A 56729-nucleotide genomic window follows, 5' to 3' on the forward strand; every position below is an offset into this window, starting at 1 on the left:
CCCTGACCCAGCACCGCGGCGTGCATCTGCGCCCACCCCTTATCGGTGAGCGCATCATCGAGGCTGCCGCGCAGGCCGCCACCCAATTCGGTTTCGCCGTGGCGCAGCAGGTCCAGGTGCAAGGTCATGCCGGGCGGTCTGCCACAGCGGCTTCGGCGAATGTCGCCATCTGCCCGTGCAACGCACAGGCCAGGCGCAGTAACGGCACCGCCAGCGCCGCACCGCTGCCCTCGCCCAGGCGCAGGCCGAGGTCCAGCAACGGCTGCGCCTCGAGGCGTTGCAACACATGGCGATGGCCGGGCTCGGCGCCACGATGGCCAAACACCAGCCACTCGCGGCAGGCTGGGTTCATGCGTGTGGCGACCAGCGCGGCGACGCTGCAGATAAACCCGTCTACCAGCACCACGATGCCGGCCTGGGCACACGCCAGGTAGGCCCCGACCAGCGCCGCGATCTCAAAACCACCGAGGTTGAACAGGGTGTGCAATGCATCATCGCGCTGCCCGGCATGCCGGGCCAGGGCGCGCTCGATGACCGCCACTTTGTGGCTCACGCCTTGGGCATTCAAGCCCGTCCCCGGACCGGTCAGGTCACTCACCGGGCAATCGAGCAAGGCGCAGGCCAACGCACTGGCGGCGGTGGTGTTGCCGATGCCCATCTCGCCGCCGATAAACAGCTGGGTGCCGTGCTCCACGGCGCGCTGGACGCTATCCCGCCCGGCTTGCAGCGCCAGGCGCCCCTGCGCTTCAGTCATCGCCGGGGCGTTGACGAAGTTGGCGGTGCCCGCACCGATATTCAAGTGACGCACGCCGGGCAGTGCCAGCGACGTCGTCACGGTACCCAGGTCGATCACTTCCAACTGCGCATCCAGCTGCCGCGCCAACACACTGATCGCCGCGCCGCCGCTGACAAAGTTATGCAGCATCTGGCCGGTAACGGCCTGGGGATAGGCCGACACGCCCTCCGCCACCACGCCGTGGTCGCCGGCAAAGATGGCGATCCACAGGTGTTCGACCGACGGCTTGACTCGGCCTTGCAGGCCCGCCAACTGCACGGCCAGCGCTTCCAGCTGGCCCAGGGAACCGGCCGGCTTGGTCAATTGCTGCTGGCGTGCCAGTGCTTGTTCGTATGCTTGAGCGTCAATCGCCTTACAGGGATTAAGCCACCAGGTGTCAGTCATAACGCAGTACCTTTCAACGTCAGGGGCAGGCCGGCCACCGTCAGGACAACACGCTGACAACGCTCGGCCAAGGCTTGATGCAGCCAACCGGCTTCATCCACATAGCGGCGAGTCAATTCGCCCAGCGGCACGACACCCAAACCGGTCTCGTTGCTGACAAAAATGATTTCACCTGGCAGCGAGGCCAGGGTGTCCAGCAGTTGGTCGCGTTCCAAGACCAGGCGCTCGGGGTTGTCGAGCATCAGCAGGTTGGTCAGCCAGAGCGTGAGGCAATCGACCAGCAGGCAGCGGCCGGGCGCGGCGTTGTCGCGCAGCACCCGGGCCAGTTCGAGTGGTTCCTCGATCAGCCCCCAGGTGTCGGGGCGACGCTGGCGATGCAGGGCGACGCGGTCGTGCATTTCGCCGTCCAAGGGTTGGCTGGTGGCGATATAGAGGACAGGCAGGCCGCTGTCGCTGGCGAGTTTTTCAGCCAGGCGGCTTTTGCCGGAGCGCGCACCGCCGAGAATCAGTTGACGCATGGCGCGACTCCACATAAACGGCGCAATAACCCGGTATCCAGGTGATGCTCCACCAAGTCCGCCAATCGCTCGATATCGCGCTCGCGCAACGCGTGGTAATCCACGGCCTGTACCGCCTGCAAACCGGCCCAACGCAACAAGGCACTGCAGGCGGCGGGCGTCTCGAACACGCCATGCAGATAGGTGCCGAGGATTTGTCCGTCCGCGCTCTGGGCACCGTCGCAGCGGCCATCCTCCAGGCGTACCGCGGCGCGCTCCAGCGCACTGCCCGACGTCACGCCTGCGTGGATCTCATAGCCACTGACTTCGGCATCCTCCAGCAGCAGGCGCCCGCGCACATTGCGCAGTTGTTTCTCTGCTTCCAGGGTCGTACTGAACGCCAGCAACCCCAGACCGTCACTGGAACCGGGAAGCCCTTCCAGGCCCAGTGGGTCGTGGACCTGCTCGCCGAGCATTTGCAAACCGCCGCATATCCCCAGCACCTTCCCGCCATAGCGCAAGTGCCTTGTCACGGCGGTGTCCCAGCCGTTGGCGCGCAGGTAGGCCAAGTCGCTGCGAACGCTTTTCGAGCCCGGCAGGATGATCAGGTCGGCCGACGGAATCGCCTGGCCCGGGCGGACAAACTGCAAATCCACCTGGGGATGCAGGCGCAACGGATCGAAATCGGTGTGGTTGCTGATGCGCGGCAGCACCGGCACCACCACCCTGAGCACCTGCGCCGCCTTGTCGATCTGGCGCTGGTCGATGCCGTCCTCGGCCTCCAGGTGCAGGTCCATCACATAGGGCAAGACGCCCACGACCGGTTTGCCGGTGCGTGCTTCCAGCCAGTCCAGCCCTGGTTGCAGCAACGCGATGTCGCCGCGGAAACGGTTGATGATAAAACCCTGGACCCTGGCCTGTTCGCTGGGCGACAGCAATTCGAGGGTGCCGACCAGGTGGGCGAACACTCCACCCCGATTAATGTCGGCGATCAGCAGCACCGGGCAATCCACCGCCTCGGCAAAGCCCATGTTGGCGATGTCATTGGCGCGCAGGTTGATCTCTGCCGGGGAGCCCGCGCCTTCCACCATCACCACCGGGTAGGCTGCGCTCAACCGTGCATGGGAAGCCAGTACTGCCTGCATCGCGATGGCTTTGTAGTCGTGATAGGCCACCGCGTTCATGCTGGTCACCGCGCGCCCATGGATGATGACCTGGGAGCCGGTGTCGCTGTTGGGCTTGAGCAGCACCGGGTTCATGTCGGTGTGGGGCGCCAGGTTCGCCGCCTGGGCCTGCACCGCCTGGGCGCGACCGATCTCGCCGCCTTCGGCCGTCACGGCACTGTTGAGCGCCATGTTCTGCGGCTTGAACGGCACGACCGCCACGCCCTGGCGCACCAGCCAGCGGCATAGCGCGGTCACCAAGGTACTTTTGCCGGCATCGGAGGTGGTGCCCTGCACCATCAGCGTACTCATGCAACGTCCTTATAGGCGGTCAGCGCTTCATCCAGGCGCAGCCAGTCTGCTTCCGTGTCTGGCAGGCCGAAGCGCAGGCTGCTGTCGTGTACGAACAGACGCAGCAGGATGCCGCGCTGGGCCATGAATTCGTGCAGCCGTTCGGCGTGCGGGGTGATCAACCACTGGAACAGGGCGCAACCGCCCTGGGGCTGAAAACCATGCCGCTCCAACAATGCGAACAAGCGCTGGCCGGCTTCAATGCAACGCGCGCGCTGTTGAACCTGCCCGGCGGTGTCGCGCAGGCAGGCCTGGCCCAGTACTCGCGTCGGACCGCTGACGGCCCAAGGTCCGACCTGTTCGGCCAATAGCTTGAGCAACTTGCGTTCGGCCAGCACAAAACCCAGTCGAACGCCGGCCAGGCCGAAGAATTTACCGAACGAGCGCAGCACGATCAGGCCGACCTGATGGGCCTGGCCCGCCAGGCTCAACTGCGGGGTCACGTCCATAAAGGCTTCGTCCACCACCAGCCAACCGCCACGCTGGGCCAGCCGTGTATGCCAGTCGAGCAGGCGTTGCGGCGCCAGGCTCAGGCCCGTGGGGTTGTTAGGGTTGACCACCACCAGCACATCAAGGCTGTCGAGAAAGAAATCGACCTCTTGTTCCTGCACTTCGCGCACCACGTAACCCGCGCGGCGCCAGGCCTCGGCGTGCTCGGCATAACACGGCGACAGCACGCCGACCTTGCCGGCACGCCGCAGGCGCGGCAGCAGCTGGATTGCCGCCTGGGAACCCGCCACCGGCAATACGTGCGCCACCCCGTAATATTCGCTGGCGGCCTGCTCCAGGCCGTCGTCGGTTTCCGGCAAGCGTGCCCAGGCCCGCAGTGGGATCTCGGGGATCGGCCACGGCCATGGCGCCAGGCCACTGGACAGGTCGAGCCAATCGGCTTCGGCAATGCCGTATTGAATCGCCGCCTTGCGCAGGCGGCCGCCGTGTTCAAGCATAGAATTGCGCCCCTGCACATAGGATCAGCAACCACAACCATACGCCGCGTTGCACCAGTTGCCAGCCACGGTCGATGGCGTCGGCATCGGCCGGTGGACCTTCTCCCAACTGAGGGCGCTGGTGCACCTCACCATGATAAATCGCCGCACCGCCCAACTCGACGCCCAAGGCGCCTGCGCCAGCGGCCATCACCGGCCCGGCATTCGGGCTGTCCCAGGTCGGCCCCTGGGTGCGCCAGCATTTGAGCGCCAGTCGAGTCTTGCCCAGCAACGCGTAGGTCAAGGCCACCAGGCGCGCAGGCACATAGTTGAGTACATCGTCGATCTTCGCCGCGGCCCAGCCGAAGCGTTCGAAGCGTTCGTTGCGATAGCCCCACATCGCGTCGAGGGTGTTGCTCAGACGGTAGAGCACCACACCCGGCACGCCGGCCACCACGAACCAGAACAGCGCAGCAAATATTGCGTCGCTGCCATTCTCCAGCACCGACTCGGTGGCGGCACGGGCGACTTCAGTACGGTCCAGTTCGCTGGTCTGGCGGCTGACCAGGTAGCTCACGCGCTTGCGGGCCTCATCCAGGTCATCGCTGCGCAGGGCCTGGGCCACCGGAATCACATGCTCGCCAAGGCTGCGCATGCCGAGGGCGCAGTACAGTGCGAGCACCTCCAACACCCAACCGATATAGGGTGCCCACGACAACGCGGTGGCCAACAGCGTCAACGGCACCACCGCAATCACCCACGCGGTCACACCGTGGCTGCGCCAGCCACGGCCACCGCTATTGAAACGTTGCTCGATGCGTCCGGCGAAATTGCCAAACGCCACCAGCGGATGCCAGCGCCTGGGTTCACCCAGCAGCGCATCCAGCGCCACCGCGGCGACACACAGCAAGGCCACACTCATTGACTTGCTCCCCACACATTCTCATACAACATGTCACTCAGCGGACGCGGTTCGGTCCAGCCTTCGAGCTGCAGCATCGGGGCCGGGTAGAAGGCGTCGACCGGCCCCAGGCACAGCACCGCCAGGGGTTTCGCGCCAGGCGGCAAACCCAGCAGGTCGGCCAGGGCCCGGGGTTCGAACAGCGAGACCCAGCCCATGCCCAAGCCCTCGACGCGCGCGGCCAGCCACAGATTCTGAATCGCGCAGGCCAGGGAGGCCATGTCCATTTCCGGCAAGGTACGTCGCCCGAAGATATGCCGCTCGCGATCGTCCATCAGCGCCGCCACCAGCACTTCGGCGCAGTCATGGATGCCTTCGACCTTGAGCTTCATGAATTCATCGGAGCGCTCGCCCAAGGCTTCGGCGGTGCGTATACGTTCTTCCTCCACCAGTTGCTGGATCTGCCCTCGTAGCTGGCGGTCGCTGATGCGGATAAAGCGCCAGGGCTGCATCAGGCCGACGCTGGGCGCCTGGTGCGCGGCCTGGAGCAGGCGATGCAGCAAGTGCGGGGCCACCGTGCCGCCGGTGAAATGGCGCATGTCGCGGCGTTCGGCGATGGCGCGGTAAACGGCGTCGCGCTCGGCCGGGGGGAAAGCGTTGTCACTCATGGGACTGGGCTGACTCAAGGTCGGGCGCAAACAGCGCAGCAACCGCACGGGGATTGGAGGGGAAGTAGAAGTGCACGTAGGAAGCGGTCATCCGCCCTTGCCGATACACCGCCTCGGCACCCCGCCCGCCGTTGGGGCTCAAGCCACGGGCGATCGGTTGCCAGTCGGTGCTGGTCAGGGAATGGTGGTAGGTGTGCCCGCGCAATACGCCTTCCGGCAACTCGACGCTTTGCAGGGCAAGGGCCGCCAGTTTCTTCTGCATCACCGCATCCCCCTGCAACAGGCCGACCAGCTCGGCACGGGTGCCGTCGACATCGGTGAGCGAGTCCAGCAGGTAGAGCATGCCGCCACACTCGGCAAGCAAGGGTTTACCGGCAGCATGATGGGCACGGATGGCATCGAGCATCGAGGTGTTTTCCGCCAGCGCCTGGTGATGCAGCTCCGGGTACCCGCCTGGCAGATAGAGGCTGTCGGCCTCGGGCACTTGGCGATCATGAATCGGTGAGAAAAAGCGCAACTCGGCCCCCATCGCCCGCAATAGATCCAGGCTGGCGCCATAGGTGAAGGCAAAGGCTTCGTCACGGGCCACGGCGATGCGCACACCGGCGAGCAGCGGTTCGGCTTCGATCACTTCAGGCGCGGCGAAGGTCACCGGCGGCGGCAAGGCAACTTCACAACTGTTGCCCAGGGCCTGGGCAGCGGCGTCCAGGCGTACGTCGAGGTCATTCAGTTCGCTGGCTTGCACCAGGCCAAGATGGCGGCTGGGCAACTCAATCCCGGTTTCACGGGACAACGCGCCGTACCAGCGCAGGCCTTCGGTGAGGCTCCCTTCGAGCAGTTGCGCATGGCGCAAGGTGCCGACACGGTTGGCCAACACACCGGCAAACGGCAAGTCCGGCTGATAACGCGCCAGGCCCAGGGCCAGGGCACCGAAGGTCTGGGCCATGGCGGTGCCGTCGATCACCGCCAGCACCGGCACACCGAAGTGCCGCGCCAGGTCGGCGCTGGACGGCGTACCGTCAAACAGGCCCATGACGCCTTCGATCAGGATCAGGTCGGCCTCCCCTGCCGCTTCCCACAGCAAGCGACGACTTTCCTGCTCGCCAACCATCCACATATCCAACTGATACACCGGCGCACCGCTGGCGCGTTCGTGGATCATCGGGTCGAGGAAGTCCGGGCCGCATTTGAACACGCGTACTTTGCGCCCCAGGTTGCGGTGCAAACGGGCCAGCGCAGCGGTGACCGTGGTTTTGCCCTGGCCGGACGCCGGTGCGGCGATCAGTACGGCCGGACAATGACGGGGCTGATTCAAAGTTCGACGCCCTTCTGTGCCTTGATACCGGCCTGGAACGCGTGCTTGAGCATGCCCATTTCGGTGACGGTGTCACCCATCTCGATCAACTCCGGCTTGGCGCCACGGCCGGTAACCACCACGTGCTGCATCGGCGGACGGGCTTGCAGGTCGCTCAGTACCTGGTCCAGGTCGAGGTAGCCATGCTTGAGGGCGATGTTCAGCTCATCCAGCACCACCAGGCCGATGCTCGGGTCTTGCAGCAGTTCGCGAGACACGGCCCAGGCGGCCTCGGCGGCGGCGATGTCGCGCTGGCGGTCCTGGGTTTCCCAGGTGAAGCCTTCGCCCATGACGTGAAAGCGCACTTGTTCGGGGAAGCGCCGGAAGAACAATTCTTCGCCGGTGCTGTTACGGCCTTTGATGAACTGCACCACGCCGCACTGCATGCCGTGGCCCATGGCGCGCGCGAGCATGCCGAACGCAGAGCTGCTTTTGCCTTTGCCGTTGCCGGTCAGCACCAGCAGCAAACCGCATTCGTTCGGGGAATTGGCAATGCGCTCGTCAATCACGGCTTTTTTGCGCAGCATGCGCGCCAGGTGGCGTTCGTCGCGGTCGGGGGAATCGGTCATGGCAGCTCTCCGTTGGGGCTGGACAAAAACGGCGGGCAGGAAAAAACAAAAACAGACAGCCAAGCATCGCCCACCGTGATGCTGTTGGATGATCCAGGCCGGTCTCCGGACTCATGAGTGGCTCGCTTTATAGAAAGCAGGCCGACGCTGCGCCTTCCCATATCGCAGCGCGATACAGTGGCCAATAGCACCGTCTTGACTCATTTACCGTTGCGGGGGCAGCGCCGGAATTGCGGCAACACTGTGTACAAGTGCGCTCACTCACCGGCTTCCCTGTTTCACTCAGTCGACCCTTGGGTCACAGAGCACCTGAAACAAGTCGCGAAGGTTAGTGGGTTGGGGGGGGAGCGTCAATTAAAGCTGGCCTTGCACTTGAACCATCGTGCCGCAGCACTCCTCTACCCTTACAGGCATTCAGGAGAAAACCATGCATAAAACAAGACTCGCCCTACTGATCATGGTCGCAGGCACCCTCGCTGCCTGCGGAGAAAGCTCGACCTTGAAGGTATCGGATGGCACCGGCCCTTCGCCCCAACTGCCAGAGCCCAACAAGACCCTGATCCCCACCGTGAATATCGCCCCAGCCATTGGCTGGCCTGATGGCATGAAGCCAACCGCCGCCGCGGGCACCCAGGTGACAGCGTTCGCCGAAGGCCTGGATCACCCTCGCTGGCTGTATGTGCTACCCAATGGCGATGTGTTGGTGGCCGAAACCAATGCGCCGCCCAAGCCGGATGACGCCAAGGGCATTCGCGGCTGGGTAATGGAAAAGGTCATGGGCCGTGCCGGTGCCGGCGTGCCCAGCCCGAACCGCATCACCTTGCTGCGCGATGCCGATCACGATGGCGTCGCCGAGACCCGCACGGTCTTCCTGGAAAATCTCAACTCGCCGTTCGGCATGACCCTGGTGGGCAACGACCTCTACGTGGCCGACTCAGACAAGCTGCTGCGCTTTCCCTATCAACCGGGCGAAACCGCAATCACGCAGGCCGGCACCACGGTGGTCGACCTGCCGGGCGGCAGCATCAACCACCACTGGACGAAAAACGTGGTAGCCAGCAAGGACGGCAGCAAGTTGTATGTGAGCGTCGGTTCCAACAGCAACGTCGGCGAGAACGGCCTGGAAGCGGAACAAGGTCGGGCGGCGATCTGGGAAGTCGATCGCACCAGTGGCCAGCACCGGATTTTCGCTTCGGGCCTGCGCAACCCCAACGGCATGGCCTGGGAACCGCAGAGCGGCAAGCTGTGGACCGCGGTCAACGAGCGCGATGAGATCGGCAGCGACCTGGTGCCGGACTACATCACCTCGGTCAAGGATGGCGCGTTTTATGGCTGGCCATTCAGCTACTACGGGCAACATGTGGATGTGCGTGTCACACCACAGGACCCGGCCCTGGTCGCCAAGGCGATCGCGCCGGACTACGCCGTCGGCCCGCATACCGCTTCGCTGGGGCTGACCTTCGCCGAAGGCAGCAAATTACCTGCACCGTTCGTCAACGGCGCCTTTATCGGCCAGCACGGGTCATGGAACCGCAAGCCGCACAGTGGCTACAAGGTGATCTTTGTGCCGTTCGAAGGTGGCAAACCCAAGGGGCAGCCAGTGGACGTGCTGACCGGGTTCCTCGACAAGGATGAGAACGCCATGGGCCGGCCGGTGGGTGTGGTGATCGATCAGCAGGGGGACCTGCTGGTGGCGGATGATGTGGGGAATAAGGTGTGGCGGGTGTCTGCAGCTAAGTAACTTTTCTCAAGACCACCACAAAAAATGTGGGAGGGAGCTTGCTCCCTCCCACATTGGGTTCGGTTTCTGGCTTAGGGATTGCGGGCCAAGTGCTCAGCCGGCAACACGCGCTTGGCACTCAGGTAGGCGTTCTGCCAATAGGCTTTGGACAAGGTGTCCAGCTTCACCGTACCGCCCGTTTGTGGCGCATGCACAAAGCGCCCTTCGCCTACATAGATCCCGGCATGACTGACCTGTGATCCACCACCGGTGGCGAAGAACAGCAAGTCACCGGTCTGCAGGTTTTCTTCGCTGACATCCTGGGCGCGCATCACGATCAATTCGCGGGTGGTGCGCGGCAGGGAGATGCCAGCGGCATCGCGGTAGACGAAGCCGATCAAGCCACTGCAATCAAAACCCGAATCCGGCGTATTGCCGCCCCATCGGTAAGGCGTGCCGACCAGGCCCAGCGCGCGGAAGAGCACATCTTCGGCAGCAGGCGAAAAACTTTGGCTGGAATAGTTGAACACCGGCTTAGGCTTGGCCGCTACGTGAGCGGGTGGCGGTGTGCGGCTTGCGCAGGCGCTGAGGAGCGCGGCGCAAACAATAAGAATCAGGCGGGCCGAGGTCGACATGTGCAGAACAATCCTGGTCTGGATGCGGCTTTCGCTGCCGAACGCTGAAAACCAGAACGCGCAAGCAAAGCTTGCGCGAACGGATTACAACAATATCCAGGGATTCTAGCGCTTACACGTCAAACTTCAAGTATCACTTTAACTTTACTTGCTGGCGGTAACCGTTGTCGGGGCCATGGCGAGTGCGCGCTTGGCTTCGATAAAGGTTTTGCTCCAGTAGCTGTCACCCAGGTTGTCGACTCGAACACCGCCACTGCGACGGCTGCTGGAGTGGATAAACTGGTTATCGCCCAAGTAGATACCGGCGTGACTGACACGACCACGGCCTGCAGTACTGAAGAAAAGCAGATCACCGGGCTTGAGGTTGTTGCGCGCGACCAACGGTGCTTTCACGTTGATCATTTCGCGAGTGGAGCGTGGCAGATTCATGCCAGCTTCTTCACGAAACAGGTAGCCGATGAAACCGCTGCAGTCGAAACCGGCTTCAGAGGTACCGCCGAAACGGTAACGGGTACCGATCAGGGACATGCCGCGTTCGAGGATGCTGTCGGCCAGAACGGGAAGCTGATAAGGCTTGCTGCCGGCAAAGTCGGCCAGTTCCTTTTCGGTTGCCACTTCTTCTTCGTAAACGGTAGAAGACTGTGCAGCAACAAATTTTGCCTGGGATTGCTGTTGGTTTTTGTGCTGCTCAGCCACTTGTTGAGGGTGGGAGGCGCAACCAAACAACAGGGTAACGAGTGCGAGAGGCACGAGGGGTGCGAAGCGATTTAGCATGGGCACGACCGTGGCTGATGTGTAAAGAAGTCGAGACTATGCCCTCTATCACATCGATTTGCAAATTCAATCGCGCTCTATGTGACTTACTGTTTGCGCCATGACATCTAAGCCCTTAATACCCTATACGTGCCTTTTGCGTGGCCAAACCGGCCAAAACGCAGGTTTTCTGGCGCCTGGAATTTGCCGAAAGCCCCGAAAAACAAGGGCTGACTACCAGCCGAGGGTTTCTTTCAGGAAGGGAATGGTCAGCTTGCGCTGGGCCTGCAAAGAGGCCTGGTCGAGCTGTTCGAGCAGATCGAACAATGCGCTCATGCTGCGCGTGCCACGGGTGAGGATAAAGTGCCCCACCTCATCGGTCAGGTGCAGGCCGCGACGGGACGCGCGCAATTGCAGGGCTCGCAACTTGTCTTCGTCGGACAGGGGGCGCATCTGGAAGATCAGTGCCAGGGTCAGGCGCGATTTCAGGTCGGCCAGCTTGACCGGTAGCTCACGGGGCGAGGTGGACGCGGCAATCAGCAGGCGGCGGCCGCTGTCGCGCAGGCGGTTGAACAGATGAAACAGCGCCTCTTCCCAATCAGCTTTGCCGGCAACCGCCTGCAGGTCATCCAGGCACACCAGCTCATACTGCTCAAGGTTGTCGAATATCGTGATACCGCGGTCCATCAACTCGGCCAAGGGCAGGTAAACCGCCGGCTCGCCCATTTGCTCGAAGCGCAGGCATGCAGCTTGCAACAGGTGGGTCCGCCCCACGCCATGCTTGCCCCACAGATAGATCAGGCTTTCAGTCCACCCGGCGTCGGCTTCGCAGAGCCGCTCGACATAGCCGAGTGCAGCGGCATTGGCGCCTGGGTAGTAATTGATAAAGGTGGCGTCATCACGCAGACGCACACCTAGGGGCAGCTGAATCGGTTTCATGCTGACTGAACGGCTCCAATCGAACCGTTAGTGGCCTCTGTGTAAAGTTTGCAAAGTTTATACCCGTGACGCCGGGCGCACAATGCAACAGACCACAAGCAAAATCAAAGGTTTGCGTTAACTTGCTGGATTCAAGCGGAATATTTGACACGCAGGCGCCAGAAACAACAAACCCGGCCATCGACCGGGTTTGTGACACTGCAATTACAACTCGGGGTCTTCGACACCCGTATACACATCCGAATCCTTGTACAGATCATGCAGATGGCGCACCAGGACCATGATCACCGCCGCCACCGGCAACGCCAGCAGGATGCCGGTAAAACCGAACAACTCACCGCCCGCCAGGATCGCAAAGATCACCGCCACCGGGTGCAGGCCGATACGGTCCCCCACCAGCAGCGGCGTGAGCACCATGCCTTCCAGGGCCTGGCCGACCATGAATACCGCGACAATCCCCAGCATCGGGTACAAATCGCCGCCAAACTGGAACAACCCGGCCACCAGCGCCGCGCCGATACCAATCACGAAGCCCATGTAGGGCACGATCGCGGCGAGCCCGGCGATCAAGCCGATCAACAGGCCCAGCTCCAGGCCGATCGCCATCAATCCGGCGGCGTAGATAACCCCCAGGGCCAGCATCACCAGTAACTGGCCACGCACGAACGCGCCAAGCACCTCGTGGCACTCCCCGGCCAGGGACACAATGCGCTCCTCGCGGTCACGCGGCAGCAGGCTGCGGATCTTGGCCATCATGATGTCCCAGTCCCGCAACAGGTAGAACGCCACCACCGGGATCAACACCAGGTTGGTCAGCCAGCCGATCAGCGCCAAGCTGGAAGCCGTCGCCTGGCTGAGCACGACACCGACGATATCGGTGGTCTGGCCCATATGTTCGCTGATCGCCGCCTTGACCTTGTCGAACTTCCAGAAGCCATCTGCCAGGCCGAGCTTGGCCTGGGCCCACGGCATCGCCGTGTGCTGCAGCCAGTCGAGCATCTGCGGCGCCAACTCATAAAGGCGAAACAGTTGCTTGGCCAGCATCGGCACCAGCACCAACACCAGCGCGGTAATGATCAACGTAAACAGCGCAAACACCGCTACCACGCCCAAGGTGCGCGACAGCCCGGCTTTCTCCAGGCGATCCACCACCGGATCGAACAGGTAAGCGAGCAATAACGCCACCAGGAAAGGCGTCAGGATCGAATGCAGCAGGAACACAAAAACGCACAGCAGGACGATCCCGCCAAGCCACACCCAACGACGCGCATCCGCCATAAACCACTCCATCTGTCATTTGCTTCCTGCTTCTATATAGAGCAGGAAGAACATTTACCAACGAAAACGCAGTTGCGCCTGAGGCTGGGCTGCCACAGCCGGCCGGGTACCATCTGCCACGGGCTGCTGAACCGGCGCCTCTCCAGCAGGAATCTCCTGCAACCTGGCCAGGCTCAACTGGGTACGCAATTGATCGGCGCTGCCGTTGACGCGATACACAATACGATTGCCGTCAACGAGCTGCGGCTGGCCACCGAACGGCTCCAGCAGATGCCCCAGGGCGGCATACCGCTCCAGGTTCATTCCCTGCACTTCCAACAATTGTTCTGTGCTGACACCCGGCTTGACCGCAAAGCGGGGAGCCAGTTTTTGGCTCACGGCCAGCATCACGGCATCGGCGACGGCAGCGGTGTCGGCCCCTTGCGCGGTGCCCTGCTCGCTCTTGTCGCCCAGCCACAGGCGCCATTTGGCTTGCCACTGGTTGCCGTCCTGACGCGCATGCACCGCCAGCAAAGCGTCGGCGCCATAGCGTTCGGAGGCCGCGCGCAGGGGCGTGGCATCGGCACTTTCGAGATTCGGCGCAGTGGCGACGACCTGCTCATCCAGATCGCCCAGCGGCAGGCGCAATGGCAAGCCACGATGTTGGGCCGCACGGCGTAGCGCTTGGGCTACGGCCTGACCATCGCCCACCAGGCTGCTGCCGTCGGTGGAGTCGTTCAACCACCAGCCGAGGATCGATGGCCGGTTGCTGCCCCAGATCGGCAGGCCGGCTTCACGCAAGGCGCGATCAGTGCTGACCGGGTCGAAATCCACTTGCAGGCTTTCCGGTGGGCCGGCGTCGTAGCCATACTGGCTGATGATTTGCTGCGGGTCCTTGCGCACCGCCGCCAGGCTCGGGCCGTCGGCGGCCTTGGCATCACCGGTGAGGCGGATGACCAAGGTCTGCACGGCGCGCTGGGTCGCCTGGTCACGCTCTTGCGGGGACTGACTGCTGACCGGTTCAAGTACTTGATACAGGCCATTGAGGGTTTCGGCATGACTCGCCAGGCTGGCCAATGACAGGCAGCCTACAAAAAAGAATTTACACAGACGCATGGAAGATTCCCGAACGACAAATTTAGCGGCTGGAACAGACCGCGCGAACCCGGTTTCCCAAGGCTGTGACCACAGCGACCGGTAAAACATTCACGGAGTCTCGGTAAGTTTTCGTACTGTCATAACGATAGCGAGTTAAAGGCTATACCTTAATACGTGCCTGGGCAGGCCCGGTTAGCATTTTTTTAACCCGCTTTTTTTATCTATGTGGCCCTGCCCGTCGGCCCGAGGATGGCCGCTGCCCCTCAAGCCTGATAAAATCGCGCGCCTTCGCAGACCGTCAACGGCTGGGCCTCTTCATGAAAGCCTTCGCCAGCTCGGTCGTTACCCCTGAATCCCCCCTAAAGGCCTGGATCATGAGCAAGCAACCCTCCCTGAGCTACAAGGACGCCGGTGTAGACATCGACGCCGGTGAAGCATTGGTCGAACGCATCAAGAGCGTCGCCAAGCGCACTGCGCGCCCCGAAGTCATGGGCGGCCTGGGCGGTTTTGGCGCCCTCTGCGAGATCCCGGCCGGCTACAAGCAGCCCGTGCTGGTCTCCGGCACTGACGGCGTGGGCACCAAGCTGCGCCTGGCACTGAACCTGAACAAGCACGACACCATCGGCATCGACCTGGTCGCCATGTGCGTCAACGACCTGGTGGTGTGCGGCGCCGAGCCGCTGTTCTTCCTCGACTACTATGCCACTGGCAAGCTGAACGTAGACACCGCTGCACAAGTGGTGACCGGTATCGGCGCCGGCTGCGAACTGTCGGGTTGCTCCCTGGTCGGCGGCGAAACCGCTGAAATGCCGGGCATGTACGAAGGCGAAGACTACGACCTGGCAGGCTTCTGCGTTGGCGTGGTAGAGAAGGCCGAGATCATCGACGGCTCCAAAGTGGCTGCCGGCGACGCCCTGCTCGCCCTGCCATCGTCCGGCCCGCACTCCAACGGCTACTCGCTGATCCGCAAGATCATCGAAGTGTCCGGCGCCGACATCGAGAACACCCAGCTCGACGGCAAACCGCTGACCGACCTGCTGATGGCTCCGACACGCATCTACGTCAAGCCACTGCTCAAGCTGATCAAGGACACCGGCGCGGTCAAGGCCATGGCCCACATCACCGGTGGCGGCCTGCTGGACAACATCCCGCGCGTACTGCCCAAAGGCGCCCAGGCGATTGTCGACGTGGCCAGCTGGCAGCGTCCGGCGGTCTTCGACTGGCTGCAAGAGAAAGGCAACGTCAATGAAACCGAAATGCACCGCGTACTGAACTGCGGCGTCGGCATGGTGATCTGCGTGGCGCAAGAGCACGTTGAAACCGCGCTGAACGTTCTGCGTGAAGCGGGCGAGCAGCCTTGGGTCATCGGCCAGATCGCCACCGCCCCTGAAGGCGCTGCGCAGGTTGAACTGAAGAACCTCAAGGCTCACTGATGTCCCAGACCTGTGATGTCGTGGTGCTGCTTTCCGGCACCGGCAGTAACTTGCAGGCCCTGATCGACAGCACGCGTACCGGCGATAGCCCGGTGCGCATCGCTGCGGTGATCTCCAACCGCAGCGACGCCTACGGCCTGCAACGCGCCAGGGATGCGGGCATTGAAACCCGCACCCTGGATCACAAGGCTTTCGAAGGTCGCGAGGCCTTCGACAGCGCCTTGATCGAACTGATCGATACCTTCAACCCTGAACTCGTGGTCCTTGCCGGCTTCATGCGCATCCTCAGCGCTGACTTCGTGCGGCACTACGCGGGGCGCCTGCTGAATATCCACCCTTCCCTGCTGCCCAAGTACAAAGGTATGCACACCCACCAACGCGCCCTCGACGCCGGCGACAGCGAGCATGGCTGCAGCGTGCACTTTGTCACCGAGGAACTCGATGGCGGGCCTCTGGTCGTACAGGCAGTGGTTCCGGTAGAGTCTGACGACTCGGCGCAGACGCTTGCGCAACGGGTTCATACCCAGGAACACAGGATTTACCCGCTGGCTGTTCGCTGGTTTGCCGAGGGGCGGTTGATTCTTGGTGACCAGGGTGCATTATTGGACGGCCAGTTACTTGCGGCCAGCGGCCACTTGATTCGAACCTAGGAGATTTTATGCGTCGCGCCTTGCTCTTCGCTTTTGCGCTGTTCGCCTTGCCCGCCGTGCAAGCGGCAGACCTACACCCGTTCTCCGCCAGCTACACCGCCGACTGGAAACAGTTGCCCATGAGTGGTTCGGCCGAACGCAGCCTGACCAAGAACGGCGACGGCTCCTGGACCTTGAACTTCAAGGCGTCCATGATGATCGCCAGCCTGACCGAGACCAGCGTGATCCTGTTTGACAAGGACACCCTGCAACCCAAGAGCTACACCTTCGAACGGGGTGGCTTGGGCAGGGCGAAGAAGATCAACCTGGACTTCGACCAGACGACCAAGAAAGTCACCGGTTTTGAAAACAAGGACCCGGTCAACGTGCCCCTGCAAAGCGGCATGCTTGATAAGTCGACCTACCAGTTGGCCCTGCAGCGGGATGTCGCTGCCGGCAAGAAAAGCATGAGCTACAACGTGGTTGAAGGCACCGATGTCGACACCTACGACTTCCGCGTGATCGGCCCGGAAAAGGTCCAGACCAAAGCCGGCTCCATCGACGCGATCAAGGTCGAGCGAGTGCGTGACCCAACCCAAAGCAAGCGCATCACCCAGATGTGGTTCGCCAAGGACTGGGGCGGCCTTCTGGTCGCCCTGCGCCAGGTGGAAACCGACGGCAAGGAATACAACATCATGCTGCAAGATGGCACCGTTGACGGCAAGTCTGTCAAAGGCAGCTGATGAGCTGATGTTCAATAAAGGAGCCTCGCTGATGCGGGGCTTTTTTTCGCCTGGCTTTTCACGCCGGGCCGCTATCGCCATCGGGGGCAAGCGCCCTCCTCCACTGGGAACGCATTCCAAATGTGGGAGGGGGCTACACCCCGATGGCGGGCGGCTGGGTCAATAAAGCAGTCAAAGCCTGACCCAGACATGAAACTTTTGTCATAAAACCCAGCGCCCTGCGACGCAATGTCGCGGTTTACGGGGCCTGCGGGATTGTTGCGCTTCCTGCAATTAATTGTTGCAGGGAAAATCAGTTTACTTAGCAAGCTAACAAAACATATAACAAAGGCCTGCGACGACTTGCCGCAGATCAACCAGAGATTGGAGCAAGCAGATGACTGTAAAAGTGACTGAACGCGACGACGAACATATGTCCCACGAAGCGCTGGGCCATGGGATTCACATCTGGGATGTCCACCAACAAGACCTGCTGGTCGGCATGTTTCACAACGAGAGCGACGCTCATAACTATAAAAACGAGCTCGAATCGCTTGAAATGAAACGCCAGGCCCAGAGCTCCTGAAACACTGAAATCAAGTAGGCGCCGGCCCACGCAGCCAGGCCGTCTACACACGACAGACCCCGTCATTGAGCGGGGTTTGCCGTTTTTAATCGTGACCGTCTTTGCCTCAGCCTCGACAACTGTATCGAAAAATACATATTTCACGCCGCCCCAGCCCACCTCCCGCCCCCCCTATCACAACGTTGAAGCAGCCCTTTACACAGGCCTCGACGCCCCTTGCCGTGCTTTTGACCACCCGAATCGTTCGCGCCCCACCTCTCCCCCCGAGCCTCTGAATAAACCTTTCAGCAAAAAGGTAACAATAAATAGACAATTGGTAATAGTTCTCGATAACATTCAGCCGCTTTTCACTCAGGCTCACGGACAGGGAACTCCACTTGATGCGCGGACACAGCCGTACCCCAGAACAATTGTTGCTTGAACGTTGGAGCGAAGCACTTGCTACCCCGCAATTTCAGGCTAACAACATCACCCTCGACGCTCTGATCAAAGCCCTGGCCCCCGCCGCCGAGCGTAGCTTTCAACGTTTGATCCAAGCACTGTTTCGTGAAGGCCTGCTGGCCCCCAGCACCCGCACCTATGACGAACACGGACACTGCTGGCTCGCGCTGCCTGACCAGAGCCGCCTGCGTTTCGATCACCTGCTCCCCGGCCGCATGGCCAGCTGGGACGTGCGTGGCCGGGTCACCCTGCTGCGTGATGATCATCCTGACCTGAATATTCAGTTCCCGTCGCAGCTACTGACGCTGCTCAACAGCAGTCTCGAATCACCTGCCGACCCGGACGTCCTGGGCCGCCTCAACACCGAAATCGACGACAGCTTTGTCAACGATACGCTGTGCCTCGCCTTTCATGAGCAATGGACACTCAAGCTCCATGCGGCAATGGACCCGATGCACCAAAGCAACCTTTTGAGCCACCTCAAGCATGACCCCAGTGTGACCAATCCGACCTCCACGCTTGAGCAATGGGGCACGCTGGGCCATCCCTGGCACCCCAATTACAAGACCAAACTGGGTTTGAATACCCACCAGGTCATCGATTTCTCACCGGAATTCGAAGCCCGTTTTCCGGTATTCCTGTGCGCCCTGCATCGCCAATTCGCCCATGTGGAAAGGCTGGCGGGCACCGCGGATTACTGGCAATGGTGGCAACATCATTTCCCCCAGGCCGCCCGGCAGCTGACGGCGCAGTTGACCGCTCAAGGCCTTGAGGCTGGCGATTATCTGCCGTTGCCGGCTCACCCTTGGCAGGCCCGCCAAGAGTTACCGCAATTGTTCGCCAACGAAATTGGAGACCGGTTGTTGGTGCTGACCGATATCGTTGCGTTCACCGCCCACCCGACCATGTCGTTCAGGACCGTGCTGCCTGAAGGCCGGTGCGACGCACCGATGGTGAAACTTCCGGTTTCACTGCGCCTGACCAGTGTGCAGCGCACTGTTTCGCCACGTTCGGCGCGCATGGGCCCGCGGATCAGCCACCTGCTGCAGACGATCCTCGAGCGCGAGCCTTCGATCCAGCAGATCCTCAGCATCGTCCCCGAGCGGATCGGCGTGCATTTCAAGCCGCAACCGGCCAATGATGAACACTCCCGCCACCTGGCCGTACTGTACCGTGACGCCCCCCAGAGCCTGCTCCAACCGGGTGAAATGGCCGTGCCGGTCGGCAGCCTGTTCGCGATCGACCAGCACGGGCAGCCGCTGCTGCGCCAATGGGTGCGACTGAGCCAAGGCAAGGACGACACAGCTGCCCTGCTCGCGTTCTTTCGGGACTACGCCGCGATTGCCGTACCGGCACTGCTGGGCATGTATTTACGTTATGGCGTGGCCTTCGAAGCTCATCAGCAGAACTCCTTCATGGTCATGGCCGCTGACGGGCAGTTGAGCCGCCTGCTCTTGCGTGATTTCGGTGATATCCGGATCGACCGCAAGGCCTTGCACGCCCATGGCCTGGACATCGAACTGCACGATCCCAAAATGACCCTGTACGACGATGCCGGATTCGTGCGCGACAAACTGCTGCACACCGTATTCATGTGCCACCTGGGCGAACTCGTGTTGCTCAGCGCACGCCACTTCGACGTGCCCCAAGTGCTGCTCTGGAACGAACTGTCGACACAGGTCAGCCAGTGCTTCGACGACTTGCGCAACAAGGTCGAACCACAGCGCTGGGAGACCGAGCGCAAAGCGTTGCTGGAGCAGGACTGGCCAGCCAAGTCGTTCATGCGCATGCGTCTGTTGGAGAGCCATGCCGATATCGTCGGGCGTTTGCCGAACCCGCTGAGCGCCGCCGCCAATGCCGGCTAACAACACCGCACTGCGGCTGCTGGTAGTGATTCAGTTGGTGTCGATGGGCGCCATGGAAATGAGTGGACCTTTCTGGCCGCTGCAAATCCAGAAGCTGCTCGGCGTCGCCAATGCCCAATACACCGGCCTGCTGTCCTCGCTGGTGTACGCAGGGCCGATGATGGCGGCGATGATCCTGACCCCCATGTGGGGGCGACTGGGTGACCACACCGGGCACAAGCCAATGATCATCCGGGCGTTGCTGGCGTTGGCGGTGTGCCAGGGCCTGGCCGCCGTGACCTTCGATCCTTGGCTGCTCGTGGCAATCAGGGTCGCGCAAGGGGCACTGGCCGGTTTTATCGCCGCGGCGCAAGCCTATGCACTGGCCTGCTGCGGCGACGGCGGGCGCGGGCACATTCTGGCTCGACTGCAATCGGCGACTGCCGTGGGCTCGCTGGCCGGACCGGTGTTGGGCGGCTGGTTGATGGATGTCTCGGGCTTTGCACTGCTGTGCTACAGCGCCACGGCGGTGTGCGTGTTGTGCGCGGTGATCAGCCTGTTCTTGCCCACCGACGCACCACGATCACGACCAACACGCAGCGCAACGCCGACCGCGCTGCCCAAAGGCTGGCTCGGTGCGATGCTGGGAATCATCGTGTTGATCCAGGCGGCCAAGATGATGCCCCAGCCGTTTTACGCCTTGTACGTCGCCGACGTGCTACACGCTCCTGCGTGGCTGATCGGTGCCAGCTATGCCGCCAGCGCACTGACCCTGGCGCTGTCCGCACCGTTATGGGGGCGCCTGTTCGACCGCCATCAACCGGCGCACACGCTGCGCATCATCGAGTGGGTCACGTGGTCCTGTGCCTTGACGCTGGCGTTTACGGCACTGGCCAGCGAATGGCTGGGATTCCTCGCCAGCCGGCTCCTGTGGGGCGTTTGGCAGGGTGCATTGCTGCCAGTCGCCTACACATTGATCGCCAACACCGTTGCGCCCAGCCAGCAGGGCTTTGCCCTGGGCCTGGGCAACAGCGCCGCCAAAGCCGGTGCGCTGTGTGGCGCGCTGATCGGCGGTATCGGCATGGGCATCGTGGGCCTGGCGCACAGCTTCTGGCTGGTGGCACTCACGTACGCCTTGGCCGCCCTGGGCATCCGCGCGATTCGTTCGTTCACCCGAACACCCGAGACATCCGGTTTTTCTGTCAATACTTCTAACAACTGAAAGGCAAGGTCATGAACAAATCGCAACTGGCAGTTCTGCTGCCGCTTCTGGGGTCGATAAGCGTGCCCGCCTGGGCCGATGAGAGCGAAGGTACGCAAGCCGCACCCACCAACCTGCAACTGCAGGCCACGGTCGTGTCGGCCACCCGCAGTGAAACCAGCATCGCGGCGATCCCCGGCTCGGTGCAGGTGATCAGCGAAGAGCAGATCCGCCAGCAAGCGGGTGCCGGTCGCCGGGTTGCAGACATCCTCGGGCAATTGGTACCAGGCATCGCCCCCTCCAGCGGCGGCATGAGCAACTTCGGCCAGACGCTTCGTGGGCGCAATACCCTGATCCTGATCGACGGGGTATCCCAGAACGCCACACGTGACAACTTCCGCCAGCTCAACAGCGTCGCGCCGGAAAGCATCGAGCGTATCGAAGTCATTTCCGGTGCCAGCAGTGTCTACGGTGCGGGCGCGTCAGGCGGCATCATCAACATCATCACCAAGCGCAACAAAGGTGAAGAGCTGGCGTTGAGCAGCAAGATCGGCATGACCACCGGCAACAACTTCAGCCATAAAGGTTTCTCCTACGAAGCGTTCCAAAGCGCCACGGGCCGCAGTGGCCCGGTGGATTGGTATCTCTCGGCCAACGCTGTGCAACGCAACGACCAGTTCGACGGTAACGGCAAGCGCATTCCCCAGGACACGTCCCAGGGCAGCAACATGGACACCGACACCTACGACCTGCAAGGTCGCTTCGGCTACGAGCTGGATGACGACAAGAAAATCACGCTGTCCCTGCAAGACTACAAGGACGAACAAGACACGCGTTACACCAAGAATCCACGCGTCACCAACACCGCAGTCGCGGTAAAAGGCCTGGACCTGGACGATCAACCGTTCACCCACAACCAGGCAGTAAACCTCAATTACGCCGATCAGGATTTCTACGGCCAAAGCCTGCAGGTCGAAAGTTATTGGCGGCGTGCCGACGCGCTGTTCTTCCCCGACCTGTCCAGGGGCCGCGCGGGCGTGTCCGACAACAACAGCGTGCAAGATGTTTACGGCCTGCGAGCGGCCATCGACACGCCAATGCCGGACATTGGCACGGCGACCGGCAACCTGGTGTGGGGTGCCGATTATGATCATGAAACCTCACGTCAGCGTGGCGACCAGTACCGGGTCAACGGCCTCACCTACACCAAGACCGGTACCACGTTCGAACTGGGGCCGGACATCCAGACCACCACCAAAGCTATTTTTGGCCAACTGTCCTACGACATCGACGACTGGACCCTGCGTGGCGGTGTACGTCGCGAGTGGATCGAAAGCGACATCGCCGACAGCATTGCGTACGGCGAAATCGTCCAGACCGGTAATCGCGCGACCCTGCCAGGGGGCACCCTCAAATACGATGACACCCTCTACAACCTCGGGGCGGTGTACCACCTGAGCGAAAACCAGGATGTATTCGTCAACTTCAGCCAGGGCTTTTCCCTGCCGGACATCCAGCGCTTCCTGCGCGACGTCAGCAGCACTTACGACATTCAAAAACTGAATGCTCAGGCCCTGAAGGTCGACAGCTACGAGCTGGGCTGGCGTGGGAATTGGGACAAGTGGCTGGCGAACGTCACCGCGTATGAAAACACCTCGGATGTCACTCAGTTCTACGATGCCAATGATCGTGTGTTGCGCCTGGTGAACCAGAAAGAGCGCGTGCGCGGCATCGAAACCAGCCTGACGTACAACGTCACCGATCAATGGTCGGTGGGTGGGACTTACGCTTACGCCAAAGGCGAAACCCGCCAGAACGGACAATGGATCGACTTGCCGGCGACACGTATTGCCCCCGCCAAGACGACGGCCTTTGTTGGCTATGACCGCGGCGACTACAGCGTGCGCTTGCAAGGCATGCGCCTGGCCGACTACGACGCGGCGTTCAAAGACAACAACGGCCGCGATATCCAAGGCTACACGCTGGTCGACCTGCTGGGTTCCGTGAGACTGCCGGTGGGTCGCCTGGAAGGTGCGGTGTACAACCTCAGCAACCGCAACTACCAGAACATGTTCGTCCAGGCCAACGCCCGCGCGCCTTACCCGAATGCCGAGGGTCGCACCTTCAGCATGAGTTACGCCGTGGATTGGTAACCACCTGACGCTGCGCGCTAAAACACAAACCCCGCCTTTTGAGCGGGGTTTGTTGTTTTACAGCCTTACCACATCAGATCATCAGGAATCTGATAGGCCGCATACGGATCGTCCTCGTCCGGCACCTGGCTTTCGGTGAGGATATTGAGCTGCACGATACGCTCCGGTGCGCGCTCCTGGATCTTCAGCGCCGCTTCGCGCGGGATCACCTCATAGCCGCCACCGTGATGCACGATCGCCAGGGAACCGTTGCTCAGCTTGTTGCGCATCAACGTATTGACCGACAGGCGCTTGACCTTCTTGTCATCCACGAAGTTGTAGTAGTCCTCGGTGGTCAGCTTGGGCAGGCGCGAGGTCTCGATCAGTTGCTTGACCTGGGCCGTACGGGCCTTGGCCTCGGCTTTTTCCTGTTGCTGACGGTTCAACTCCTGGTCACGCTTGACCTTCTCGGCCATCGCTTCCTGGGCCAGGCGCGCCTGGGTGTCATCGGCCTCGGCCTGCCCCTTGTGGACCAGGCGCTGCTGTTTCTGTTTCTCTTTGCCGACCTGCTTGGCCTGCTTTTGGTTGACCAGACCTGCTTTAAGCAACTGGTCGCGAAGGGAAAGGCTCATGGTGCTTACTCACTTAGGCAACTGCTCAACCGCAGCTGGACACGTTCTTTTCCTGGCGTTTGGCTTCGCCCCACAGGGCGTCCAACTCTTCGAGGGTGCAATCTTCCATGGATTGGCGCGTATCGCGCAATGCCTGTTCGATAAATCGGAAACGTCGCTCGAATTTGGCATTGGCGCCGCGCAAGGCGGTTTCCGGGTCGACCTTGAGGTGACGAGCCAGGTTGACCGCCGCAAACAGCAGGTCACCGACTTCATCGGCGATGGCCGCCGGATCGTTATCGGCCATGGCTTCGAGCACTTCGTCCAACTCTTCGCGCACGTTATCCACCACCGGCAAGGCCGCCGGCCAGTCGAAACCGACCTGGCTGGCGCGCTTCTGCAATTTGGCGGCACGGGACAAGGACGGCAAGGCCGTCGGCACATCGTCGAGCAAGGACAGTTGCTCTGGCGCGTCGGATTTTTCCGCACGCTCCTCGGCCTTGATCTGCTCCCAACGTTCCTTTACCTGTTCTTCGCTCAGCTGAGGAATATCCAGTGGCGCATACAGATCGCCGGTCGGGAACACATGGGGATGACGGCGAATCAGCTTGCGCGTGATGCTGTCGATCACCCCGGCAAATTCGAAGCGCCCCTCTTCCCGCGCCAGTTGGCTGTAATACACCACCTGGAACAACAGGTCGCCCAACTCACCTTGCAGATGATCGAAATCGCCGCGCTCGATGGCGTCGGCCACTTCGTAGGCCTCTTCCAGGGTGTGCGGGACAATGGTGGCGTAGGTTTGCTTGATATCCCACGGGCACCCGTATTGCGGGTCTCGCAGGCGGCTCATCAGGTGCAGCAGGTCTTCAAGTGAATACATCATTCTATTTCCGATCAGGTATGAACACCGCCGATCAAATGTGGGAGGGGGCTTGCCCCCGATTGCGGTGGGTCAACCAAGAATCTGGTACCTGACACTCCGCTTTCGGGGGCAAGCCCCCTCCCACATTTCAGACTGTGTTCATCCAGACGTTCATGGGGTACGGTTGCGCCGCGTCTCAATGATGTTCGGCAACTGGGAAATCCGCCCCAGCAACCGCCCCAACGCGTCCAGCCCCGGGATCTCGATGGTCAGGGACATCAACGCCGTGTTGTCCTCTTTATTCGAGCGGGTGTTGACCGCCAGCACGTTGATCCGCTCGTTGAGCAGCACTTGCGAGACGTCACGCAGCAAACCGGAACGGTCGTAGGCGCGGATGATGATGTCCACCGGGTAGGTGAGCACCGGCACCGGGCCCCAACTGACCTGGATAATCCGCTCCGGCTCGCGCCCGCCCAGTTGCAGCACCGAAGCGCAGTCCTGGCGGTGAATGCTCACGCCACGGCCCTGGGTGATGTAGCCGACGATGGCGTCGCCCGGCAGAGGCTGGCAGCAACCGGCAATTTGCGTCAGCAGGTTGCCCACGCCCTGGATCTGGATATCGCCACGTTTGCCAGGCTTGTAGCCGGTGGCCTTGCGCGGGATGAGCTCCAGTTGCTCGTTGCCACGCTCCGGCTCCACCAACTGCTGGGCCAGGTTGACCAGTTGCGCCAGGCGCAGGTCGCCAGCCCCGAGGGCGGCGAACATGTCTTCGGCGACCTTCATGTTGGCCTTCTCGGCCAGCTTGTCGAAGTCCACCTGGGGCAGGCCGAGGCGCGCCAATTCGCGTTCGAGCAGGGTCTTGCCGGCGGCGACGTTCTGGTCGCGCGCCTGCAATTTGAACCAGTGGACGATCTTCGCCCGCGCCCGCGACGTGGTGATGTAGCCCAGGTTCGGGTTCAGCCAGTCGCGGCTCGGCGTACCGTGCTTGCTGGTGATGATCTCGACCTGTTCACCGGTCTGCAGGCTGTAGTTGAGCGGTACGATGCGCCCATTGATCTTGGCGCCACGGCAGTTGTGGCCGATTTCGGTGTGTACGCGGTAGGCAAAGTCCAGCGGCGTGGCGCCTTTGGGCAAGTCAATGGCGTGGCCGTCGGGGGTGAAGATATAGACCCGGTCCGGCTCGATATCCACGCGCAGCTGTTCGGCCAGGCCGCCGATATCGCCGAGTTCTTCGTGCCACTCCAGCACTTGGCGCAGCCAGGAGATTTTCTCCTCGTACTGGTTGGACCCGGCCTTGACGTCGGTGCCCTTGTAGCGCCAATGCGCGCATACACCCAGCTCTGCCTCTTCGTGCATGGCGTGGGTGCGGATCTGCACTTCCAGCACCTTGCCCTCGGGGCCAATCACCGCCGTATGCAGCGAGCGATAACCGTTTTCCTTGGGGTTGGCGATGTAGTCGTCGAATTCCTTGGGGATGTGCCGCCACAGGGTGTGGACGATACCCAGCGCGGTGTAGCAATCGCGCATTTCCGGCACCAGCACGCGCACCGCACGCACATCGTAGATCTGGCTGAAGGCCAGGCCCTTGCGCTGCATTTTGCGCCAGATCGAATAGATATGCTTGGCGCGGCCACTGATGTCGGCATCCACACCCGTGGCCTGCAACTCGGCCCGCAATTGGCCCATTACGTCGGTGATGAAGCGCTCACGGTCGAGCCGCCGCTCATGCAGCAGGGTAGCAATTTGTTTGTATTGGTCGGGCTCAAGGTAGCGAAAGGACAAATCCTCCAGCTCCCACTTGATATGGCCGATACCCAGGCGGTGGGCCAGGGGCGCGTAGATGTCGAAGACTTCGCGGGCGACGCGGTTGCGCTTCTCGTCATCAGCGGTCTTCACCGCACGGATCGCGCAGGTACGTTCGGCCAGCTTGATCAGCGCGACACGCACGTCGTCGACCATCGCCACCAGCATCTTGCGCAGGTTTTCCACCTGGCCCTGGGTGCCCAGCACCATCGATTGGCGCGGGCTGAGGCTGGCACTGATGGCGGCCATGCGCAGCACGCCGTCGATCAGCTTGGCCACCACCGAACCAAAGCGCTGGCCAACGGTAGCCAACGGGATGTGCCCTTCACGCACGCCGCGATAGAGCACGGCGGCGATCAGCGAATCCTGGTCCAGCTTGAGATCGGCGAGGATCTCAGCGATTTCCAACCCGGTACGAAAGCTGGAAGTGCCCTCCGCCCACAGGTTCTTGGCCGCATTGTCTTGCTGTTCAGACTCACGAGCGAACTCGCAGGCTGCTTTCAAGGCTTCACGGTCCAGTGCCGGGTCGACACTGACGGCATGATCCAGCCATGCCTCGAGATTGATACTGCCGTCGGTGTTGATCGGCTGGTGTGCTCTCACCTGTACCATCTTGCTTACCTTCCCTACGACGCACCTTCGATGCGCCAGAATCATCGCCGACCTTTTTACTGCGAACTCCGTGGCAGGTCATAGGCCTTGGAGATCGCAGGCCAGTCGGATTAAACGGGCATCCTAGCCCGCTTCAAATAACGCCATGGCCTCGACATGCGCTGTCTGCGGAAACATGTCGAGGATCCCGGCACGTTTTAGCCGGTAGCCTTGCTTGACCAGCTCAACCGTGTCCCGCGCCAGCGTCGCCGGGTTACAGGACACATACACCAGGCGCTTGGCCCCCAGGGTGGCGAGCTTGCGCACAACCTCCAGGGCACCATCGCGGGGTGGGTCCAAGAGTACCGCAGAAAAGCCCTGTTTGGCCCATTCCACGTCATTCAAAGGCTGGGACAAATCGGCCTGAAAAAACTGCACATTATGCAAATTGTTGCTGATGGCGTTCCGTGCAGCCCGGTCCACCATGGCCTGCACGCCTTCCACCGCCACCACTTCGCGCACCTGTTTCGCCAGCGGCAGGGCGAAGTTGCCCAGGCCGCAAAACAGGTCCAGCACCCGCTCATCGGGTTGTGGTGCCAGCCAGTTCAGGGCCTGGGCAACCATCGCCTCGTTGACCCCGGCGTTGACCTGGACAAAATCCCCTGGTCGGTACGCCAACTCCAAGTCCCATGCGTCCAATCGAAAACCCAGCGACTGATCAGGCTCGACAGGCTCCGGCTGGCCTTCGCCATGCAGCCACAACTGGGCTTCATGGAAGTTACAAAATTCTTTCAGGATCAGCAGGTCCGCATCCGACAACGGCGCCATATGCCGCAGCAACACGGCGCTGGACGACCCGCTGAACACCTCCACATGCCCCAATGCCTGAGGCTTGCTCAAGCGACGCAGCATGTTCGGCAGACGCTGCATGATCGGTTGCAAGGCCTGTACCAGCACCGGGCAATCGTCGATGGCGACAATGTCCTGGCTGGCCACGGCGCGGAAACCGACTTCCAGTTTCCTGGCCTTGGCATCCCAACGCACGGCCACTCGGGCGCGACGCCGATAGCCAAACTCCGGCCCGCTCAACGGCGCGGCCCATTCTTGCGGTTCGACACCGGCCACACGGGACAGTTGCTCGGCGAGCATGCGCTGTTTCAGGGCGAGTTGTTCGTCATGGGGCAAGTGCTGCACGCTGCAACCGCCGCAGCGGCCAAAGTGCGCGCACGGTGCCGGGCGGCGTAATTCGCTGGCCTTGAACACCCGCTCGGTACGCGCCTCGACCACCTTACCGTGGGCGCCCAGCACCCGCGCTTCCACCTCTTCGCCGGCCAACGCGCCGTTGACGAACCAGGTGCGCCCCTCAAAGAACACGATGCCACGGCCATCATTGGCCAGGCGCTCGATGGTCAGGCGCTGCTTCTTGCCTACAGGAATCTGCGGGGCCCGGCTGCCGCCCGTCGGTTGGAAGCGCAGGCCTCTCTCGTGCTTGGCCATCAGTTGGGTTCGTCGAAAATGCCGGTCGACAAGTAACGGTCGCCTCGGTCACAGATGATCGCGACGATCACCGCGTTTTCCACTTCCTTGGACAGGCGCAGCATGCCAGCCACGGCCCCACCGGACGACACGCCGCAGAAGATACCTTCTTCACGGGCCAGGCGACGGGTGGTGTCTTCGGCTTCACGCTGGGCCATGTCGATGATGCGATCCACCCGCGAGGCGTTGTAGATCTTCGGCAGATACTCCTCGGGCCAGCGCCGGATACCGGGGATCGCCGCGCCTTCCATCGGTTGCAGGCCGATGATCTGGATCGCAGGATTCTGCTCCTTGAGGTAGCGCGAGTTGCCCATGATGGTGCCGGTAGTGCCCATGGAACTGACGAAATGGGTAATCGTGCCTTGGGTCTGGCGCCAGATTTCCGGGCCGGTGGTGGTGTAGTGCGCTTCGGGGTTATCACCGTTGGCGAACTGGTCCAGTACCTGGCCACGGCCTTCGGCGGCCATGCGCTCGGCAAGGTCGCGGGCACCTTCCATGCCTTCTTCCTGGGTGACCAGCACCAGTTCGGCGCCATAGGCGGTCATCGCCGCCTTGCGCTCGGCGCTGCCGTTGTCGGGCATGATCAGCACCATTTTGTAGCCCTTGATCGCCGCAGCCATGGCCAGGGCAATCCCGGTGTTACCCGAGGTGGCTTCGATCAGGGTATCGCCCGGCTTGATCTGCCCGCGCAGCTCGGCGCGAGTGATCATCGACAACGCCGGGCGGTCCTTGACCGAACCAGCCGGGTTGTTCCCTTCGAGCTTGAGCAACAGGGTATTGCTGGTTTCACCCGCCATGCGTTGCAAGCGGACCAGGGGCGTATTGCCGACGCAATCGGCGATTGTAGGGTACTGCAAGGTCATGGCGTATTCGCAATCCAGACTGCGGGGGCGAACATCATACCGGGAAAGCCAGGCGCGCCATATCACGCAAAGTGTGGTGCTTATGGCTTATAGGAATAAGCGAGGGAGGTGGCGGCTGGGCGGACGCTATCGGGGGCAAGCCCCCTCCCACACTGGACCGAGTTCCAGCATGAGAATGCGGTCGAATGTGGGAGGGGGCTTGCCCCCGATAGCCGCACCTCGATAACCCGCCTAGCCCAAATACCCGTCGCCATGATTTTTCTGAAAGACCTCCTCTCCCATCGCCGCAATCTGCCCTTCGATCAATGCATCAAACGGCTTGAGCAACGGCTCAAACGAAACCGGCGCCTCCAGCACCTCCAAAGCCTGCACAATCGCCTCCACCGTCGACAACGCCCCTGGCCCCGGCGCCTTGCGTAATCGGTAGCGGGACACGGCGCCCTCGACCAGCGTCACCCGGGGCAACGCCGCCAATAAAGGATTGAGGTGCAGCAGTTTGCGCGCCTTGCGCCAGGTGCCATCGGGCACCACCAGCAACAGCGGCTGATCGTCGGGCGCATAGGCTTGCAGCAGCTGGGCGTCGTCGGCGGGGAACAACAGCCGCGCCTGATAGCCTGGCGGGCTCAATAGCGTCGGCAGATCATCAAAGACCTCCCCCACCACCAGTTGCGCATTGTTCAAACCCAACGCCGCCAGCCGCGCGGTATTGAGCGCATGGTTGACCTCGCTCGGATGCTGCAACAGCAACACACGGGTACGGCTGTCGAGGCGGGGGATCAGCGCGCACAGGCAATGGGCAGCGGGCCTGTGACAGCGGGAACATTGGGGTCGGGACATGGTTCTTCAGGCCTGGTTGAGCTGGGCTTTGAGTAAATCGCGGAAGGTCTGGATCAGCGGTTCGCGACTGCGGCCACGGCGCATGATCATCGAGAACGGCGCCTGGTAGCCGAAGGTCGCCGGCAGCAATACGCGCAGGTCACCCTTGTCAGCCCAGGCCTGGGCGTAGTGCTCGGGCAGGTAGCCGATATAGGCGCCGGACAGCACCAGGATCAACTGTGCCTCCATACTTTCCACCGTGGCGGCGCTGTGCTTGAAACCATGGCGCGCCAGTTCCGCCTGGCTCCAGTAGCCGCGCCCGACCATGCGTTGCTGGGTAATCACTTGTTCGGGGATACGCCGCTCGTTGAACAGTGGGTGGCGAGTGCTGCAATACAGCCAGTGTTGCTCGCGGTACAGCGGCATGTAGACCAGCCCGCTCATGCGATTGGAGAAGGCACCGATGGCCAGGTCGAGGCGATTGTCCTGCACGCCCAGTTGCAGTTCGTACGGGCTCATCACCGACAAATGCAAATGCACCGCCGGGTGTTCCAGGCTATAGGCGCCGATGACTTCGGCGAACGGCAGGGCCTTGTCGCTGACGGTAGAGTCGAGCACGCCGAGCTTGAGGGTACCGCGCAACTCACCCTTCAATGCGGCGGCGTATTGCTCGAAGCCTTCCAGTTCGCCGAGCAGGCGCAGGGTTTCCTGGTGGAACAGCTCGCCCTTGCTGGTCAGGCTGAACCCGCCCCGGCCGCGATGACACAGCACCAGGCCCAACGCCGATTCCAACTGGCTCATATAGGTGCTGATGGCCGAGGTGGACAGGTTGAGTTCGTGCTGGGCATTGGCGAACCCCTGGTGGCGCACGACGCTGACGAAGATGCGCAGGAGTTTCAGGTCGGGCAAGGCGTTGGCCATCGGGCCTCCAAAAACGCAGTAACTGTAGGAGCAATCTCGCACCTACAAGAATCGTCAGAGTCTACCTCAGCCATTAGTTTAGAAAAATCTGAACTAAGTATTTGCCCCTGGCGATTCTTCCCTCCCCTGCCTTTTCGCAGAATCGACCCCTAATAAACAAAACAACGCTGAGGCAATCCTGTGGACAAGATTTTCCACCAACCACTGGGCGGCAACGAAATGCCGCGCTTCGCCGGCATCGCCACCATGATGCGACTACCCCATCTACAGTCGGCCAAGGGCCTGGACGCCGCGTTTATCGGCGTACCGCTGGACATCGGCACGTCGTTGCGCGCCGGCACCCGCTTCGGGCCGCGTGAAATCCGCGCCGAATCGGTGATGATCCGTCCTTACAACATGGCCACCGGCGCCGCACCGTTCGATTCGTTGTCGGTGGCCGACATCGGCGACGTGGCGATCAACACCTTCAACCTGCTCGACGCCGTGCGCATCATCGAAGAAGCCTACGACGAAATCCTCGAACACAACGTGATCCCCATGACCCTGGGTGGCGACCACACCATCACCCTGCCGATCCTGCGGGCGATCCACAAGAAACACGGCAAGGTCGGGCTGGTGCACATCGATGCCCACGCTGACGTCAATGACCACATGTTCGGCGAGAAAATCGCCCACGGCACCACCTTCCGCCGCGCGGTGGAAGAAGGCCTGCTCGATTGTGACCGTGTGGTGCAGATCGGCCTGCGTGCCCAGGGCTACACCGCCGAAGACTTCAACTGGAGCCGCAAGCAGGGCTTCCGGGTGGTCCAGGCCGAAGAATGCTGGCACCACTCCCTCGCACCGTTGATGGCCGAAGTACGCGAAAAAGTCGGTGGCGGCCCGGTGTACCTGAGTTTCGACATCGACGGTATCGACCCAGCCTGGGCACCTGGTACCGGCACTCCAGAAATTGGTGGGCTGACCACGATCCAGGCAATCGAGATCATCCGTGGTTGCCAGGGCCTCGACCTGATTGGTTGCGATCTGGTCGAGGTTTCGCCGCCCTACGACACCACCGGCAACACCTCGCTGCTGGGCGCCAACCTGCTGTACGAAATGCTCTGCGTACTGCCCGGCGTGGCCCATCGCTGATGAGCGCCCATGAAGTGTTGAAAGCTGCGGCCGACTTGGTGTCAGCCTTCGCGCGCAATGATCGCGAGGCTTACTTCGGCGCGTTCAGCGCCGATGCCAGCTTCGTGTTCTACACCCTCCCCCAGCCGCTGCTCAGTCGCGATGCCTACCAGGCGTTGTGGGACAGTTGGCGGCGGGACGAGGGATTCGAAGTGCTGTCCTGCACCTCAAGCAACGCCTTTGTCAGCCTGCAAGGCGACGTGGCGATTTTCATGCATGACGTGGCCACCGAGCTGCGCATGAACGGGGAGCAATTTTTTAGCCAGGAACGCGAGACCATTGTCTTCAAACGGCAAGGGCTGCGCGCAGAACAACAAGAAGGCCTATGGCTGGCCTGTCACGAACATTTGTCCGCTATGCCGGAAGGGCTGCCGCCCCCTTAGCCAATGTGATCGGAGCTGATCATGAATAATAAAAACAACGACAACAGTATTCGCAAAATAGAAACCAACGGGGTCGAACAGATCCCGGACCACGAACGTACCGCGGGGCCCAAGGATCTGTTTCGCCTGATCTTCGGCGGTGCCAATACCTTTGCCACCGCCGTGCTGGGTTCCTTTCCGGTGTTGTTCGGCTTGTCGTTCCAGGCTGGGGTCTGGGCGATTGTGCTGGGCGTGCTGGTGGGGGCCGTGATTTTGGCGCCCATGGGCCTGTTCGGGCCGATCAATGGCACCAATAACGCCGTGTCTTCCGGCGCGCACTTTGGCGTGCATGGGCGAATTGTCGGTTCGTTTTTGTCATTGCTGACCGCGATTGCGTTCTTCTCACTGTCGGTGTGGAGTTCCGGCGATGCCCTGGTCGGCGGTGCGAAACGCCTGATCGGCCTGCCGGAAACCGACCTGACCCTGGGCCTGGCCTACGGCGTATTCGCTGTTCTCGTGCTGACGGTGTGCATCTACGGCTTTCGCTTCATGCTGTGGGTCAACCGCATTGCCGTGTGGGCGGCGAGCCTGCTGTTCCTGCTGGGCATCTTCGCGTTCGCGCCAACCTTCGACAGCCACTTCGCCGGCACCGTCGCGATGGGCCAGAGCGGTTTCTGGGCGGCCTTTATCGGCGCCGCGCTGGTGGCCATGAGCAACCCGATCTCCTTCGGGGCGTTCCTGGGTGACTGGTCGCGCTATATCCCGCGGGAAACCCCGAAGGGCCGGATCATGCTGGCCGTGGTCCTGGCGCAGGTCGCCACCTTGATTCCGTTCCTGTTCGGCCTGGCTACCGCCACCATCGTGGCGATCAAGGCGCCGGACTACATCGCGGCCAACAACTATGTCGGCGGCTTGCTGGCGGTGGCACCTAGCTGGTTCTTCCTGCCGGTGTGCCTGATTGCAGTGATCGGCGGCATGTCCACCGGCACCACGTCGCTGTATGGCACCGGGCTGGACATGTCCAGCGTGTTTCCGCGCGTTTTGTCGCGGGTCAAGGCCACGCTGCTGATCGGGGTGATGTCGATTGCCTTCATCTTTATCGGACGTTTCGCCGCCAACCTGGTGCAAAGCGTGTCGACCTTCGCCGTGCTGATCATCACCTGCACCACGCCGTGGATGGTGATGATGATCATCGGCCTGATCGTACGCCGAGGCTTCTACTGCCCGGATGACCTGCAGGTGTTCACCCGCGGCGAAACCGGTGGCCGCTACTGGTTCAGCCATGGCTGGAACTGGCGCGGGCTGGGAGCCTGGATCCCGAGTGCGCTGGTGGGCCTGTGCTTCGTCAACTTGCCTGGGCAGTTTGTCGGGCCGCTGGGCAACTTGGCCGAGGGTATCGATATCAGCCTGCCGGTGACGCTGGGGCTGGCCTCGGTGGTGTACCTGACCTTGCTTCGCATGTTCCCGGAACCGGCTGCCGTCTATGGGCCAACGGACCCTCGCAGCCAGCGCACTGACGCGCGCGCGCAATCAGTGCAGCAACAGACCGCCTGACCCCAATAAAAAAGATAATCGGAGACTCGCCGTCATGGCTTTGGATTTATTCGTCGTACTCATCTACGCCGCCGGCATGCTTGTGCTCGGCTACTACGGCATGCGCCGCGCCAAGACTCACGAAGACTACCTGGTGGCAGGGCGTAACCTGGGGCCATCGCTGTACATGGGCACCATGGCCGCCACGGTACTGGGCGGCGCGTCCACCGTCGGTACCGTGCGCCTGGGCTATGTGCACGGCATCTCTGGCTTCTGGCTGTGTGCCGCATTGGGCATGGGGATCATCGCGCTGAACCTGTTTTTGGCCAAGCCGCTGTTGAAGCTGAAGATCTTCACCGTGACCCAGGTCCTGGAAAAACGCTACAACCCCATGGCTCGCCAGGCGAGTGCGGTGATCATGCTGGCCTACGCGCTGATGATCGGCGTGACCTCAATCCTGGCCATCGGCACGGTGCTGCAAGTGCTGTTTGGCCTGCCGTTCTGGATCTCGGTGGTGTTGGGCGGTGGCGTGGTCGTGGTGTATTCGACCATCGGCGGCATGTGGTCGCTGACCCTCACCGACATCGTGCAGTTCGTGATCAAGACCGTCGGCCTGATGTTTATCCTGCTGCCGATCTGCCTGTACCGCGTGGGCGGCTGGGATGAGCTGGTGGCCAAGCTGCCAGCATCGAGCTTCAGCTTCACCGCGATCGGCTGGGACACGATCATCACCTACTTCATGATCTACTTCTTCGGCATCCTGATTGGCCAGGACATCTGGCAGCGGGTGTTCACCGCCCGGGACGAAAAGGTCGCCCAGTACGCAGGCACTTTCGCTGGTTTCTACTGCATCCTCTATGGCCTGGCGTGTGCCTTGATCGGCATGGCGGCGCACGTGCTGATCCCGGATCTGGATAACGTCAATAACGCGTTTGCGGCGATCGTCAAAGCGTCGCTGCCGGATGGGATTCGCGGGCTGGTGATTGCGGCGGCACTGGCGGCGATGATGTCCACCGCCAGCGCGGGCTTGCTGGCGGCGGCCACCGTATTGACCGAAGACCTGCTGCCACGTTTACGCGGTGGTAAACAATCGAGCCTGGCAATCAACCGCCTGTTCACAATGTTGACCGGTATCGTCGTGCTGGGTATCGCACTGGTGGTAAATGACGTGATCAGCGCCCTGACCCTGGCCTACAACCTGCTGGTGGGTGGCATGCTGATCCCGCTGATCGGCGCGATCTTCTGGAAGCGGGCAACCACATCGGGGGCTATCACGTCCATGACCCTGGGCTTCGTGACGGCGCTGGTGTTCATGTTCAAGGATGGGCTGGATGCGAACACGCCGATCTACTACAGCCTGGCGGTGGCGTTGGTGAGCTTTGTGCTGGTGAGCTTGTTGTCGCGCCAGCCGGAGGCGGAGGTGGCTCGGGCGTTGTAAGAAATAACGGGTTTAGAGCGGTTTCTTCAGCGGGTGCGACGTCGGATGTCGCACCCGTTTTTTTTGCGTGGATTCTGGAGTTTCCGTTGGTCTGGACTGGTATTTCTGACAGTAGATATGAGGCTGAACGCAGCATTAGCTTGACACTGCAATGTCAAGCTGGAAACAGCTGGGCTTATTACCTTTACGGAACGAGGTGTTGAAATGAAAAATCCAAAAGCTTCACATCCACCCGGACCTACAGTACCCGCCAACTTGCAAACCGGTGACAGGGTGCATCTGAACGGAAAAAATGTGGAGGTCTACTCCGGCCTATGTAGGCTCCTATTCAATAACGCAACAGGAAGCCTCGCTTTTCCTCTGTCTATAAGCCGCAACTACGCTCATGAAATTTACTTTCAAGTCGATCCCAATTACACCGGCGAGTTTTCCGTCGTTGGAGAGTACGCCCCAAACAGCCCGGTTAATGAGGATGATCGCAGCTTCGGGAAGACAAAAATCACCCGATCTAAATAACACCTCTACAGACCTTTACTCCGCAACGCTCACACAGCTCGTAACGTGCTTCGTGTGAGCGCTTCCCAAGTCTTACCGACGACGCGGCCGACGCTGCTCGTCATCAGTACGAATCGGCACCGGTTGCAGCGGTGGCTCGATCAAGCCCAGTGCAACGCCGAGGTCGTGGAGCCAATTTTGGATTTTCTCTTTCATGGTTGCCCCCTTTGAGGGTAATGCGGGTAGGCGCAAATTCTGTCGCCCTTTCCTACATTGATAGTAGCCCTAAGTCCTACGTATTGCTTGAACGAAACCACAACGAACTATTACCGAATCGATCCCAATCCTGACGGATCGCTCAAGCAATCGCGCGCGTGCCTGGCAGGGACTCGGCCTTGCCCTCTTGCTGCAGGTCGATCCATGCATTGAGGTTAGCGCCGAGCATACCCTTTCGCCACATCAGCCAGGTGGTCGCAGTGGCAAAATGCCCTGTCAACGGATGAACGGACACACCGTCCTTGCCCGGCAGGCTGTCGAGCATGGATTCAGACATCAAGGCCACACCAGAACCGGCGATGACGCAGGCGAGCATGCCCTGGTAAGACTCGATCTCAATCGCCCGGCCCATGGCGACGTGCTCGTGGGAAAACCAGGTTTCCAGGCGCGTGCGATAGGCGCAGCTGCGTCGGAAAGTGAACACCGAACGGCCAGCAACGTCCTGGGGGCCGCGCACCGGCGGGTGATCGGCTTCGCATATCAGCACCAGGCGTTCTTCGCACAGGGCTAAGCCGTCCAACGAGGCGATAGTGATGGGCCCGTCCACAAAAGCAGCATCCAGGCGACCGGTAATCAACCCTTCGAGCAATTCACCGCTGGGCGCCGATTGCACCTGCAAGTTCACCATCGGGTAAGCCTTGTGATAACGCGCCAACAGCTTCGGCAAGTGCACCGCCGCCGTGCTGTACATGCTGCCCAGTACGAAGTCGCCGGCCGGTTGCCCGCCTTGCACGGCGCCATGGGCTTCATCGTGCAGCGCCAGCAGACGGGTGCTGTAGTCCAGCAACACCTTGCCCGCCGGAGAAAGCTGCAAACGCTGGCGTTCGCGCACAAACAGCTCGACGCCGAGCTGTTCTTCCATCTGCCTGAGCCGGGTCGACAGGTTCGATGGCACACGGTGCAAGCGCTCGGCAGCGCGGGTGATGGAGCCCTCTTCCGCCACGGCCTGGAAAATGCGCAATTGACTGAACTCCACACCTTTCTCCAAAACTGAACAAGTTACTCACTATTATTCATTTTTACAGAAAGTCAATCCGCTTTAGCCTACAGGTATTCGCTTTCGTCCAGGACGCCTGCCCATGTCTGCGCTGATCCGCTTACTCGCCAGCTTTATCGCCCTGATGATGGCCATGGGCATTGGCCGCTTCGCCCTCACCCCGCAAATGCCCCATCTGCTCAGCGAAGGCCAGATCGACCTGACCGGCGCCGGGCTGATCGCCGCCGCCAATTACCTGGGTTACTTCGTGGGAGCGGTGGACTCGATCTTCGCCCGCAGCCATCACCATGTGCGCGGTCGCCTGTATGGCGGGCTGTGGTTGTGCGCGCTGCTGACCCTGGCCTCGTACTGGGCCCATGGGTTCTGGCCGCACCTGCTGTTGCGCTTCGGTACCGGCGTTGCAAGTGCCTGGGTATTGGTGATGATCACCAGCCTGAGCCAGCCACTGGCGATTGCCGCTGGACGTGCACGCCTGGGGGCGCTGGTGTTCGCCGCGCCAGGGCTGGGGATTCTGTTGACCGGATTGCTGGCGTTGGGCTCCAACCTGTTGGGCCAAAGCTCTGCAACGTTGTGGCTGGTCTATGGCGTCGTGGCGCTGGTGATGCTGCTGGCAATCTTGCCATGCTTGCCCCAGCCGTCCGCCGTCACTGCACCTGTTGCAAGCCACGCCGACACAGCCAGCAATGGCAGCATTACCCACCTGTGCTGGATCTATGTGTTGTTCGGCCTGGGCTACATCATTCCGGCGACGTTCCTGTCACAGATGGCCAGCGCGCAATTCAAGGGCGCCTGGCAGGCCGATCTGTTCTGGCCCTGCTTTGGTTTGGCGGCGGCGATTGGCGTGGTGGTCGCAAGCCTGCGGCGCAAGGACCCGGACACCACCCGCCGCTGGCTGATGAGCACGTTGTGGCTGCAAGCGGCCGGCGTATTTGCCTGCCTGCTGGGTAACGGTTGGGGTCTGGCGCTGGGGGTGTTGCTGTGCGGCGGGCCCTTCCTGGCCTGCATGCAGTTGGTGATGGCGCGCCTGCGGGACGTTGCGCCCCACGGCTATCAGCGCAACACCGGGCTGCTGACCGCCAGCTTTGCCATCGGCCAATTGAGTGGGCCGTTGCTGGCGTCGGTGAGCAGCCACCTGAGCGGTGGCCTGCAACCCGCGTTGCTGATCGCCGGTGCAGGCCTGTTAGTGGCGGGAGGGGTGTTGGTCAGCCCGCGACCAACGGTGCCGGCGCACGAACCTGCTCACGCCGCGCCAGCACCAGGAAAAACAGCCCACCCAGGAAGCAGCCGGTAAACCAGGCGAAGTTGGCCATGCCCTGCAAGGCTGGGGTAAAAGTGATCGCGACACCCACCAGCGTCGCGGGCAACAGGGCCTTGACCGCTGTCCAATTCACACCGCCGTCGAAGTAATAGCGCCCGCTGGGGCTGTCATCGAACAGCGCATCCACATCGATCTTCTGCTTTTTGATCAGGTAGAAGTCCACCAGCAGAATCCCGAACAGCGGCCCAATGAATGCCGCGAGGATGTCGAGGGTGTAGTGGATCATCAGCGGGTTATTGAACAAGTTCCACGGCGTAATGAAGATCGACGCCACCGCCGCGATCATCCCGCCGGCACGCCAGCTGATCTTGCTTGGCGCGACGTTGGCAAAGTCAAAGGCCGGGGACACGAAGTTGGCAACGATGTTGATGCCAATGGTCGCCGTCACAAAGGCAAAGGCCCCCAGCAACACGGCCATGCTGTTGTCGATTCGCGACACGGTGGCGATCGGGTCATGCAGCATTTCGCCAAACACCGGCAAGGTGCCCGAGACGATCACCACGGTGACCAGGGAGAACGCCAGGAAATTCACCGGCAACCCCCAGAAATTACCGCGCCGCACATCATGCATACTGCGGCAGTAGCGGCTGAAGTCGCCGAAATTCAGGGTCGGCCCGGAGAAATACGAGACCACCAGCGCCGTCGCCACAATGACCTGGCCAAACGCCTGCCAGCCCGACAGGGATTTCTCCGACAGGGTAAAGCTGATATTCGCCCAACCCGCCTTCCACACAATCCAACCCGCCAGGACGAACATCACCGCGTAGACCACCGGCCCGGCCCAGTCGATAAAACGGCGGATGGATTCCATGCCGGCCCAGAACACGGCCGCCTGCAGCACCCACAGGCTCAGAAAACCCAACCAGCCAAGGTAGGACAGGCCTGCGAAGTGCGGCTCTGCATACACGGCCATCTGCGGGAAAAAGCGCAGCACCACAATGATCAGGGCACTGGACGCCAGATAAGTCTGAATGCCATACCACGCCACGGCGATCAGGCCGCGAATCACCGCAGGAATATTCGCACCGAACACGCCAAACGCCAGCCGGCAGATGACCGGATAAGGCACCGCTGCTTGCTGACTGGGCTTGGCCACCAGGTTGGCAATCAATTGCACGATGCAAATACCCGCGAGCAAGGCGATTAACACCTGCCAACTGGCTAACCCGAGGGCGAACAGGCTGGCGGCGAATACATAGCCGCCGACGCTGTGCACGTCGCTCATCCAGAACGCGAAGATGTTGTACCAGGTCCACTTCTGCGGCTGCGGGCCCAGGTCCTGGTTATACAGGCGGGGGCTGTAGCCTTTGGGCAATTGTTCGGTCATCGCTGGGCTCCTCGAAATACCGGCCTGCGCTGCCGTAACGGGATGCATACGGGAGGCGGCATGGTTTGTATACGATAGAGTCAGCAGAATGCGTGCCAATAGCACACAATCCCCCTGCAGCGCGGGTTGCAAAGGTATTTATGCTTGGCTAGAGGCTGGCAAGACGCTCAGCAACGGTGCACATAAATCCTGTACACAATCACCGGTGCACTCGATGTGCACACAAGTGCCCGACCGTGCAGCACGCCGCGGTCAGAAGAGTGCCCCACGCCATGTCCATCACCGCCAAGCCGGCCGACCAGCCTTGCAGCGTGGCCCAATTGCTCAGGTCATAGGTGCCATAGGCCACCAGGCCGAGCAAAGCACCCAGGCGCGCCGCGCGTTGCCAGCTTGCGCTGGGAAGGACCACCAAGACCACGCAACCGATGGCGTACAGGAGATAGAACAGCACGGCGGGCAACAGGCGAGGCTGATCAAGCATCAGCGGGCCCAGCAGGGATTTGTAGGTCGGGCCCATGAGGACGCCGAGCCAGAGGCCGTCGAGCACCAGAAAGGCGAACAAGGTGCCGAGGTAGGCGAAGACAGACGTCTTGGACATTGATACAACCTCTGTAGGAGCGAGCTTGCTCGCGAATGTATTCCAAGCGCATCGCTGCGTCGGATGTACCTTTTTCGCGAGCACGCTCGCTCCTACCAGAGAGCCAAGCGAACTCAGCTTAGTTCAATGCGATCCGCGTGAATCACAATCTGGCCCTGCTTGTAGAGTGCACCAATGGCTTTCTTGAAGTTGCCCTTGCTCACGCCAAACAAGTTGCTGATCACCGCCGGGTCGCTCTTGTCGCTGACCGGCAGGCTGCCGTTGTTTTCACGCAACTTGGCGAGGATCTTCGAGTTCAGGCTGGAGGCCGCTTCCTGGCCAACCGGCTGCAGGCTCAGGCTGATATTGCCATCGGCGCGGATCTCCTTGATAAAGCCCTTCTCTTCCTTGCCCGGGCGCAGGAACTTGAACACTTCGTTCTTGTGAATCAAGCCCCAGTGCTTGTTGTTGATAATCGCCTTGAAACCCATGTCGGTGGCTTCGGCCACCAGCAGATCGACCTCCTGGCCCACCTGGTAGTTGGCCGGCGTCTTGTCCAGGTAACGATCCAGGCGTGCAGTCGCCGTGATGCGCTTGGTGTGCTTATCGAGGTAGACGTGCACCACGCAATATTCACCGGCGCTCAACTGGCGCTTTTCTTCCGAATACGGCAGCAACAGGTCCTTGGGCAAGCCCCAATCAAGGAACACACCAATACTGTTGACTTCGACGACTTTCAAACTGGCAAATTCGCCGACTTGAACTTTCGGTTTTTCGGTGGTGGCGATAAGTTTGTCATCGCTGTCCAGATAGATGAAAACGTTAAGCCAGTCTTCATCTTCACTGGGAATATCTTTGGGGATGTAACGATTAGGCAAGAGGATTTCACCATCTTGCGCACCATCCAAGTACAAACCAAAGTTAGTGTGTTTAACCACTTGCAAGCTGTTGTAGCGCCCGACTAAAGCCATTTCCAATACCCTCATTGCGTGGGCGGCATTCTACCCGAGTTGCGTGCAGCACGCGCGCGCGCCTGAAAAATCGCGGCTGGCATGGCGTTCTACTGGCAGCGCCCCGCTCGTCAGATCAAACGGCTCGATTGCTCCACGGCACAACGGCCATTTCACCCCCAGCGTTACGAGTTAAAACAGTCAGTTAGGCGCTTATTGCAAAGTTAAAACCAGCTGATTTTCCAGCCCACTTATAATTCCAAGGGGATATTTACCAAGCAATTGTCAAGTATTTCCTGTACGATGCCTGGCCAAGTTAATTTTCTACAGGTTAGTGGCCGCCATGCGCGTAAAAGCATCCAACAGCAAAGCAAAGCCAGCTCCCGCCGTTGAAACCAGCGAATCGATCAACAGCCAGATTGCTGCGTTCCTCAAATCCGGTGGCGAAATCCAGCAGATTGCCAAGGGCGTGAGCGGCCAGACTTTCGGCCCGTCCAAGCAAATCAGCCTGGGCAAGAAGTAACCCCCGCGCAACGCACCTGGTCCCTAAGCGTCTTGCCTTCAAGGCGCTAGGACTAGAGCCCGAAATACCCGCCTGCCTGATCCTCTAATACGTTAATCGACGAACGGGACTCATCGCCTGGCATTCGCCGGTATGCTTGCACACGTCTAGCACGGGCATCTGCCCGATTTTTCCGTCACTGCTCCTCGCTTTTCATGGAGTGAAGCATGCTCAAACCCTATATCTTCCTGGTCAGTGCCTTGGCCGCCAGCCCGCTTGCCCAAGCGCAGATCTTCCAGCGCGAATTGGGCGACTTCGACCTTAAATTGGGCACCACCCCCAGCCGCAGCATGGCCCAGGGCCTGGTCAAGCCGACATCGCCCGGCAGTGATTCATTCCATGGCGGCCTGGACCTCAGTCACGACAGCGGTCTGTACATCGGCCAGTTTTCCCCGAACATGGGCCTGTCATCGACCAGCAACCTCGAGGTCGATTCCTACATGGGCTTCAAACATCCTTTCGACCAGACCCTCGGCTACGAAGTAGGGCTGATCCACTACAGCTACCCCACGCTCAGCCTCAGGAACAGCCAGGAGTTCTACGGCGGCCTGAACCTGTTGGGCAACCGCTTCGGTGCATCCTTCAGCAACGACCCCGACCGCCAGGACAGCACGCTGTTTGCCGACCTCAGCGGCACCCAGCCTTTCGGCATTGGTGTCAGCATGAAGTACACCACCCATCAACTGGGCACGCCAGCGTCGGTGGAAGGCGGCTCCATCAGCAGTTTCAGCGACTGGTCGGTGCAGTTTTCCCGCGCCTGGAAAGGCATTGACCTAGACCTGATCTACAGCGGCTCCAGCCTCACCGGCAGCGACTGCTCGGCCTACTCCGGACACAATTCACAATGCGATGGCCTGTTGACCTTGAAGGCCGCGCGGTCGTTTTATTGATGGGCTGAACTGTGGTGCCTGCCGCGGGTTCACATGCACTAACCCCCCTCCCGCGCAAGGACCCGCCCATGCTGCAACGGCTCAAACTTCTGCTGGTATTGCTGGCCCTGAGCCTGGTGCTCGCCGGCTGCAATCGCGTGGGCCTGGCCTACCGTAATCTCGACGTCATCATCCCCTGGACCCTCAGTGACTACCTGGACATGACCCCCGGGCAAAAGACCTGGTTCAACGACACACTCAAGGAACACCTGGCCTGGCACTGCACCACACAACTGCCGGGTTATCTGGATTGGCTCGACCGCCTGCAACAGATGGTCGACAACCACCAGGTCACCGACGCCGCACTACAGACCCGCACCGTCGAAGCCAAACAGGCGATTGCCGAGATTGCGCAACAGGTCACCCCGTCAGCGATCCAATTGCTGCAAGGGCTGGACGACCAACAGGTCAAGGACATGAACCAGGCCCTGGCCAAAGACCTGCGCAAACGCCAGGACGAATACCTCAAGCCGCCCCTCCCCCAGCAGATCAAGGAACGCGCCGAGCGCATGAACAAGCGCCTGGAGACCTGGATGGGCCCGCTCAGCGCCAGCCAGCAGAACCGCGTGATGACCTGGTCAATCGACCTGGGTGAACAGAACCAGCAGTGGATCGGCAACCGCGCCCGCTGGCAGGCGCAATTTATCGAAGCGGTGCAACACCGTGACGGCGCCGATTTCCCGCAGAAAATCGAGCAATTGCTGGTGAACCGCGAAAGCCTATGGACTCCAGAGTATCGCGTCGCCTACGCCCAGACTGAAACAGCTGCCCGTAGCCTGCTCGTGGATCTGACGGCTGAAAGCACAGTGCAGCAACGGCTGAAACTCTCGCAAAAAATCGACAAGGTCCGCAGTGACTTCCAGACGCTCAAGTGCCTGAAAAGCGTGCAACCCTAACCCGGCGCCAAGGTTCCCAGCCAAGCCACCAGCCCCAGGATCAATACCACCGCGCCGAACTCCAGGGCCATGCTGCGCCGCAGCACGCGGCCCGCAGCGGCAGTGTCGCCCGCCGCCAGGGACCGTTGCAGAAACGGAACCAGATGGAAACGATTGAGTGCCGCCAGCCCCAGCATCAAGCTAAAAACGCCGAGCTTCAGGCCCAACAGGATCGCGTAGACACTGCCGTTGATGCCGTCCAGGTTCGGCCCCACCACCAACAGATAATTGACCCCACCGGTGACGATCAGCACCGCGACGAATCCCGCGCCGATACGCTCAAACCCTGCAAGTGCCCCGGCCAACACCTCGACGCGATAACGGTCCCGAAACAATGCGCGCCTCAACAACAGCCCAAACGCCGCCAACGCCCCGACCCAGCCTCCCGCAGCCAGCAGATGTGCCGCGTCGCTGATGATGTGCCACGCGCCCAGCATCCCTTCGTGCATCACGCCGTGCCCACTCCAGACCAGTGTCACGAGCGCGACGCCCCCCAACACCGTGGCCGGCAGCAAGCGGGTAGTACACCCTGCCAGGACCAGCGCCACGATACGCAGGCACCAGGCCACACCCAGGTCGGTCTGCCAGAGCATCATCTGCAAATGTGGCCATAACGCCTGCCAATCGCTGGCGCCACTCATGGCCTGGGTCATGGACAGCAGCGACGCCACGGACAACAACACCCCCAGGCCCGCCGTCCACCCCATCAGCCTCTTGAAGTTCAGTAGCGTGCGCTGCGAGGCGTTCAGCCCGTAAAGCCCAAAGAGCCCGAAGCCAAACAACAACATCAGGTCAAGATAGAGGGCAAACCGCAGGGCGACTTGGCTCAATTCACTCATGGCTGAACGCTGAATACTACGTTACCGGTGATCGGGTGCGTATCGGACGATACCGCGCGCCAGTCAACCCGATAGGTACCGGTGCTCAGCACGGAAGCCGGCTTGATCAACATCACTTTGGGATCGGTGCTCGCTGCCACACTGGCCTTGACCGGCATCGGCGAGTTGGGCATGCCGGGCATATCGGTCATGGTCAGCTTGGCGCCGGAAAACTGCGTCAGCAGGTTCTCCGAGAAGCGCAGCTCTATGACCGCGGGCGGCGTGCCCTGGGTGCCAGCGGCTGGAATGGACGAGAGCAATTTCGGATGGGCCGCGGCCGGCAGGCTGAGGATTAATCCGACCCACAGCGCACCACCCGCTAACGCAGTTTTCAACAGAGACATGCAAGGCTCCAGGCCGCTCAAGGCGGCGAGTTATAGGTATAGGAAAAGTGTCAAAACCATAGGCGCACACCGACCAGCCAGCGCAGTTGGCTGACGTCTTCATCCTCCGCGCGGGCGTACTGTGCTGTCTGCCCATAGGTGCGGTTCCAACTGACCCCCACGTAAGGCGCAAACTCTCGGCGTACCTCGTAGCGCAACCGCAGGCCCAATTCGCTTTCCGCAAGGCCTGAGCCCACGCGGCGCTGCGGATCGTTTTGCGCATAAAAGTTGAGTTCCGCGGTCGGCTGCAGGATCAGGCGGTTGGTCAGCAGAATGTCGTAGTCGCCTTCCAACCGGGCCGCGGTGCGGCCCGACTCGCCAACAAACAGCGTCGCCTCGGCCTCAAAGTTGTAGAGCGCCATGCCCTGGATGCCGAAGGCTGCCCAGCGCTGGCTGTGACCGGGTTTGAAATCCTGCCGCACACCGCCAACCAAGTCCCACCAAGGGCTGATGGCGTGCCCCCACAGAACCTGGGCTTCGGCACTGTCAGTGCGGCCGGCGCTGCGTTCGCCTTCGCTGCGCAGCCACAGTCGGTCGATATCACCGCCGGCCCAGCCCTTGATATCCCAGTTCAGCGCACTGCCATCGTCGGCGCCTTGCCATTCCAACTGGTTGATCAGCAGCATCGAATGAATCGCGCTGTCGTGCACACTGTGCCCGCCAGGCGCGTTATAGACCGCTGCGCGATCGGCGTCGGTCAGTACCGGGATCGGTGTGCGGCTTTGGGTGGGTGCGGACGAAGCCGCCGGGCTCATGCCCTGCAGTTCATCCGCCAACACCAGCGAGCCGCAGGTTAATGTGGCAAACGTGATGCACAGCGATATAACACGATGGTTCATGCCCGCTTCCTCATTCATGCACGCGAACTTCACGGAACATGCCCATTTCCATGTGGTACAGCAGGTGGCAGTGATAGGCCCAGCGGCCGAGAGCATCGGCCGTCACGCGGTAACTGCGCCGGGTACCCGGTGGCATGTCGATCGTGTGTTTGCGCACCTGGAACTGGCCGTTTTCATCTTCAAGGTCGCTCCACAGGCCATGCAGGTGAATCGGGTGGCTCATCATGGTGTCGTTGACTAATACCAGTCGCACCCGCTCGCCATAGGTCAGTTGCAAGGGTTCGGCAGCGGAAAATTTCACACCATTGAATGACCAGACAAACTTCTCCATATGCCCGGTGAGGTGCAACTCGATCGTACGCGAGGGATCACGGCCATCGGGGTCTTCGAAGGTGCTGCGCAGGTCGGCATAGGCCAGGACGCGCCGGCCATTGTTACGCAGGCCGACGCCGGGGTCGTCGAGCTTGGGCATCGGGCTCATCGCCTGCATATCCACCAGCGGGTTGTCCTGCTCGCTGGCCGGATGGCTCTGCATCGACATCGAACCCATGGCGCTGTGGTCCATGCCTTCCATATCCGGCATATCGCCCATGGCGCCGTGGTCCATGCCGCCCATGCCCATGTCGTCCATGGTTATCCAAGGGCGCGCATCAAGCGCCGGCACTGAGGCCTCCGCCCCCGCCTGCCGGGCCAGCGTGCCACGGGCATACCCCGTACGGTCCATCGACTGGGCAAACAGCGTGTAGGCGGCGGCAGTGGGCTCGACCAGCACATCAAAGGTTTCAGCCACGGCAATGCGGAACTCGTCGACGCTGACCGGTTGCACCGGCTGGCCGTCGGCGGCGATAACGGTCATCTTCAGCCCCGGAATGCGCACATCGAAATAGGTCATCGCCGAGCCGTTGATAAAGCGCAGGCGAATTCTCTCCCCTGCCTCAAACAAGCCGGTCCAGTTGCGACCGGGCGGCTGGCCATTGAGCAGGTAGGTGTAGGTCTCGCCGCTGACGTCCGCGAGGTCGGTAGGATTCATCTTCATGCGCGCCCACATCAGCCGATCGGCGACGGTAGCCGACCAGCCGCGCTGGCCTGCATCGCGGACAAAATCGCCCACCGTGGGCTTGTGCCGGTTGTAGTAATCGGACTGCTTCTTGAGGGTCTTCATCAGCGCGACGGGGTCTTCGTCGGTCCAGTCCGACAGCATCACGACGTAGTCACGCTGGCAACTGAACGGCTCCGGCTCCCTGGGATCGATGACCAGAGGCCCGTACACGCCCTGTTGCTCCTGAAACCCGGAATGGCTGTGGTACCAATAGGTACCATGCTGCTTGACCTTGAACTGGTAGACATACACCCCACCCGGTTCGATCCCCTCAAAACTGAGGCCAGGCACGCCGTCCATGGTGGACGGCAGAAGGATGCCGTGCCAGTGGATCGAGGTAGGCTCGTTGAGCCGGTTCTTCACGCGCAGGGTCACGGTGTCGCCCTCGCGCCAGCGCAACAGCGGGCCGGGCAGGCTGCCATTGATCGTCAGCGCGATACGCTGTTGGCCGCTGAGGTTGACAGGCGTCTGGTCGATAAACAGATCGAATTCGCTGCCCGTCAGCACGGTGGGGTGGCCGGGATTGCTCAGCGCCCAAACCGGCGGGCGCCATAGCCCGAGCCCACCGAGCAAGCCGCCGGCGGCCAGGCCTTTGACGAAGGTTCGTCTGGAGGTAGTGGAATGCATGCCGATTCAAGTCCATGAGATGAATGGCTGCAGATTAGGCGGCGCCAGCTGTCAGCAACCTTAGCGGCAGATTACCGATCTGACAGCTGCGGAGTACCCGGCGGCGCGAAGGGGCCGGGTATGGAGGGATTCAAGCGATCTGTGCCTTGGACGCCACTTCAGCAAAGGTCGCCGGGTCCAACGCATCTGCCTGCTCATCCAGCACTTGGCGTGGGTGATCATTGCCCGGAATAGAGCTGTCGATCAGCGCCAGCAACTGCGCGCCGAGCCCGGTCAGGATAAAGTTTTCGCCGTTGCCGCCCTCTTCCTCAGGTCGCGATTCAATAAAACCGCGCTTGAACAGCAGCGCTTCATAATCCGCAGCGGTTTTTTTCAACGCATCCAGATTGCCCGTGGACTCGCCCGCCGTGGCCTTCTCGGCCGCTTCCTCTTCGGCGTACTTGCGTGGGGCGAAGCTGCCCTTGCCGTTCTGCACTTCATGCAGCAGACGTTCGATCAAATCCCAGTTGTAAGTCGTCATCCTGATTCCTCCTGCGGGCCGATGGAAAGGGAGCCCGTCTCAAGGTGTGACACGCCGCGTCACTGGCCGTTCAGCCGAATGGACGAGCGTCATTTCTCTGAACTTTCCAGACGTTCGCGCCCTCAACTGCACATAACCACCAAGGAGGTCCCAGTATGAAAACCCTGATGAACCTGGTCATTGCCACCACGTTGCTCACGGCCCTGCCCGCCTGGGCCTGTACGCCGGACGAGGCGACCGCCAAGCGCGAACAGCTAGGGCAGGAAGTGGCGAAACTCACCGAACAGAACCCCTCCAAGGCCAAGGAGATGAACGACGAGTTGCAGAAAATGGACCTGGATACCCAGAGCGCGGAGTTCCCCGACAAGTGCCAGTTGATCGATGCCCGCCTCAAAGAATTGAAAGAGGCCGCCGCCAAGGCGAAAAACTGAAGGCAAAAAAAACCGGACAACGTCCGGTTTTTTTATTTCACCCCTGCCTTACTCGGCAGCCGGCGCTTCTGGCTTGCGGCGCTTGAGCGGTGCCATGCCGTCCTTGCTGACGAGCGACAGGTTGTCGGTCTTCGGCCGGTTGGTGATCTTGCGCTTGGTCGGCGACTTGGCGCCGGCCTTTTTCTTGTCGCCCTTGGCGTCGACTTTTTTCTTCTTCACGCCAACGGCCTTGCCCGACGCCTTGACCTTCTTCGGCCCGGTGTAGGTGCCTTTGACTTCCTTGATGGTGCGACGCTCGAACGACTGCTTGAGGTAGCGCTCGATGCTCGACATCAGGTTCCAGTCGCCGTGACAGATCAGCGAGATCGCCAGGCCATCGTTGCCCGCACGCCCGGTACGGCCGATACGGTGCACGTATTCGTCGCCGCTGCGGGGCATGTCGAAGTTGATGACCATGTCCAGGCCGTCCACGTCCAGGCCGCGGGCGGCGACGTCGGTGGCCACCAGGATCTTCACGCCGCCGGCCTTGAGGCGATCGATGGCCAGCTTGCGGTCCTTCTGGTCTTTCTCGCCGTGCAGCACGAACGCCTTGTAGTCCTGCGCCACCAGGCGACCGTAGATGCGATCGGCCGCAGCGCGGGTATTCGTGAAGACAATGGCTTTCTGATAGGTCTCATTGGCCAGCAGCCAGTTGAGGATCTGTTCTTTGTGCACATTGTGGTCAGCGGTGATGATCTGCTGGCGCGTGGTCGCGTTCAGGTCGCTGACGTTGTTGACCTGCAGGTGCTCAGGGTTGTTCAGGACCTTGGCCACCATGTCGCGCAGGGTCGAACCACCGGTGGTGGCGGAGAACAGCATGGTCTGCTGGCGATTGACGCACTCGCCCACCAGGCGCTGTACGTCGTCGGCAAAACCCATGTCGAGCATGCGGTCGGCTTCGTCCAGCACCAGCACTTCGACCTCCTTGAGGTCGAGGTTGCCAGCGTTGAGCTGCTCGATCATGCGGCCCGGCGTGCCGATCAGGATATCCGGCACCTTGCGCAGCATGGCGGCCTGGACCTTGAAGTCTTCGCCACCGGTGATCAGGCCGGACTTGATGAAGGTGAATTGCGAGAAGCGCTCCACTTCCTTCAGGGTCTGCTGGGCCAGCTCGCGGGTCGGCAGCAGGATCAGCGTCTTGATGCTGACGCGGACTTTGGCCGGGCCGATCAGGCGGTTAAGAATCGGCAGGACGAAAGCGGCAGTCTTGCCACTCCCGGTTTGAGCCGTCACCCGCAGGTCACGCCCTTGGAGCGCGAGCGGGATGGCCGCTGCTTGCACAGGCGTAGGCTCGACAAATTTAAGCTCGGCCACGGCTTTGAGCAGGCGTTCGTGCAGGGCGAATTGGGAAAACACGGGTGCTACCTCGAAGAAATACAAAATATCAGCTGCATAGGGTACCGGTTTCGGCCGTCCAAACCGAGTTTCTTTACGCGAACGGCGCTAATCAGCCGCTTTTTTGTCAGCTGGTTTGTCCACAACGTCAACTTTATTGCACTTAAATGCTCTAATCGCCCCGTCTTGTCTTACAGAAGAATCGGTTTCACCCATGGATATCAAACAGTTCTGGCTCAACGTCCAAGACCTTTGGGGCGCCCTCGATCAACACCCGTTGCTGCATGCTGGCCTGGGTATGTTGGTGTTGCTGGTGGTGGCCTTGTTACTGGGCCGGGTGGCGCGCTACCTCATCCTTCACGCCATCAAGCTGCTCGGCAGGCAACCGCCCCTGCATTGGCTCAACGATCTGCGGCACAACAAAGTCTTCCATCGCCTGGCACAGCTGACGCCGTCCCTGGTGATCCAGTTCGGCTTGTACCTGGTGCCAGACCTGAGCAAGACCGCCACCCTGTTTATCGGCAACGTCGCGCTGGCATTCACCCTCCTGTTCATGACGCTGGCCATGAGCGCCCTGCTCAACGCCCTGCTCGACATCTATGCCCGTACCGAACATGCGCGCACGCGCTCGATCAAGGGGTATGTGCAACTGGCGAAGATGGTGCTGTTTGTCTTTGCCGCAATCATCATCGTCGCCACCCTGATCGACCGTTCGCCGTTGCTGCTGCTGTCGGGCCTGGGCGCCATGTCGGCGGTGATCCTGTTGGTGTACAAGGAGAATCCAAAGAACTCCGAAAAAACTGGGAATCTGAAAACGTCCATATGGACACCAAGATAAGACTACGTGCCTTGCCGGGCCTAAGCTCCATAGTTAGCTTTTCATGACATCCGCGCCTCACACTCGGCCCATACCGATAGCTGTGCTCTGCCCCACCAAAAGCCTGAAAGCCATCATCCCCATCTCACAAAGAGTACAAATATGCCCTGTTAGGTTGGGAGCCCCCCATCCAAACGATCAGATAGAAGGATCCATGGGGAGTAGGAGGAACAGATCTCAGCCCGACACATCACCAATCCAGAGAGACCCACTCCATCCCTCCCCTGCCCCAAGCCACCACATTAGTTTAAAACTCCCGTTACGGCTTTCTTCTGGTTCCTCGCTTGTACGGCTCATCGAGCTCCGCAAAGTCTCGGGAAAGCTGCGCCAAGACACTTGCCGCCTGATCAATCTTCGACCGATACATAGCGCTTAGTCGCTTGATGTCGTTTGGGCTGGCATCCCCCATTGAGGGCGAATATGAGTCTGACCTTGAACCGCGTGTCTGCCTTGATCCATATGAGAAGCTGGAGGAAACACCCGGGACGAGTTCAACAATCACCTCATTTTGGTGGCCAAAGTTTCGGACTACTCCCTCAAGCCCTGTGCGCTCGAATATCTTGAGCTCTTCGTACGAAATGTCCGCTGATGGGGCTGAGAGTAAATTATCCACGGAGGTGAGGCCCCGATATATCTTGAAACCCAACCCTGACTGAGCTGAAAGAATATCGTTTGGAGCTTGTAGGGCTGCATATAAGGCGTACCAGAACACCAATGCTGGATTCCCTGATTGCCTCAGTAGTTCCAGATGTTCCAGAGAGCCAGGCGCGATTTGAGTCGCGATAAACGCGCAGACTGCAGCGCCCACCTCATCACCACTACCCGACACCCCACTAACGCTGTCATACATTCCATGACCGCCACCGGGTAGAGCATTTAGCGCGGCCTGCAAGTAATTGGCACGGTTCTCACGAGTCGAGGCCTGTAAAGCATCGAGCTCGATACCGGGGGCGAATGAGCGGCTGTATTTAGACCAAAACATCCGTAGCGCCTCGCGGTCTCCTTGATGTATTGCGAACGCCAGTTCGGTTGCTTCGTTATTTGGATACAAGCCGCACGAGATGGACGCGAAAGCTCTCAACGCGCTGGTCAGTACTGCAAGGGTATCTCGCAAATGAGAAAACGATATATTGGCATTGAGAATTGAATAAACTTCTAGCCATCGGCTAGGCAGTCTCTCCAATCCTTCCACGCCGAGTTGGCCTGCTAGTGCACGTCCGAACGCATATGAAAGAGTACGTTTACAGGCAGCAAAGCTTACCTGGCGCAGACCTACTTTCCCATCCGAATGCCATACAGCTTCCGCCATCACTAGAGCTACGATTGCCGCATTCATTAGACCGTCGAAATCCATAGACGCCGAACGGGAGAACTCGTTGAAATCCTTTGTCGCTATCAACCTTGAGAACGCGGAGACTGGAGTAGTCGCTGAAGGAGATGCATTGATAGCCGTCAATACACTAGCCAACTGAGCTTCTGATGCCACGATAAAATTGGGAAACGGATACGCCTCCGAAGGCCCATCCTTCCAGAATGCACGGATGAAATCATCAGTTTCTACCATGCCCGCGTGTGAAAGACGGTCGGCCTTGCCTGGCAGACTTCTGCCCCCGCTAATCCAAAATTCTAAGAAGTCCCGCTTAGATAGCTTGATATGCCACATGGTCAAATCCCAAATATTTGATTACGAGCTGGAGCCGGCTTCGGCGCCTCCAACGGAAGGCATGCTGATTTCAAGTAGCCGGGCGCAGTGCGATGCCAATACAAGGTCAACGCGGTCTTTGCTCGCGTCACCCCGGTGAAAATCAGGCGCATCGCGACTTTCGGCATACGCTCCAGATGGCCAATGCCCAGGATATGAACTGCACGGAACTCCAAGCCTTTGGCTGCCGTGAGCGTCGACAGCCAGATGGGACGGGTGCAATCAAACCGGTTGGAAGCATTCGCCCTTGTGTAATAAGCCCCTAAACCCGCTCGATTGAGCTCGGCTTCAATAATGTCCAACTCTTCATTCCGTGGGGTAAGGATGCCGATTAAGTCTTCTGGGTAAGCTACCCGTTGCCGCCGTACCTGAGCGATCATTTCAGCAACCTGCTCGGGAAACTGGAGAGGGTACTTGGGCAGGGCCTCGGATGGATAATCAGCCTCGCGGTAGTTTGAGGTCGGCAGCATCGGCTCATAGATGGGGTATCCCTTGTAGATCCCATCAGCGACCTTGCAGATGTCGTGGCCATTGCGGAAGTGATACTTGAGTTTGTACTCATGACCAATCGATTGTGCTAGGTCTGCCGAGCAGTCCGCCACATCATAGATTTTTTGTCGAACATCCGCTGTCGCGACTAATACATTGGTAAGTCGAGAAAAAATCCGGATTTCCTGAGGCGTGTAGTCTTGGGCCTCATCCAACAGCAAGGCATCGAACTGAGCGCCGATCTTCCCGGCACAGAGCAGGGCTTCCAGATGATCTGCTCGTTGCTGCCGAGCCTCCATCAAACCCAGCGTTGAGTCGTTCACGTCAATCCCCTCTCGTCGCAGGATCATGTTGAAAAGACTGGCATGGGTCACGACGTTTTCGGATGGGAATTTGTATTGCGTGCCACCCATCTGAATGAACGACTTCAGCAGCGAGCCGAAAACCACGACGTAGAGATTGGGATGGGTGCCGAGATAGAGCTGATTAGCACGGAGCAACAGCAGGTTGGTTTTGCCACTGCCTGGCGGGCCGCTGATGAGCAGACGCTGATCAGGGTCAATATCTAGCAGATCCGACTGCTCTTTCACCAGCTCACTTGCGTCACGCCACCAGGTAGAAGGCATTGCAAAATCCTTTTCAATTGCAGATCAGAGGGAAGCCCACATCAGGTGTCAACTCAACACCTTGATCAATGGCGTTATAGGCAGCATCGAGATAGCCCAAGAGAACGACCTCCAGGAATGATCCATCCAGCAGTGACGGCAGATCCCCGGCGCAGGAGTTATCAGGTTCTGAGGTAATGGTGCTGATGGGCGCTGTAGCTAACGCGCTGGCCGTAGTTGCACGGAAGACCGGATCACCTGCGTTGGCATCCAGCAGCTCAACGTTGATGAGGACACTCATGTTGCATGGCAGCCCAAGTTCGTTATCGCGCTCGAACTGTATGTAGATCTGGAACTTCTTTTGCGCTGGGTCGCTGGAGGTGGTCGTCATGCGCAGCGGGAACATGCCAGCCCCGTTGAAGAAGGCGGCCAGCCGGGTCTCGAATTGGTTGCAAGCATCCTCAAGCATGCGCTTGACCTGAGATGCCGCTAGAGCTGCGGGTTGCTGGGGGCCAATGGCCTGCCGCTGGTACTGCTGCCGCAGAAGGACACGTTCCCGTGCGACAACCGCAGGACTTACGGAGGGCTCGTCAAAATTGAAATCCCCCCACTTCACCAGTTGTAGCCGTGTAGAAGCAAGCTTCGTCAGGCATCGATTGGCAAGCTGCACACACCGATGATCTTCCGACACGATGTGTGGCTTTTGGCTTTTCACTGCTTCAACGAGCCGTGGGAAAGGATCAGTGAACTCGTCGAACAGCACCTTCTTCATCAGCAGGTCATGGAGCACTGCTCCGAGCTGATAGAAAGTAACAGCCCGCCATCCCTCGATGGTGTTCTCCTCCTCGCGGAACAGAAACTCAGGAGAGCTGTAGCGCAGCGTGCCAATGAACTGGCGCTGGTCGACATCCGTCAGGCCCGCCGCTCCGATAGGCAGAAGCACGCCCAGGTCAAGCAGGATGGCCTTGGAGAAATCATCCGAAATCACGATGTTCTCAGGCTTGATGTCTCGGTGGGCCAGCTGGCGATCTTCGAGGTAACGCGCTGCGGAGGCGATCTGTGAAATGATGCCTGGCACTGCGGCCAAAGGGATATCGGCAAGACATTCGTGAAGATTTTTGTACGGAAGACGCTCCATCACGACGTAGAGGTACTTGGTGACCGGACACTCCCCTCCGTCCAGAATTTTCACCAGGTTTTCGTGATGAGCACCGACCAGGCTTCGCTCCCGCAAAATCCTTTCAAACTGCATTTCCTTGCCATACCGCTCCACCAGCTCCCGGTGGAAGATCTTGATGGCGCCATGCACGCCCTCTTTGCTCGCGGGCAAGACCACCGCAGACTTGCCGTTGCCCAGAAACCCATCAATGAGCCACCCGCCAACTACCTGCCCCTGAAGCTCATCACGCATCATCTGGGCCTGAATATTGTCCACTCTGGCTACCCCTGTTCGCATCCTGCAATTACAGCGAAAATCGTGTGACGGCCCGACGCCGCTAGCTGAGTGCGACGTTGAGCCAAGCCCAAGCGAGAGTCAATATCCTGATCGCAAATCGCACAACCTGCGCGGTGTCGATATTGCCTGCCCCTGCGGCATGCCCTGTCATTTCGGCCATATCTGCCGTTTCTGCCATGCAACACAGCAGCCCAGCAGCCCCTCAGCCAGGGCGCCGGCCAGCCGATCAGCTATCGCTGCCTGAACACCATCCGGCGCCTCGCCGATTCGTCGGTTTTCGGGCCGTACAGAGCCGCCTCTAATAAACGGCTAAATCGAACGATGGCGTGTTCAAGTTTTCCAGACCCCGCCTGTATCAATCGCACTCCATCGCGACGAGGCGTTTCGCTCTCGACTGTGCTGTGCGGCCTTAGGCCCGAGCAGCAATAGCGTCTTGTGCTGGTTCTCTTCGCTTGGACGTCGACCGCTGTCTTCCTTCCAGTAGATCCACGCGTTGAAGAACGGCTTCTCGCGCTCCTCGATGATATCGGGACGCAGACGGACGATTTCTGAGGGTTTGGGGTTGGCCCGGACACTGGCCTGAGTCGGAATGGCCTGATTCAGTTGCTCCAGGAACCCCCTGGGCTTCAACCGCTCGCCGCTCGTCCCGTCCGACCGGAGCACCGCAACCAGGTCGCCATACATGTCACCCAGGTAATCCCGGATTCTGTAGCCGTTGAGCACATCGAAGCGGAAGAAGCCCCTGGTTTCGCCACGGGCGGTGAGCGTCAGTACGAAGGGCGTGTCTCGGGTAGAGAAGAGGCAATCGAAGCTGGCGGCGCCCGTCGTCACCAGGAACTGCTGCATGTCACTGCCGATTGAAATCATGCTGCGATGAAGCAGCCTGAGAGACGTCATTTCCATCCAGCTCTAACCTCGCAGAAAACCTTGAGCTAGAGAGGATGGCGAGGTCAAACAAGGAGAGCAAGCCAAGTGCCACCACTCTCCACTTAGACTTTCGTCGCAGACAGAACTCTGGATCCAGCCAGTAAGCCAGCCAGCCAGCCGACCAAGCAACCACCCATCAACTGCCTTCAGACAGTCCCAAGGGGACGCCCTGACGAAGCTCTGGTCGACGTACCCCATAAACCCTCAAGCCTGTTCGTTCTGCAGAAGGTAGTCAGATGATCAGCTACCTGGTCAAAAGAGAGATTCGCCGTCATCACGAAATGAGTGCTGTGGGGTGTGGGGTGTGAGCGCTAAACCCTGTCGACGGCCTTATCGGAGCAGAGCGCCGTAAGGGTTGGTACTTTGCCCAACGCGAACAATGGTACCGAATGCGTCAAATACAACCGCAGAAATCACGCCCCTACCCTCCTGTTCGACCTAATTCAGCCACCGCGACTGTCTGGGACGAATACTTGCAAAACGGTACTGATCGCAAGCTTGTTCCGCCGACCATTGCCCATTAGGACGTAGTCGGAGTTCTCGGTTTGAAAAACATGCCGTCGTGAAAATCAACCACGGGTGTTGTCCGCAACCACTCGCCAAGTTGAGCAAGAACACTTGCTGCCTGATGAATCTTCTATCTAAATACAG

The 56729-nt window shown here is 60.6% G+C and carries 53 protein-coding genes, 1 pseudogene and 1 riboswitch (1 of these 55 running past the window's edge); of the genes and pseudogenes, 18 read left to right on the plus strand and 36 right to left on the minus strand.

From position 1 onward, the window contains the following. The 9 genes in view from cobC to cobO are tightly spaced (each overlapping or abutting the next) and all read right to left on the minus strand, a layout consistent with a single transcriptional unit that may run on beyond the window. Positions 1 to 128: the 5' portion of an alpha-ribazole phosphatase family protein gene (cobC, locus tag P2T68_RS26765; RefSeq protein WP_150055686.1), read on the minus strand. 448 nt of this gene lie to the left of the window's left edge; only the first 128 of its 576 coding nucleotides appear in the window; its start codon is at positions 126 to 128; its stop codon lies beyond the left edge, outside the window. Further along, positions 125 to 1180: a nicotinate-nucleotide--dimethylbenzimidazole phosphoribosyltransferase gene (gene cobT, locus P2T68_RS26770; protein ID WP_024076760.1), complete on the minus strand. Its 1056-nt coding sequence runs from the start codon at positions 1178 to 1180 to the stop codon at positions 125 to 127. Before cobT ends, cobC begins: the two co-directional genes overlap by 4 nt. Continuing rightward, positions 1177 to 1698, minus strand: coding sequence for a bifunctional adenosylcobinamide kinase/adenosylcobinamide-phosphate guanylyltransferase (cobU, locus tag P2T68_RS26775; protein ID WP_024076761.1), 522 nt, complete (start codon positions 1696 to 1698; stop codon positions 1177 to 1179). Before cobU ends, cobT begins: the two co-directional genes overlap by 4 nt. Continuing rightward, positions 1686 to 3152, minus strand: a complete 1467-nt coding sequence (locus tag P2T68_RS26780; protein WP_277378509.1) for a cobyric acid synthase — start codon at positions 3150 to 3152, stop codon at positions 1686 to 1688. The genes cobU and P2T68_RS26780 overlap by 13 nt, the downstream gene beginning before the upstream one ends. Next, positions 3149 to 4138: a threonine-phosphate decarboxylase CobD gene (gene cobD, locus P2T68_RS26785; RefSeq protein WP_102624208.1), complete on the minus strand. Its 990-nt coding sequence runs from the start codon at positions 4136 to 4138 to the stop codon at positions 3149 to 3151. The genes P2T68_RS26780 and cobD overlap by 4 nt, the downstream gene beginning before the upstream one ends. Then, a complete protein-coding gene (gene cbiB / locus P2T68_RS26790) occupies positions 4131 to 5039 on the minus strand; it encodes an adenosylcobinamide-phosphate synthase CbiB (protein ID WP_069076833.1) in 909 nt (302 codons plus the stop codon). Before cbiB ends, cobD begins: the two co-directional genes overlap by 8 nt. Beyond that, positions 5036 to 5686, minus strand: a complete 651-nt coding sequence (gene bluB / locus P2T68_RS26795) for a 5,6-dimethylbenzimidazole synthase (RefSeq protein WP_024076765.1) — start codon at positions 5684 to 5686, stop codon at positions 5036 to 5038. Before bluB ends, cbiB begins: the two co-directional genes overlap by 4 nt. Then, positions 5679 to 7001: a cobyrinate a,c-diamide synthase gene (locus tag P2T68_RS26800; RefSeq protein ID WP_024076766.1), complete on the minus strand. Its 1323-nt coding sequence runs from the start codon at positions 6999 to 7001 to the stop codon at positions 5679 to 5681. The genes bluB and P2T68_RS26800 overlap by 8 nt, the downstream gene beginning before the upstream one ends. Then, entirely contained in the window at positions 6998 to 7609 is a 612-nt protein-coding gene (cobO, locus tag P2T68_RS26805; RefSeq protein ID WP_010208674.1) for a cob(I)yrinic acid a,c-diamide adenosyltransferase, read from the minus strand. The genes P2T68_RS26800 and cobO overlap by 4 nt, the downstream gene beginning before the upstream one ends. A 78-nt stretch (positions 7610 to 7687) precedes the next feature. Next, a riboswitch (cobalamin riboswitch) is annotated at positions 7688 to 7937 on the minus strand. Between the two features lie 99 nt (positions 7938 to 8036). Here cobO and P2T68_RS26810 point away from each other — a divergent pair. Further along, on the plus strand, positions 8037 to 9350 hold the full coding sequence (locus P2T68_RS26810; RefSeq protein WP_277378510.1) for a sorbosone dehydrogenase family protein: 1314 nt from the start codon (positions 8037 to 8039) through the stop codon (positions 9348 to 9350). A 71-nt stretch (positions 9351 to 9421) separates the two neighbouring features. On the opposite strand, the gene P2T68_RS26815 is transcribed toward P2T68_RS26810, so the two are convergent. From P2T68_RS26815 to P2T68_RS26835, 5 genes are all read right to left on the minus strand, one after another. Then, positions 9422 to 9964, minus strand: coding sequence for a C40 family peptidase (locus P2T68_RS26815; RefSeq protein ID WP_024076768.1), 543 nt, complete (start codon positions 9962 to 9964; stop codon positions 9422 to 9424). A 144-nt stretch (positions 9965 to 10108) separates the two neighbouring features. Further along, entirely contained in the window at positions 10109 to 10738 is a 630-nt protein-coding gene (locus P2T68_RS26820; RefSeq protein WP_168233180.1) for an NlpC/P60 family protein, read from the minus strand. Between the two features lie 213 nt (positions 10739 to 10951). After that, positions 10952 to 11656, minus strand: coding sequence for a DnaA regulatory inactivator Hda (hda, locus tag P2T68_RS26825; protein ID WP_024076770.1), 705 nt, complete (start codon positions 11654 to 11656; stop codon positions 10952 to 10954). Between the two features lie 204 nt (positions 11657 to 11860). Then, positions 11861 to 12934 (minus strand): AI-2E family transporter, encoded by a 1074-nt coding sequence (locus tag P2T68_RS26830; protein WP_024076771.1) that lies wholly within the window; start codon positions 12932 to 12934, stop codon positions 11861 to 11863. Positions 12935 to 12988: 54 nt separating this feature from the next. After that, the gene (locus P2T68_RS26835; protein WP_277378511.1) at positions 12989 to 14029 is read right to left on the minus strand and encodes a DUF2066 domain-containing protein; all 1041 of its coding nucleotides are present in this window, start codon (positions 14027 to 14029) and stop codon (positions 12989 to 12991) included. 356 nt (positions 14030 to 14385) lie between these two features. Between P2T68_RS26835 and purM the strand changes: the two genes are divergently transcribed. From purM to P2T68_RS26870, 7 genes are all read left to right on the plus strand, one after another. After that, positions 14386 to 15444 carry a phosphoribosylformylglycinamidine cyclo-ligase gene (purM, locus tag P2T68_RS26840; protein ID WP_069076830.1) on the plus strand — a complete coding sequence of 353 codons (1059 nt, stop codon included), beginning with the start codon at positions 14386 to 14388 and terminating at the stop codon, positions 15442 to 15444. Continuing rightward, complete coding sequence (purN, locus tag P2T68_RS26845; RefSeq protein WP_024076774.1) at positions 15444 to 16094, plus strand: phosphoribosylglycinamide formyltransferase; 651 nt, start codon at positions 15444 to 15446, stop codon at positions 16092 to 16094. The genes purM and purN overlap by 1 nt, the downstream gene beginning before the upstream one ends. Before the next feature lie 8 nt (positions 16095 to 16102). Then, positions 16103 to 16816 carry a DUF3108 domain-containing protein gene (locus P2T68_RS26850; protein ID WP_024076775.1) on the plus strand — a complete coding sequence of 238 codons (714 nt, stop codon included), beginning with the start codon at positions 16103 to 16105 and terminating at the stop codon, positions 16814 to 16816. 376 nt (positions 16817 to 17192) lie between these two features. Next, positions 17193 to 17381, plus strand: a complete 189-nt coding sequence (locus P2T68_RS26855; RefSeq protein WP_003175379.1) for a hypothetical protein — start codon at positions 17193 to 17195, stop codon at positions 17379 to 17381. 380 nt (positions 17382 to 17761) lie between these two features. Beyond that, a complete protein-coding gene (locus P2T68_RS26860; protein WP_277378513.1) occupies positions 17762 to 19687 on the plus strand; it encodes an IucA/IucC family protein in 1926 nt (641 codons plus the stop codon). Beyond that, complete coding sequence (locus P2T68_RS26865; protein ID WP_024076777.1) at positions 19677 to 20888, plus strand: MFS transporter; 1212 nt, start codon at positions 19677 to 19679, stop codon at positions 20886 to 20888. Before P2T68_RS26860 ends, P2T68_RS26865 begins: the two co-directional genes overlap by 11 nt. A gap of 11 nt (positions 20889 to 20899) precedes the next feature. Continuing rightward, on the plus strand, positions 20900 to 23020 hold the full coding sequence (locus P2T68_RS26870; protein ID WP_277378514.1) for a TonB-dependent receptor: 2121 nt from the start codon (positions 20900 to 20902) through the stop codon (positions 23018 to 23020). Between the two features lie 65 nt (positions 23021 to 23085). On the opposite strand, the gene P2T68_RS26875 is transcribed toward P2T68_RS26870, so the two are convergent. The 7 genes from P2T68_RS26875 to P2T68_RS26905 form a co-directional block, all read right to left on the minus strand. Next, on the minus strand, positions 23086 to 23631 hold the full coding sequence (locus P2T68_RS26875; protein WP_024076779.1) for a DUF2058 domain-containing protein: 546 nt from the start codon (positions 23629 to 23631) through the stop codon (positions 23086 to 23088). Positions 23632 to 23656: 25 nt separating this feature from the next. Continuing rightward, complete coding sequence (mazG, locus tag P2T68_RS26880; protein ID WP_069076826.1) at positions 23657 to 24490, minus strand: nucleoside triphosphate pyrophosphohydrolase; 834 nt, start codon at positions 24488 to 24490, stop codon at positions 23657 to 23659. A gap of 153 nt (positions 24491 to 24643) precedes the next feature. Next, positions 24644 to 26887, minus strand: a complete 2244-nt coding sequence (relA, locus tag P2T68_RS26885) for a GTP diphosphokinase (RefSeq protein WP_024076781.1) — start codon at positions 26885 to 26887, stop codon at positions 24644 to 24646. A gap of 123 nt (positions 26888 to 27010) precedes the next feature. Beyond that, complete coding sequence (gene rlmD / locus P2T68_RS26890; RefSeq protein ID WP_024076782.1) at positions 27011 to 28363, minus strand: 23S rRNA (uracil(1939)-C(5))-methyltransferase RlmD; 1353 nt, start codon at positions 28361 to 28363, stop codon at positions 27011 to 27013. Next, positions 28363 to 29265: a cysteine synthase CysM gene (cysM, locus tag P2T68_RS26895; RefSeq protein ID WP_024076783.1), complete on the minus strand. Its 903-nt coding sequence runs from the start codon at positions 29263 to 29265 to the stop codon at positions 28363 to 28365. The genes rlmD and cysM overlap by 1 nt, the downstream gene beginning before the upstream one ends. Positions 29266 to 29496: 231 nt before the next feature. Then, positions 29497 to 30102, minus strand: a complete 606-nt coding sequence (locus tag P2T68_RS26900; protein ID WP_277378515.1) for a DTW domain-containing protein — start codon at positions 30100 to 30102, stop codon at positions 29497 to 29499. Positions 30103 to 30108: 6 nt separating this feature from the next. Next, a complete protein-coding gene (locus P2T68_RS26905; RefSeq protein WP_024076785.1) occupies positions 30109 to 31002 on the minus strand; it encodes a LysR family transcriptional regulator in 894 nt (297 codons plus the stop codon). Positions 31003 to 31182: 180 nt separating this feature from the next. Here P2T68_RS26905 and speB point away from each other — a divergent pair, with 180 nt between their 5' ends. From speB to P2T68_RS26925, 4 genes are read left to right on the plus strand one after another with little or no spacing between them, the layout of a single operon-like run. Beyond that, the gene (gene speB / locus P2T68_RS26910; protein ID WP_017845302.1) at positions 31183 to 32133 is read left to right on the plus strand and encodes an agmatinase; all 951 of its coding nucleotides are present in this window, start codon (positions 31183 to 31185) and stop codon (positions 32131 to 32133) included. Further along, a complete protein-coding gene (locus P2T68_RS26915) occupies positions 32133 to 32555 on the plus strand; it encodes a nuclear transport factor 2 family protein (protein ID WP_024076786.1) in 423 nt (140 codons plus the stop codon). Before speB ends, P2T68_RS26915 begins: the two co-directional genes overlap by 1 nt. A 21-nt stretch (positions 32556 to 32576) precedes the next feature. After that, entirely contained in the window at positions 32577 to 34088 is a 1512-nt protein-coding gene (locus tag P2T68_RS26920; protein WP_277378516.1) for a cytosine permease, read from the plus strand. Positions 34089 to 34122: 34 nt separating this feature from the next. Next, positions 34123 to 35505, plus strand: coding sequence for a sodium:solute symporter (locus P2T68_RS26925; RefSeq protein ID WP_024076788.1), 1383 nt, complete (start codon positions 34123 to 34125; stop codon positions 35503 to 35505). Positions 35506 to 36093: 588 nt separating this feature from the next. Here P2T68_RS26925 and P2T68_RS26930 read toward each other — a convergent pair. Next, the gene (locus P2T68_RS26930; RefSeq protein WP_003193089.1) at positions 36094 to 36216 is read right to left on the minus strand and encodes a PA1414 family protein; all 123 of its coding nucleotides are present in this window, start codon (positions 36214 to 36216) and stop codon (positions 36094 to 36096) included. Positions 36217 to 36358: 142 nt separating this feature from the next. After that, positions 36359 to 37252 carry a LysR family transcriptional regulator gene (locus P2T68_RS26935; protein ID WP_024076790.1) on the minus strand — a complete coding sequence of 298 codons (894 nt, stop codon included), beginning with the start codon at positions 37250 to 37252 and terminating at the stop codon, positions 36359 to 36361. Positions 37253 to 37355: 103 nt separating this feature from the next. Between P2T68_RS26935 and P2T68_RS26940 the strand changes: the two genes are divergently transcribed. Continuing rightward, positions 37356 to 38564 (plus strand): MFS transporter, encoded by a 1209-nt coding sequence (locus tag P2T68_RS26940; protein WP_069076821.1) that lies wholly within the window; start codon positions 37356 to 37358, stop codon positions 38562 to 38564. Here P2T68_RS26940 and P2T68_RS26945 read toward each other — a convergent pair. The 3 genes from P2T68_RS26945 to P2T68_RS26955 form a co-directional block, all read right to left on the minus strand. Further along, positions 38476 to 39918: an NCS1 family nucleobase:cation symporter-1 gene (locus tag P2T68_RS26945; protein ID WP_102623514.1), complete on the minus strand. Its 1443-nt coding sequence runs from the start codon at positions 39916 to 39918 to the stop codon at positions 38476 to 38478. The two genes, P2T68_RS26940 and P2T68_RS26945, sit on opposite strands and share 89 nt — an antisense overlap. A gap of 199 nt (positions 39919 to 40117) precedes the next feature. Continuing rightward, positions 40118 to 40516, minus strand: a complete 399-nt coding sequence (locus P2T68_RS26950; RefSeq protein WP_024076793.1) for a DUF2177 family protein — start codon at positions 40514 to 40516, stop codon at positions 40118 to 40120. A 113-nt stretch (positions 40517 to 40629) separates the two neighbouring features. Next, complete coding sequence (locus P2T68_RS26955) at positions 40630 to 41466, minus strand: S1-like domain-containing RNA-binding protein (RefSeq protein WP_010208634.1); 837 nt, start codon at positions 41464 to 41466, stop codon at positions 40630 to 40632. A gap of 322 nt (positions 41467 to 41788) precedes the next feature. Between P2T68_RS26955 and P2T68_RS26960 the strand changes: the two genes are divergently transcribed. The 3 genes from P2T68_RS26960 (at position 41789) to P2T68_RS26970 (ending at position 43832) form a co-directional block, all read left to right on the plus strand. Then, positions 41789 to 41968, plus strand: a complete 180-nt coding sequence (locus tag P2T68_RS26960; protein WP_003193095.1) for a hypothetical protein — start codon at positions 41789 to 41791, stop codon at positions 41966 to 41968. A 206-nt stretch (positions 41969 to 42174) separates the two neighbouring features. Next, positions 42175 to 42897 (plus strand): TorF family putative porin, encoded by a 723-nt coding sequence (locus tag P2T68_RS26965; RefSeq protein ID WP_024076794.1) that lies wholly within the window; start codon positions 42175 to 42177, stop codon positions 42895 to 42897. A gap of 68 nt (positions 42898 to 42965) precedes the next feature. Further along, positions 42966 to 43832 (plus strand): DUF6279 family lipoprotein, encoded by an 867-nt coding sequence (locus P2T68_RS26970; RefSeq protein ID WP_277378517.1) that lies wholly within the window; start codon positions 42966 to 42968, stop codon positions 43830 to 43832. On the opposite strand, the gene copD is transcribed toward P2T68_RS26970, so the two are convergent. From copD to P2T68_RS26995, 5 genes are all read right to left on the minus strand, one after another. Beyond that, positions 43829 to 44710, minus strand: a complete 882-nt coding sequence (gene copD, locus P2T68_RS26975; RefSeq protein ID WP_069076819.1) for a copper homeostasis membrane protein CopD — start codon at positions 44708 to 44710, stop codon at positions 43829 to 43831. The two genes, P2T68_RS26970 and copD, sit on opposite strands and share 4 nt — an antisense overlap. After that, positions 44707 to 45093 carry a copper homeostasis periplasmic binding protein CopC gene (gene copC / locus P2T68_RS26980; RefSeq protein WP_277378518.1) on the minus strand — a complete coding sequence of 129 codons (387 nt, stop codon included), beginning with the start codon at positions 45091 to 45093 and terminating at the stop codon, positions 44707 to 44709. The genes copD and copC overlap by 4 nt, the downstream gene beginning before the upstream one ends. 50 nt (positions 45094 to 45143) lie before the next feature. After that, a complete protein-coding gene (locus P2T68_RS26985; protein ID WP_102623545.1) occupies positions 45144 to 45971 on the minus strand; it encodes a copper resistance protein B in 828 nt (275 codons plus the stop codon). A gap of 10 nt (positions 45972 to 45981) precedes the next feature. After that, complete coding sequence (locus P2T68_RS26990) at positions 45982 to 47697, minus strand: copper resistance system multicopper oxidase (protein WP_277378519.1); 1716 nt, start codon at positions 47695 to 47697, stop codon at positions 45982 to 45984. A gap of 130 nt (positions 47698 to 47827) precedes the next feature. Next, complete coding sequence (locus tag P2T68_RS26995; protein ID WP_277378520.1) at positions 47828 to 48217, minus strand: transcriptional regulator; 390 nt, start codon at positions 48215 to 48217, stop codon at positions 47828 to 47830. A 155-nt stretch (positions 48218 to 48372) separates the two neighbouring features. On the opposite strand from P2T68_RS26995, the gene P2T68_RS27000 reads away from it, so the two are divergent. After that, complete coding sequence (locus tag P2T68_RS27000) at positions 48373 to 48648, plus strand: hypothetical protein (protein ID WP_168233172.1); 276 nt, start codon at positions 48373 to 48375, stop codon at positions 48646 to 48648. A gap of 48 nt (positions 48649 to 48696) precedes the next feature. On the opposite strand, the gene P2T68_RS27005 is transcribed toward P2T68_RS27000, so the two are convergent. Beyond that, a complete protein-coding gene (locus P2T68_RS27005) occupies positions 48697 to 50043 on the minus strand; it encodes a DEAD/DEAH box helicase (RefSeq protein ID WP_041160994.1) in 1347 nt (448 codons plus the stop codon). Positions 50044 to 50236: 193 nt separating this feature from the next. Between P2T68_RS27005 and P2T68_RS27010 the strand changes: the two are divergent. Then, a pseudogene (locus P2T68_RS27010) lies at positions 50237 to 50800 on the plus strand (mechanosensitive ion channel family protein); the annotation flags it as partial. A 358-nt stretch (positions 50801 to 51158) separates the two neighbouring features. On the opposite strand, the gene P2T68_RS27015 reads toward P2T68_RS27010, so the two are convergent. The 4 genes from P2T68_RS27015 to P2T68_RS27030 all read right to left on the minus strand — a co-directional run bounded on the left by P2T68_RS27015 (position 51159) and on the right by P2T68_RS27030 (position 56054). Continuing rightward, a complete protein-coding gene (locus P2T68_RS27015) occupies positions 51159 to 52562 on the minus strand; it encodes a hypothetical protein (protein WP_277378521.1) in 1404 nt (467 codons plus the stop codon). Between the two features lie 2 nt (positions 52563 to 52564). Then, entirely contained in the window at positions 52565 to 53716 is a 1152-nt protein-coding gene (locus P2T68_RS27020; protein ID WP_277378522.1) for an ATP-binding domain-containing protein, read from the minus strand. A 13-nt stretch (positions 53717 to 53729) separates the two neighbouring features. Further along, positions 53730 to 55130, minus strand: coding sequence for a protein kinase (locus P2T68_RS27025; RefSeq protein ID WP_277378523.1), 1401 nt, complete (start codon positions 55128 to 55130; stop codon positions 53730 to 53732). A gap of 351 nt (positions 55131 to 55481) precedes the next feature. Further along, positions 55482 to 56054 carry a DUF6037 family protein gene (locus P2T68_RS27030; protein WP_277378524.1) on the minus strand — a complete coding sequence of 191 codons (573 nt, stop codon included), beginning with the start codon at positions 56052 to 56054 and terminating at the stop codon, positions 55482 to 55484. Between the last annotated feature and the right edge of the window lie 675 nt (positions 56055 to 56729).

This window comes from Pseudomonas sp. G11, from assembly GCF_029457515.1.
Lineage (GTDB): Bacteria > Pseudomonadota > Gammaproteobacteria > Pseudomonadales > Pseudomonadaceae > Aquipseudomonas > Aquipseudomonas gorinensis.

What these genes read in the sequence shown, in the direction of transcription:
- cobT (WP_024076760.1), bottom strand. Translation starts at nt 1,180, where the DNA reads ATGACTGACACCTGGTGGCTTAATCCCTGTAAGGCGATTGACGCTCAA.
- cobU (WP_024076761.1), bottom strand. Translation starts at nt 1,698, where the DNA reads ATGCGTCAACTGATTCTCGGCGGTGCGCGCTCCGGCAAAAGCCGCCTG.
- P2T68_RS26780 (WP_277378509.1), bottom strand. Translation starts at nt 3,152, where the DNA reads ATGAGTACGCTGATGGTGCAGGGCACCACCTCCGATGCCGGCAAAAGT.
- cobD (WP_102624208.1), bottom strand. Translation starts at nt 4,138, where the DNA reads ATGCTTGAACACGGCGGCCGCCTGCGCAAGGCGGCGATTCAATACGGC.
- cbiB (WP_069076833.1), bottom strand. Translation starts at nt 5,039, where the DNA reads ATGAGTGTGGCCTTGCTGTGTGTCGCCGCGGTGGCGCTGGATGCGCTG.
- bluB (WP_024076765.1), bottom strand. Translation starts at nt 5,686, where the DNA reads ATGAGTGACAACGCTTTCCCCCCGGCCGAGCGCGACGCCGTTTACCGC.
- cobO (WP_010208674.1), bottom strand. Translation starts at nt 7,609, where the DNA reads ATGACCGATTCCCCCGACCGCGACGAACGCCACCTGGCGCGCATGCTG.
- P2T68_RS26810 (WP_277378510.1), top strand. Translation starts at nt 8,037, where the DNA reads ATGCATAAAACAAGACTCGCCCTACTGATCATGGTCGCAGGCACCCTC.
- P2T68_RS26815 (WP_024076768.1), bottom strand. Translation starts at nt 9,964, where the DNA reads ATGTCGACCTCGGCCCGCCTGATTCTTATTGTTTGCGCCGCGCTCCTC.
- P2T68_RS26820 (WP_168233180.1), bottom strand. Translation starts at nt 10,738, where the DNA reads ATGCTAAATCGCTTCGCACCCCTCGTGCCTCTCGCACTCGTTACCCTG.
- hda (WP_024076770.1), bottom strand. Translation starts at nt 11,656, where the DNA reads ATGAAACCGATTCAGCTGCCCCTAGGTGTGCGTCTGCGTGATGACGCC.
- P2T68_RS26830 (WP_024076771.1), bottom strand. Translation starts at nt 12,934, where the DNA reads ATGGCGGATGCGCGTCGTTGGGTGTGGCTTGGCGGGATCGTCCTGCTG.
- P2T68_RS26835 (WP_277378511.1), bottom strand. Translation starts at nt 14,029, where the DNA reads ATGCGTCTGTGTAAATTCTTTTTTGTAGGCTGCCTGTCATTGGCCAGC.
- purM (WP_069076830.1), top strand. Translation starts at nt 14,386, where the DNA reads ATGAGCAAGCAACCCTCCCTGAGCTACAAGGACGCCGGTGTAGACATC.
- purN (WP_024076774.1), top strand. Translation starts at nt 15,444, where the DNA reads ATGTCCCAGACCTGTGATGTCGTGGTGCTGCTTTCCGGCACCGGCAGT.
- P2T68_RS26850 (WP_024076775.1), top strand. Translation starts at nt 16,103, where the DNA reads ATGCGTCGCGCCTTGCTCTTCGCTTTTGCGCTGTTCGCCTTGCCCGCC.
- P2T68_RS26855 (WP_003175379.1), top strand. Translation starts at nt 17,193, where the DNA reads ATGACTGTAAAAGTGACTGAACGCGACGACGAACATATGTCCCACGAA.
- P2T68_RS26860 (WP_277378513.1), top strand. Translation starts at nt 17,762, where the DNA reads ATGCGCGGACACAGCCGTACCCCAGAACAATTGTTGCTTGAACGTTGG.
- P2T68_RS26865 (WP_024076777.1), top strand. Translation starts at nt 19,677, where the DNA reads ATGCCGGCTAACAACACCGCACTGCGGCTGCTGGTAGTGATTCAGTTG.
- P2T68_RS26870 (WP_277378514.1), top strand. Translation starts at nt 20,900, where the DNA reads ATGAACAAATCGCAACTGGCAGTTCTGCTGCCGCTTCTGGGGTCGATA.
- P2T68_RS26875 (WP_024076779.1), bottom strand. Translation starts at nt 23,631, where the DNA reads ATGAGCCTTTCCCTTCGCGACCAGTTGCTTAAAGCAGGTCTGGTCAAC.
- mazG (WP_069076826.1), bottom strand. Translation starts at nt 24,490, where the DNA reads ATGTATTCACTTGAAGACCTGCTGCACCTGATGAGCCGCCTGCGAGAC.
- relA (WP_024076781.1), bottom strand. Translation starts at nt 26,887, where the DNA reads ATGGTACAGGTGAGAGCACACCAGCCGATCAACACCGACGGCAGTATC.
- rlmD (WP_024076782.1), bottom strand. Translation starts at nt 28,363, where the DNA reads ATGGCCAAGCACGAGAGAGGCCTGCGCTTCCAACCGACGGGCGGCAGC.
- cysM (WP_024076783.1), bottom strand. Translation starts at nt 29,265, where the DNA reads ATGACCTTGCAGTACCCTACAATCGCCGATTGCGTCGGCAATACGCCC.
- P2T68_RS26900 (WP_277378515.1), bottom strand. Translation starts at nt 30,102, where the DNA reads ATGTCCCGACCCCAATGTTCCCGCTGTCACAGGCCCGCTGCCCATTGC.
- P2T68_RS26905 (WP_024076785.1), bottom strand. Translation starts at nt 31,002, where the DNA reads ATGGCCAACGCCTTGCCCGACCTGAAACTCCTGCGCATCTTCGTCAGC.
- P2T68_RS26915 (WP_024076786.1), top strand. Translation starts at nt 32,133, where the DNA reads ATGAGCGCCCATGAAGTGTTGAAAGCTGCGGCCGACTTGGTGTCAGCC.
- P2T68_RS26920 (WP_277378516.1), top strand. Translation starts at nt 32,577, where the DNA reads ATGAATAATAAAAACAACGACAACAGTATTCGCAAAATAGAAACCAAC.
- P2T68_RS26925 (WP_024076788.1), top strand. Translation starts at nt 34,123, where the DNA reads ATGGCTTTGGATTTATTCGTCGTACTCATCTACGCCGCCGGCATGCTT.
- P2T68_RS26930 (WP_003193089.1), bottom strand. Translation starts at nt 36,216, where the DNA reads ATGAAAGAGAAAATCCAAAATTGGCTCCACGACCTCGGCGTTGCACTG.
- P2T68_RS26940 (WP_069076821.1), top strand. Translation starts at nt 37,356, where the DNA reads ATGTCTGCGCTGATCCGCTTACTCGCCAGCTTTATCGCCCTGATGATG.
- P2T68_RS26945 (WP_102623514.1), bottom strand. Translation starts at nt 39,918, where the DNA reads ATGACCGAACAATTGCCCAAAGGCTACAGCCCCCGCCTGTATAACCAG.
- P2T68_RS26950 (WP_024076793.1), bottom strand. Translation starts at nt 40,516, where the DNA reads ATGTCCAAGACGTCTGTCTTCGCCTACCTCGGCACCTTGTTCGCCTTT.
- P2T68_RS26955 (WP_010208634.1), bottom strand. Translation starts at nt 41,466, where the DNA reads ATGGCTTTAGTCGGGCGCTACAACAGCTTGCAAGTGGTTAAACACACT.
- P2T68_RS26960 (WP_003193095.1), top strand. Translation starts at nt 41,789, where the DNA reads ATGCGCGTAAAAGCATCCAACAGCAAAGCAAAGCCAGCTCCCGCCGTT.
- P2T68_RS26965 (WP_024076794.1), top strand. Translation starts at nt 42,175, where the DNA reads ATGCTCAAACCCTATATCTTCCTGGTCAGTGCCTTGGCCGCCAGCCCG.
- P2T68_RS26970 (WP_277378517.1), top strand. Translation starts at nt 42,966, where the DNA reads ATGCTGCAACGGCTCAAACTTCTGCTGGTATTGCTGGCCCTGAGCCTG.
- copD (WP_069076819.1), bottom strand. Translation starts at nt 44,710, where the DNA reads ATGAGTGAATTGAGCCAAGTCGCCCTGCGGTTTGCCCTCTATCTTGAC.
- copC (WP_277378518.1), bottom strand. Translation starts at nt 45,093, where the DNA reads ATGTCTCTGTTGAAAACTGCGTTAGCGGGTGGTGCGCTGTGGGTCGGA.
- P2T68_RS26985 (WP_102623545.1), bottom strand. Translation starts at nt 45,971, where the DNA reads ATGAACCATCGTGTTATATCGCTGTGCATCACGTTTGCCACATTAACC.
- P2T68_RS26990 (WP_277378519.1), bottom strand. Translation starts at nt 47,697, where the DNA reads ATGCATTCCACTACCTCCAGACGAACCTTCGTCAAAGGCCTGGCCGCC.
- P2T68_RS26995 (WP_277378520.1), bottom strand. Translation starts at nt 48,217, where the DNA reads ATGACGACTTACAACTGGGATTTGATCGAACGTCTGCTGCATGAAGTG.
- P2T68_RS27000 (WP_168233172.1), top strand. Translation starts at nt 48,373, where the DNA reads ATGAAAACCCTGATGAACCTGGTCATTGCCACCACGTTGCTCACGGCC.
- P2T68_RS27015 (WP_277378521.1), bottom strand. Translation starts at nt 52,562, where the DNA reads ATGTGGCATATCAAGCTATCTAAGCGGGACTTCTTAGAATTTTGGATT.
- P2T68_RS27020 (WP_277378522.1), bottom strand. Translation starts at nt 53,716, where the DNA reads ATGCCTTCTACCTGGTGGCGTGACGCAAGTGAGCTGGTGAAAGAGCAG.
- P2T68_RS27030 (WP_277378524.1), bottom strand. Translation starts at nt 56,054, where the DNA reads ATGGAAATGACGTCTCTCAGGCTGCTTCATCGCAGCATGATTTCAATC.